The 48,419-nt window shown below is 66.1% G+C and carries 40 protein-coding genes and 4 tRNA genes (1 of these 44 running past the window's edge); 30 read left to right on the plus strand and 14 right to left on the minus strand.

The genetic code is table 11. The features are described from left to right. The 14 genes from F3J43_RS07585 to F3J43_RS07650 all read left to right on the plus strand — a co-directional run. On the plus strand, positions 1-720 hold the 3' portion of the coding sequence (locus F3J43_RS07585) for a motility hub landmark protein FimV (RefSeq protein WP_166884307.1). It extends 1,968 nt beyond the left edge of the window; the window shows 720 of its 2,688 coding nt (coding positions 1,969-2,688); its start codon lies off the left edge, out of view; its stop codon occupies positions 718-720. A gap of 155 nt (positions 721-875) precedes the next feature. Beyond that, positions 876-1,721 (plus strand): tRNA pseudouridine(38-40) synthase TruA, encoded by an 846-nt coding sequence (gene truA / locus F3J43_RS07590; RefSeq protein WP_353618210.1) that lies wholly within the window; start codon positions 876-878, stop codon positions 1,719-1,721. Between the two features lie 60 nt (positions 1,722-1,781). Beyond that, entirely contained in the window at positions 1,782-2,402 is a 621-nt protein-coding gene (locus F3J43_RS07595) for a phosphoribosylanthranilate isomerase (RefSeq protein ID WP_166884312.1), read from the plus strand. A gap of 227 nt (positions 2,403-2,629) precedes the next feature. Then, on the plus strand, positions 2,630-3,523 hold the full coding sequence (gene accD / locus F3J43_RS07600) for an acetyl-CoA carboxylase, carboxyltransferase subunit beta (RefSeq protein WP_166884314.1): 894 nt from the start codon (positions 2,630-2,632) through the stop codon (positions 3,521-3,523). Further along, on the plus strand, positions 3,523-4,833 hold the full coding sequence (gene folC / locus F3J43_RS07605) for a bifunctional tetrahydrofolate synthase/dihydrofolate synthase (protein ID WP_166884316.1): 1,311 nt from the start codon (positions 3,523-3,525) through the stop codon (positions 4,831-4,833). The genes accD and folC overlap by 1 nt, the downstream gene beginning before the upstream one ends. Before the next feature lie 4 nt (positions 4,834-4,837). Next, positions 4,838-5,494 (plus strand): SPOR domain-containing protein, encoded by a 657-nt coding sequence (locus tag F3J43_RS07610; RefSeq protein ID WP_205297698.1) that lies wholly within the window; start codon positions 4,838-4,840, stop codon positions 5,492-5,494. 188 nt (positions 5,495-5,682) lie between these two features. Continuing rightward, positions 5,683-6,237 carry a CvpA family protein gene (locus F3J43_RS07615; RefSeq protein WP_166884320.1) on the plus strand — a complete coding sequence of 185 codons (555 nt, stop codon included), beginning with the start codon at positions 5,683-5,685 and terminating at the stop codon, positions 6,235-6,237. A gap of 42 nt (positions 6,238-6,279) precedes the next feature. Beyond that, a complete protein-coding gene (gene purF / locus F3J43_RS07620) occupies positions 6,280-7,785 on the plus strand; it encodes an amidophosphoribosyltransferase (protein WP_166884323.1) in 1,506 nt (501 codons plus the stop codon). A gap of 15 nt (positions 7,786-7,800) precedes the next feature. Beyond that, a complete protein-coding gene (locus tag F3J43_RS07625; RefSeq protein ID WP_166884325.1) occupies positions 7,801-9,012 on the plus strand; it encodes an O-succinylhomoserine sulfhydrylase in 1,212 nt (403 codons plus the stop codon). Next, positions 9,009-9,782: an SDR family oxidoreductase gene (locus F3J43_RS07630; RefSeq protein ID WP_166884328.1), complete on the plus strand. Its 774-nt coding sequence runs from the start codon at positions 9,009-9,011 to the stop codon at positions 9,780-9,782. Before F3J43_RS07625 ends, F3J43_RS07630 begins: the two co-directional genes overlap by 4 nt. Positions 9,783-10,013: 231 nt before the next feature. Then, positions 10,014-10,089: transfer RNA gene (locus F3J43_RS07635), tRNA-Val, on the plus strand. Positions 10,090-10,168: 79 nt separating this feature from the next. Beyond that, a tRNA-Asp gene (locus tag F3J43_RS07640) sits at positions 10,169-10,245 on the plus strand. 83 nt (positions 10,246-10,328) lie between these two features. Then, a tRNA-Asp gene (locus tag F3J43_RS07645) sits at positions 10,329-10,405 on the plus strand. Positions 10,406-10,548: 143 nt separating this feature from the next. Next, positions 10,549-10,625: transfer RNA gene (locus F3J43_RS07650), tRNA-Asp, on the plus strand. 101 nt (positions 10,626-10,726) lie between these two features. On the opposite strand, the gene F3J43_RS07655 is transcribed toward F3J43_RS07650, so the two are convergent. After that, entirely contained in the window at positions 10,727-12,277 is a 1,551-nt protein-coding gene (locus F3J43_RS07655; protein ID WP_166884331.1) for a methyl-accepting chemotaxis protein, read from the minus strand. Between the two features lie 230 nt (positions 12,278-12,507). On the opposite strand from F3J43_RS07655, the gene F3J43_RS07660 reads away from it, so the two are divergent. Then, positions 12,508-13,329: a DUF2242 domain-containing protein gene (locus F3J43_RS07660; RefSeq protein WP_166884333.1), complete on the plus strand. Its 822-nt coding sequence runs from the start codon at positions 12,508-12,510 to the stop codon at positions 13,327-13,329. Positions 13,330-13,628: 299 nt separating this feature from the next. Here F3J43_RS07660 and F3J43_RS07665 read toward each other — a convergent pair whose 3' ends face one another. Together F3J43_RS07665 and F3J43_RS07670 are read right to left on the minus strand one after the other, a co-directional pair. Then, the gene (locus tag F3J43_RS07665) at positions 13,629-14,669 is read right to left on the minus strand and encodes an AraC family transcriptional regulator (protein ID WP_166884335.1); all 1,041 of its coding nucleotides are present in this window, start codon (positions 14,667-14,669) and stop codon (positions 13,629-13,631) included. Between the two features lie 4 nt (positions 14,670-14,673). Next, the gene (locus F3J43_RS07670) at positions 14,674-15,792 is read right to left on the minus strand and encodes a nitrilase-related carbon-nitrogen hydrolase (RefSeq protein ID WP_166884337.1); all 1,119 of its coding nucleotides are present in this window, start codon (positions 15,790-15,792) and stop codon (positions 14,674-14,676) included. Between the two features lie 194 nt (positions 15,793-15,986). On the opposite strand from F3J43_RS07670, the gene F3J43_RS07675 reads away from it, so the two are divergent. Together F3J43_RS07675 and F3J43_RS07680 are read left to right on the plus strand one after the other, a co-directional pair. Next, positions 15,987-18,023, plus strand: coding sequence for an NADPH-dependent 2,4-dienoyl-CoA reductase (locus F3J43_RS07675; protein ID WP_166884339.1), 2,037 nt, complete (start codon positions 15,987-15,989; stop codon positions 18,021-18,023). Between the two features lie 104 nt (positions 18,024-18,127). After that, on the plus strand, positions 18,128-19,021 hold the full coding sequence (locus F3J43_RS07680; RefSeq protein ID WP_166884341.1) for a 1-aminocyclopropane-1-carboxylate deaminase/D-cysteine desulfhydrase: 894 nt from the start codon (positions 18,128-18,130) through the stop codon (positions 19,019-19,021). Here F3J43_RS07680 and F3J43_RS07685 read toward each other — a convergent pair. Further along, positions 19,012-19,557 carry a cytochrome b gene (locus F3J43_RS07685; protein ID WP_166884343.1) on the minus strand — a complete coding sequence of 182 codons (546 nt, stop codon included), beginning with the start codon at positions 19,555-19,557 and terminating at the stop codon, positions 19,012-19,014. The genes F3J43_RS07680 and F3J43_RS07685 overlap by 10 nt on opposite strands. A 175-nt stretch (positions 19,558-19,732) precedes the next feature. Between F3J43_RS07685 and F3J43_RS07690 the strand changes: the two genes are divergently transcribed. Further along, positions 19,733-21,346, plus strand: coding sequence for a WG repeat-containing protein (locus tag F3J43_RS07690; protein ID WP_166884345.1), 1,614 nt, complete (start codon positions 19,733-19,735; stop codon positions 21,344-21,346). A 42-nt stretch (positions 21,347-21,388) separates the two neighbouring features. Here F3J43_RS07690 and F3J43_RS07695 read toward each other — a convergent pair whose 3' ends face one another. Beyond that, complete coding sequence (locus tag F3J43_RS07695) at positions 21,389-22,324, minus strand: DUF1853 family protein (RefSeq protein ID WP_205297699.1); 936 nt, start codon at positions 22,322-22,324, stop codon at positions 21,389-21,391. 89 nt (positions 22,325-22,413) lie between these two features. On the opposite strand from F3J43_RS07695, the gene F3J43_RS07700 reads away from it, so the two are divergent. The 11 genes from F3J43_RS07700 (at position 22,414) to F3J43_RS07750 (ending at position 34,482) form a co-directional block, all read left to right on the plus strand. After that, positions 22,414-23,304, plus strand: a complete 891-nt coding sequence (locus F3J43_RS07700) for an NAD(+) kinase (RefSeq protein ID WP_166884350.1) — start codon at positions 22,414-22,416, stop codon at positions 23,302-23,304. Further along, the gene (locus tag F3J43_RS07705; RefSeq protein WP_166884352.1) at positions 23,304-24,275 is read left to right on the plus strand and encodes a metallophosphoesterase; all 972 of its coding nucleotides are present in this window, start codon (positions 23,304-23,306) and stop codon (positions 24,273-24,275) included. The genes F3J43_RS07700 and F3J43_RS07705 overlap by 1 nt, the downstream gene beginning before the upstream one ends. Further along, positions 24,272-25,147 (plus strand): rhomboid family intramembrane serine protease, encoded by an 876-nt coding sequence (locus F3J43_RS07710; protein ID WP_166884355.1) that lies wholly within the window; start codon positions 24,272-24,274, stop codon positions 25,145-25,147. The genes F3J43_RS07705 and F3J43_RS07710 overlap by 4 nt, the downstream gene beginning before the upstream one ends. Before the next feature lie 13 nt (positions 25,148-25,160). Beyond that, entirely contained in the window at positions 25,161-25,421 is a 261-nt protein-coding gene (locus F3J43_RS07715; protein ID WP_011532970.1) for a YeaC family protein, read from the plus strand. After that, a complete protein-coding gene (locus F3J43_RS07720) occupies positions 25,418-26,248 on the plus strand; it encodes a DUF2797 domain-containing protein (protein WP_166884357.1) in 831 nt (276 codons plus the stop codon). Before F3J43_RS07715 ends, F3J43_RS07720 begins: the two co-directional genes overlap by 4 nt. 13 nt (positions 26,249-26,261) lie before the next feature. Further along, on the plus strand, positions 26,262-28,919 hold the full coding sequence (pepN, locus tag F3J43_RS07725; protein WP_166884360.1) for an aminopeptidase N: 2,658 nt from the start codon (positions 26,262-26,264) through the stop codon (positions 28,917-28,919). A 274-nt stretch (positions 28,920-29,193) separates the two neighbouring features. Next, on the plus strand, positions 29,194-30,210 hold the full coding sequence (locus tag F3J43_RS07730) for a WD40/YVTN/BNR-like repeat-containing protein (protein ID WP_166884362.1): 1,017 nt from the start codon (positions 29,194-29,196) through the stop codon (positions 30,208-30,210). Then, the gene (locus F3J43_RS07735) at positions 30,207-32,609 is read left to right on the plus strand and encodes an efflux RND transporter permease subunit (RefSeq protein ID WP_166884364.1); all 2,403 of its coding nucleotides are present in this window, start codon (positions 30,207-30,209) and stop codon (positions 32,607-32,609) included. The genes F3J43_RS07730 and F3J43_RS07735 overlap by 4 nt, the downstream gene beginning before the upstream one ends. A gap of 155 nt (positions 32,610-32,764) precedes the next feature. After that, positions 32,765-33,055 (plus strand): DUF5629 family protein, encoded by a 291-nt coding sequence (locus F3J43_RS07740; protein WP_166884366.1) that lies wholly within the window; start codon positions 32,765-32,767, stop codon positions 33,053-33,055. Continuing rightward, entirely contained in the window at positions 33,021-34,151 is a 1,131-nt protein-coding gene (locus F3J43_RS07745; protein WP_166884368.1) for a lactonase family protein, read from the plus strand. Before F3J43_RS07740 ends, F3J43_RS07745 begins: the two co-directional genes overlap by 35 nt. 154 nt (positions 34,152-34,305) lie before the next feature. After that, positions 34,306-34,482 (plus strand): hypothetical protein, encoded by a 177-nt coding sequence (locus F3J43_RS07750; RefSeq protein ID WP_166884370.1) that lies wholly within the window; start codon positions 34,306-34,308, stop codon positions 34,480-34,482. A gap of 151 nt (positions 34,483-34,633) precedes the next feature. Here F3J43_RS07750 and F3J43_RS07755 read toward each other — a convergent pair whose 3' ends face one another. Genes F3J43_RS07755 through F3J43_RS07765 form a run of 3 tightly spaced genes read right to left on the minus strand, consistent with a single transcriptional unit; the run spans position 34,634 to position 40,103 of the window. Next, positions 34,634-35,227 (minus strand): glutathione S-transferase, encoded by a 594-nt coding sequence (locus F3J43_RS07755; protein ID WP_166884373.1) that lies wholly within the window; start codon positions 35,225-35,227, stop codon positions 34,634-34,636. Then, positions 35,224-38,868 (minus strand): AAA family ATPase, encoded by a 3,645-nt coding sequence (locus F3J43_RS07760; RefSeq protein WP_166884375.1) that lies wholly within the window; start codon positions 38,866-38,868, stop codon positions 35,224-35,226. The genes F3J43_RS07755 and F3J43_RS07760 overlap by 4 nt, the downstream gene beginning before the upstream one ends. Beyond that, a complete protein-coding gene (locus tag F3J43_RS07765) occupies positions 38,865-40,103 on the minus strand; it encodes an exonuclease SbcCD subunit D C-terminal domain-containing protein (protein WP_166884377.1) in 1,239 nt (412 codons plus the stop codon). The genes F3J43_RS07760 and F3J43_RS07765 overlap by 4 nt, the downstream gene beginning before the upstream one ends. 348 nt (positions 40,104-40,451) lie before the next feature. Here F3J43_RS07765 and F3J43_RS07770 point away from each other — a divergent pair, with 348 nt between their 5' ends. Then, on the plus strand, positions 40,452-40,871 hold the full coding sequence (locus F3J43_RS07770) for a DUF2628 domain-containing protein (RefSeq protein WP_166884379.1): 420 nt from the start codon (positions 40,452-40,454) through the stop codon (positions 40,869-40,871). 131 nt (positions 40,872-41,002) lie between these two features. Here F3J43_RS07770 and F3J43_RS07775 read toward each other — a convergent pair whose 3' ends face one another. The 6 genes from F3J43_RS07775 to F3J43_RS07800 are packed head-to-tail and all read right to left on the minus strand — an operon-like array spanning position 41,003 to position 47,838. Continuing rightward, a complete protein-coding gene (locus tag F3J43_RS07775; protein WP_166884381.1) occupies positions 41,003-42,631 on the minus strand; it encodes a BatD family protein in 1,629 nt (542 codons plus the stop codon). Continuing rightward, positions 42,628-44,355, minus strand: a complete 1,728-nt coding sequence (locus F3J43_RS07780; RefSeq protein WP_166884383.1) for a tetratricopeptide repeat protein — start codon at positions 44,353-44,355, stop codon at positions 42,628-42,630. Before F3J43_RS07780 ends, F3J43_RS07775 begins: the two co-directional genes overlap by 4 nt. Further along, the gene (locus F3J43_RS07785) at positions 44,352-45,428 is read right to left on the minus strand and encodes a vWA domain-containing protein (protein WP_166884385.1); all 1,077 of its coding nucleotides are present in this window, start codon (positions 45,426-45,428) and stop codon (positions 44,352-44,354) included. The genes F3J43_RS07780 and F3J43_RS07785 overlap by 4 nt, the downstream gene beginning before the upstream one ends. Further along, positions 45,421-45,915 carry a DUF4381 domain-containing protein gene (locus F3J43_RS07790; RefSeq protein ID WP_166884387.1) on the minus strand — a complete coding sequence of 165 codons (495 nt, stop codon included), beginning with the start codon at positions 45,913-45,915 and terminating at the stop codon, positions 45,421-45,423. The genes F3J43_RS07785 and F3J43_RS07790 overlap by 8 nt, the downstream gene beginning before the upstream one ends. Before the next feature lie 13 nt (positions 45,916-45,928). Then, on the minus strand, positions 45,929-46,873 hold the full coding sequence (locus F3J43_RS07795) for a DUF58 domain-containing protein (protein WP_166884390.1): 945 nt from the start codon (positions 46,871-46,873) through the stop codon (positions 45,929-45,931). A 5-nt stretch (positions 46,874-46,878) separates the two neighbouring features. Next, positions 46,879-47,838, minus strand: a complete 960-nt coding sequence (locus F3J43_RS07800; protein ID WP_166884392.1) for an AAA family ATPase — start codon at positions 47,836-47,838, stop codon at positions 46,879-46,881. Between the last annotated feature and the right edge of the window lie 581 nt (positions 47,839-48,419).

Genomic DNA, 48,419 nt, shown 5'->3' on the forward strand with positions numbered 1-48,419 from the left:
GACGATCTGGACAGCGCCTTCGACCTGAGCCTGGACGACGATCTGCCGGTCGACGAACCGCTTGACCTGCCAGTGCTCGACGAGCCTGAGCCAGTCGTCGAGCAACCGCTCGAGCAGTCGGTCGAGGCCGAGGCGGCGCCAGTCGCCGACACCGATGCCGACGATGATTTCGAGGCGTTGCTGGCGCAGGCCCAGGCGCCGGCCGAGCCACAGGCGCTGGACGACCTCGCCGACTTCGATCTGGATGTCGCCGAGCCGCAAGCCCCGGCGGTTGCCGAGGAGGCACCGGTGGACGTGGCCGCCGAGCTGGCAGCATTCGACGCGATCCCCGAGTTCGATCCGATCTCCGAACTGGAGTTGCCGGACGACTTCGACCTGTCGCTGTCGCTGGACGATGAGTCGCCGGCGGCGAAGAACTTCGCCTCCGAGCTGGACGATGTCAACGCCGAGCTCGACAAGCTGTCGCAGAACCTCGAGTCGCCGTCGCTCGAACCGCAGTTCACCGCTGAGGACGCCGCCCAGGAGCCAGCACCGCTGGACGACCTGGACTTCGATTTCTTCTCCGGTAGCGACGAAGTGGCCACCAAGCTCGACCTGGCGCGTGCCTACATCGACATGGGGGATCACCAGGGCGCTCGCGACATCCTCGATGAAGTGGTCAAGGATGGCGACGACAACCAGCGCGAGGAAGCCAGCGAGATGCTCTCCCGCCTGGTCTGACGCCACGTTGCGCATCGCGGGGCAAGCCCGCCCCCACAAAGCATGCAGGTGCTTGTGGGGGCGGGCTTGCCCCGCGATCGTTTCGGCCCTTGCGCGGTTTGCCGTTATACTGCGCGCCTTTGGTTTCATCATCAGGTTTTCCGCGCTTGGACATTATCGACACCGCCACCGCCGAATCGGCGGCCGAAGGCTTCTCCCGCATCGCCCTGGGCGTTGAATACAAGGGCTCGCGCTACCGCGGCTGGCAGCGCCAGGCCAGTGGCGTGCCTAGTGTCCAGCAGGCGCTGGAGGAGGCGCTGTCGAAGGTCGCCAACGAGCCGATCTCGGTGATCTGCGCCGGGCGCACCGATGCCGGGGTGCATGGCTGTGGGCAGATCGTGCACTTCGACACCCGCGCCGTGCGCGACGAGCGTGCCTGGACCCTGGGCACCAATTTCAACCTGCCACACGACATCAGCGTGGTCTGGTCGGCGCCCATGCCAGCGCACTTCCATGCCCGCTTCAAGGCCACCGCGCGACGCTATCGCTACGTGATCTACAACGACCCGATCCGCCCGGCCCACCTTGCCGAAGAGGTGACCTGGAACCATCGGCCGCTGGATGTGGCGCGCATGGCCGAGGCGGCCCAGTACCTGCTTGGCACCCACGACTTCAGTGCGTTTCGCGCCAGCCAGTGCCAGGCCAAGTCGCCGATCAAGCATATCCATCACCTGCGCGTCACCCGCCACGGACGAATGATCGTGCTCGACGTGCGCGCCACGGCATTCCTGCACCACATGGTGCGTAACATCGCCGGGGTGCTGATGACCATCGGCGCTGGCGAGCGCCCGGTGGAGTGGGCGCGCGAGGTGCTGGAGGGGCGCAACCGCCGTGAGGGAGGGGTCACCGCCCACCCGTATGGGCTATACCTGGTGCAGGTGGAGTATCCACACGAGTACGCCTTGCCGCAGCGTTACATCGGCCCACACTTTCTGAGCGGTTTCGACAGTCTGGTGGACTGACGGGGCGTGGGGCATTTGCTAACATCCGGCCCTTCACCGATCACTCAAGGTTCGCTGTCCATGAGCAACGTTCGCAGCAAGATCTGCGGGATCACCCGCGTCGAAGACGCCCTGGCGGCCGTCGAGGCAGGCGCCGACGCCATCGGGTTGGTCTTCTACGCGAAAAGCCCGCGGGCAGTGGACGTGCGTCAGGCGCGGGCGATCGTCAATGCGTTGCCCCCCTTCGTGACCACCGTGGGGCTGTTCGTCAACGCTTCGCGTTGTGAGCTCAACGAGATCCTCGAAGCGGTTTCGCTGGACCTGCTACAGTTCCACGGCGATGAAGCGCCGGCCGATTGCGAAGGTTATCACCGGCCCTGGATCAAGGCCCTGCGGGTGCGCCCAGGGGACGATCTCGAGGCGGCCTGCCTGCAGTACGCCGGTGCTCGCGGTATTCTTCTGGATACTTTCGTGCCGGGTGTGCCGGGGGGAACCGGCGAGGCCTTCGACTGGTCTCTGGTGCCGGAGAAGCTGAGCAAACCCATCATCCTCGCTGGCGGCCTGTCCGCGGCCAACGTCGCCCAGGCGATCCGCCAGGTGCGTCCGTACGCGGTGGATGTCAGTGGCGGGGTGGAGCAGGCCAAAGGCATCAAGGATGTGGCGAAGATCGAAGCCTTCATGCAGGCGGTGAGGCAGGCGTGAGCCTGGATGTGACGGCTGGCCGCGCGCCATCGTCCATAGCTTTCGCAGCCCGATGCAGCTGGCGCGCCCGTGCGGTGAGCAGGCCAGCCATCGGCGTAGATATTGGAGGTGGGGCGCTACACGGCAAGGCCGTGACCGGTCCATCGTCGTTTCGAAGAAGTATTTGAGCTCAAGGGCAGGGCGGGGCAGGCAAGGCCTCCCGCCGGCCAAAACTGGAGAAAGTGAGCATGAGCAACTGGTTGGTAGACAAACTGATCCCTTCGATCATGCGTTCCGAGGTGAAGAAGAGCTCGGTACCGGAAGGACTGTGGCACAAGTGCCCGTCCTGCGAAGCCGTGCTCTATCGCCCGGAGCTGGAAAAGACCCTCGATGTCTGCCCCAAGTGCAACCATCACATGCGCATTGGCGCACGTGCACGTATCGACATCTTCCTCGACCAGGATGGCCGCGCCGAACTGGGTGCCGACCTGGAACCGGTCGACCGCCTGAAGTTCCGTGACGGCAAGAAGTACAAGGACCGCCTGAGCGGTGCGCAGAAGCAGACCGGCGAAAAAGACGCGCTGATTTCCATGAGCGGTACCCTGATGGGCATGCCGATCGTGGTCAGCGCCTTCGAATTCTCGTTCATGGGCGGCTCCATGGGCGCCATCGTCGGTGAGCGCTTCGTGCGCGCAGCCAACTATGCCCTCGAAAACCGCTGCCCGATGGTCTGCTTCTCCGCCTCCGGTGGTGCGCGCATGCAGGAAGCGCTGATCTCGCTGATGCAGATGGCCAAGACTTCGGCCGTGCTGGCGCGCCTGCGCGAAGAGGGCATCCCGTTCATCTCCGTGCTGACCGACCCGGTCTACGGCGGTGTTTCCGCCAGTCTGGCGATGCTCGGCGACGTGATCGTCGGCGAACCCAAGGCGCTGATCGGCTTCGCCGGCCCGCGGGTGATCGAGCAGACCGTTCGCGAGAAACTGCCGGAAGGCTTCCAGCGCAGCGAGTTCCTGCTGGAGCACGGTGCCATCGACCTGATCATCTCTCGTGAAGAGCTGCGTCCGCGCCTGGCTCGCCTGCTGGCGCAGATGACCGGCCAACCGACGCCGGAAGCGGCCAAAGAGGTCGCCGCGGTCGCGTGATGAACCAGCAGCGCACCCTGGGCGACTGGCTCGCCTATCTCGAACAGCTGCACCCGTCGGCCATCGACATGGGGCTGGAGCGCTCGCAGCAAGTGCTGGCGCGCCTGGCGCTGGGGCGCCTGGCGCCGCACGTGGTGACGGTCACCGGTACCAACGGCAAGGGCTCGACCTGCGCCTTCGTCGCCGCGATGCTGCGAGCCCAGGGCCTCAAGGTCGGGGTGTACAGCTCGCCGCACCTGCTGCGCTACAACGAGCGGGTGCTCATCGAGGGCGCCGAGGTCAGCGACGAGCGCCTGTGCGAGGCTTTCGCCGCTGTCGAGGCAGCCCGGGGCGAGATTTCCCTGACCTATTTCGAGATGGGCACCCTGGCGGCGTTCTGGCTGTTCAGGCAGTCGGCGCTGGATGCGGTGGTGCTCGAGGTCGGCCTGGGCGGTCGGCTGGATGCGGTCAATCTGGTGGATGCCGATATCGCGCTGGTTACCAGCATCGGCGTCGATCATGCCGATTACCTGGGAGATACCCGTGAATCGGTAGCCTTCGAGAAGGCCGGGATCTTCCGGGCGGGCAAGCCGGCCCTCTGCGGTGACCTGGACCCGCCGCAGCCCTTGCTGGACAAGGCGCGTGAGCTGGGTTGCCCGCTCTTCCTGCGGGGGCGCGACTTCGACCTGGACATTGCCGGCGATAGCTGGCATTGGCATGGCCGCCGGCTCGACGGTTCGTCGGTAGCGCTGCGCAACTTGCCGTTGCTCGACCTGCCAATGGAAAACGCGAGCCTGGCGTTGCAGGCGTTCCTGCTCATGGGGTTGTCCTGGGACGAGGCGCAGGTGCGCCAGGCGTTGCAGGCGGCGCGCATCACCGGTCGTCTCGACCGGCGTGCGTTGATGTTCCAGGGCAGGCCGGTCGAGCTGATGCTGGATGTCGGGCACAACCCGCATGCTGCCGAGTACCTGGCGCGCCGGCTGGCGGCACGTCCGCCGAAAGGCCGCCGCCTGGCGGTGTTCGGCCTGCTCGCCGACAAGGACCTGCAAGGCGTGCTCGCGCCGCTGCAGGGGCTGGTCGACGAATGGGCGGTGACGCCCCTCGCCACGCCGCGCAGTCGTCCGGCCTCGGCATTGGCGCAGGCCTTGACGAACCTCGGTGCCTCGGTGAAGTCTTACGCCAGTGTCGACGCGGCCCTCGAAGGGCAGTGCGCGCAGGCGACGGCGGATGACCAGATCCTGCTGTTCGGTTCGTTTTTCTGTGTCGGCGAGGCGCTGGCCTGGCTCGAGCGGCAGGCCCCTGAGGATGGAGTAGATGGCAGTGCTGGATAAAGGGATGAAGCAGCGCATGATCGGTGCGCTGGTGCTGGTGGCGCTGGCGGTGATCTTCCTGCCGATGCTGTTCACTCGCGAGGACGAAATGCGCCAGGTACGGGTCGAGGCGCCGGAAGCACCGGCCATGCCGAGCCTGCCCCAGGTGCAGGTGGAGCCGGTCCAGGTACCGGAACCGCAGCCGTTGCCGTCGCAGGACGAGCAGCCACCGGTGGTGGTCAACGAATCCAGCGCGCCGCTGAGCGCACCGAGCCAACCGATTGCACCGGCGCCGTCCGCGGTGCCGCCGGCCCAGCCGCAGCCCAGGGCGCAGACCCCGGTGCCGACGCCGAAGGTCGAGGCCCGTCCCGCACCCGCCGTTACGCCGGCTCAGACAGCCGCTGCCAAGCCGGCTGCGCCGTCGAAGATCGACGCCAACGGCCTGCCGGTGAGCTGGTCGATTCAGCTGGCCAGCCTGTCCAATCGTGCCGGGGCCGACAACCTGCAGAAGACCTTGCGCAGCCAGGGCTACAACGCCTATATCCGTTCGGCCGATGGCATGAACCGGGTGTTCGTCGGGCCGCTGATCGATCGCGCCGAGGCCGAGCGCCTGCGCGATGTGATCAACCGCCAGCAGAACCTCAAGGGCTTCGTGGTGCGTTTCCAGCCGGAGCGCGGCTGAGCATCATCGCCGGGCAAGCCCGTTTCCACGTGTTTGGGTGGTTGCAGGCTTGCCCTCGCGAGAGGCTTTGCAGGATGTAAAGCTGTCTCGGGAGTCAGCCTGTAGCCCTTCAAACACGTGACATTCCGCTTACCCCAAGCCCGCTGCTCTGTTAAAATGCGCCGCCTCAAACGTCGGTAGGCAGCACCGTGGCATTTACCTGGGTTGATTGGGCGATCATCGCGATCGTCGCCGTTTCCTCACTGATCAGTCTCAAGCGCGGCTTCGTCAAGGAAGCCTTGTCCCTGCTCATCTGGATAGTCGCCGGCGCGGTGGCCTGGATGTTCGGCGGTTCGCTCTCGCAGTACCTGGAAAGCTATATCCAGACACCGTCCGCGCGGGTCATCGCCGGCTGTGCCATTCTTTTCGTCGCCACGCTGCTGGTCGGGGCGATGGTCAATTTCCTCATCGGCGAGCTGATTCGCGTGACCGGACTGTCCGGCACCGATCGCTTCCTTGGCATGGCCTTCGGCGCCGCCCGTGGCGGCCTGCTGGTGGTGGTGGCCGTCGGGCTGCTGAGCCTGGGGCCGGTGCAACAGGATCCGTGGTGGCAGGAATCGCGCCTGATACCACAATTTCTATTGGTAGCCGACTGGTCGAAGAATCTGATCCTCGGGTTCACCGGCCAGTGGATGTCCAGTGGGGTCACCGCTCCGGTCGATCTTCCGTTCAAGGAGCAGTTGCTCGGGCCTGCAAAGCCCTGAGCGCTCTTCACTCAAGTTTCATCAAAGTAGGGGTTGCGTCGCATGTGTGGCATCGTCGGTATCGTCGGTAAGTCGAACGTCAATCAGGCGCTGTATGACGCGCTAACCGTGCTCCAGCACCGCGGCCAGGACGCTGCCGGTATCGTGACCAGCCACGACGGCCGGTTGTTCCTGCGCAAGGATAACGGTCTGGTGCGCGATGTCTTCCAGCAGCGTCACATGCAGCGCCTGGTCGGCCACATCGGCATCGGCCACGTACGCTACCCGACCGCTGGCAGCTCGACTTCGGCCGAGGCCCAGCCGTTCTATGTCAACTCGCCGTACGGCATCACCCTGGCGCACAACGGCAACCTGACCAACGTCGAGCAGTTGGCCAAGGAGATCTACGAGGCCGACTTGCGCCACGTCAACACCAACTCCGATTCGGAAGTGCTGCTGAACGTGTTCGCCCACGAGCTGGCCGTGCGTCACAAGCTGCAGCCTACCGAGGACGACGTGTTCGCTGCCGTCTCCCATGTGCACGACCGCTGCGTCGGCGGCTACGCGGTGGTGGCGATGATCACCGGCTACGGCATCGTCGGCTTCCGCGACCCCAACGGCATCCGCCCGGTGGTGTTCGGCCAGCGCCACACCGATGAAGGCGTCGAGTACATGATCGCCTCGGAAAGCGTCGCCCTGGACGTGCTCGGCTTCACCCTGATCCGCGACCTCGCCCCGGGCGAGGCGGTCTACATCACCGAGGAAGGCCAGTTGTTCACCCGTCAGTGCGCCAAGGCGCCGAAGCTGCAGCCATGCATCTTCGAGCACGTCTACCTGGCCCGCCCGGACTCGATCATCGATGGCATTTCGGTGTACAAGGCGCGCCTGCGCATGGGCGAGAAACTGGCCGAGAAGATCCAGCGCGAGCGCCCGGATCACGACATCGACGTGGTCATCCCGATCCCGGACACCAGCCGCACCGCCGCCCTGGAGCTGGCCAACCACCTGGGCGTCAAGTTCCGCGAAGGTTTCGTCAAGAACCGCTACATCGGCCGTACCTTCATCATGCCCGGCCAGGCCGCGCGCAAGAAATCGGTACGCCAGAAGCTCAATGCCATCGAGCTGGAGTTCCGCGGCAAGAACGTGATGCTGGTGGACGACTCGATCGTGCGCGGCACCACCTGCAAGCAGATCATCCAGATGGCTCGCGAAGCGGGCGCCAAGAACGTCTATTTCTGCTCCGCCGCCCCGGCGGTACGCTACCCCAACGTCTACGGCATCGACATGCCGAGTGCACACGAGCTGATCGCCCACAACCGTACCACCGAGCAGGTGGCCGAGTTGATTGGCGCCGACTGGCTGGTCTACCAGGACCTGCCTGACCTGATCGAATCGGTCGGTGGCGGCAAGATCAAGATCGACAACTTCGATTGCGCGGTGTTCAACGGTGAGTATGTCACCGGCGATATCGACGAAGCCTACCTCGACCGCATCGAGCAGGCCCGCAACGACCTGGCCAAGGTCAAGACCCAGGCTGTCAGCGCGATCATCGACCTGTACAACAACTGATTTGGGAGCGACGGCATGACCGATCAATGGGATGCCGGTCGACTGGACAGTGACCTCGAGGGTGTCGGTTTCGACACCCTGGCGGTACGCGCCGGTCAGAACCGCACACCGGAGGCCGAGCACAGCGAAGCGCTGTTCCTGACCTCCAGCTACGTCTTCCGCACGGCTGCCGACGCCGCCGCGCGTTTTGCCGGCGAAACGCCGGGCAATGTCTATTCGCGCTACACCAACCCGAGCGTGCGTGCCTTCGAGGAACGCCTGGCGGCAATGGAAGGCGCCGAGCAGGCCGTGGGCACGTCCACCGGCATGGCGGCGATCCTTGCCGTGGTGATGTCGCTGTGCAGCGCCGGTGATCATGTGCTGGTGTCGCAGAGCGTGTTCGGCTCGACCATCAGCCTGTTCGAGAAGTACTTCAAGCGCTTTGGCGTACAGGTGGACTACGTGCCACTGGTCGACCTGGACGGCTGGGCGCAGGCCATCAAGGCCAACACCAAGCTGCTGATCGTCGAGTCGCCTTCCAACCCGCTGGCCGAGCTGGTCGACATCCCGGCACTGGCCGAGATCGCCCACGCCCGCGGCGCCATGCTGGTGGTGGACAACTGCTTCAGCACCCCGGCCTTGCAGCAGCCGCTCAAGCTCGGCGCCGATATCGTGTTCCATTCGGCGACCAAGTTCATCGACGGCCAGGGTCGTTGCATGGGTGGCGTGGTGGCTGGTCGTGCCGAACAGATGAAGGAAGTGGTCGGTTTCCTGCGTACAGCCGGCCCGACCCTCAGCCCGTTCAACGCCTGGATCTTCACCAAGGGGCTGGAGACGCTCAAGCTGCGCATGCGCGCGCACTGCGAGAGCGCCCAGGCCCTGGCCGAGTGGCTGGAGCGCCAGGACGGCGTGGAGAAGGTGCATTACGCCGGCCTGCCGAGCCACCCGCAGCACGAACTGGCCAAGCGCCAGATGAGCGGTTTCGGTGCGGTGGTCAGTTTCGAGGTCAAGGGTGGCAAGGAAGGCGCCTGGCGTTTCATCGACGCCACCCGGGTCATTTCGATCACCACCAACCTGGGCGACAGCAAGACCACCATCGCCCACCCGGCGACCACCTCCCATGGCCGACTGACGCCGCAGGAGCGTGAGGCGGCGGGTATCCGTGACAGCCTGATCCGGGTGGCGGTCGGCCTCGAAGACGTGGCCGACCTGCAGGCCGACCTGGCTCGCGGCCTGGCGGCACTGTGATCGACTGGACAGGCGGCGAGCCCGGCCATAACGGCCGGGTAGCCCTGGTGACCGGTGCCGCCCGCGGCATTGGCCTGGGTATTGCCGCCTGGTTGATCTGCGAAGGATGGCAAGTGGTGCTCAGCGATCTTGACCGCCCACGTGGCGCCAAGGTGGCCAAGGCCTTGGGCGACCATGCCTGGTTCATCAGCATGGACGTGGCTGATGAGGCCCAGGTCAGTGCCGGGGTGTCCGAAGTGCTTGGGCAGTTCGGGCGCCTGGATGCGCTGGTATGCAACGCGGCCATCGCCAACCCGCACAACCAGACGCTGGAAAGCCTGTCGCTGGCCCAGTGGAACCGGGTACTGGCAGTCAACCTCAATGGCCCGATGCTGTTGGCCAAGCACTGTGCTCCTTATCTGCGCGCCCATGGTGGCGCCATCGTCAACCTGACCTCGACCCGTGCTCGGCAGTCCGAACCGGACACCGAGGCCTATGCGGCGAGCAAGGGTGGCCTGGTGGCACTGACCCATGCGCTGGCAATGAGCCTGGGGCCGGAGATTCGGGTCAACGCGGTCAGCCCTGGCTGGATCGATGCCCGCGATCCGTCGCAACGCCGTGCCGAGCCGCTGAGCGAGGCCGACCATGCCCAGCATCCGGCGGGCAGGGTAGGGACGGTGGAGGACGTGGCGGCGCTGGTGGCCTGGTTGCTGTCGCGCCAGGCAGGTTTCGTCACCGGCCAGGAATTCGTGGTCGATGGCGGCATGACTCGCAAGATGATCTACGTCTGAGCGCTACGCTAATGCGACAAACAGCAAGAGGGGACCGTGAGGTCCCCTTGTTGTTTGTCGGGGGCACAGAGCCTAGTACAAGCGGCAGGCTTTTTCTTGTCGCTTGCAGTTCACGGCTTGCAGCTTTTTTGCCCTTTTTGAAAAAAAATTCAATGGGGGTATTGACTTAGCATCGGTACCTGCGTAAATTTCGCGGCCTCAGCGAAGCAAACGCAACAAGCAACATCGCGGGGGTGATTAGCTCAGCCGGGAGAGCATCTGCCTTACAAGCAGAGGGTCGGCGGTTCGATCCCGTCATCACCCACCACTTCCTGAGACGTTCCTGGTTCAGCAGTTTCGAAAGAAACGATCTGGCAGAGAGGAACAGGACGCAAGTCCAGCTATGCGCAGCGGTAGTTCAGTCGGTTAGAATACCGGCCTGTCACGCCGGGGGTCGCGGGTTCGAGTCCCGTCCGCTGCGCCACTTTTATCCAGATGGGTGCTTGCACCGGTCTGAGGCCGCAAGGCCAGATCCTAGTTTCAATCAGGCGCAAGCCTGAACGATACGCAGCGGTAGTTCAGTCGGTTAGAATACCGGCCTGTCACGCCGGGGGTCGCGGGTTCGAGTCCCGTCCGCTGCGCCATCTTCGCTTCGAGCCCCTTGAACAGCTCGAAGCAACATGGAAAGAGCGATCTTGATGTCGCTTTTTTTATGCCCTCGATTTTCGCGCCAAGGCGCTTGAAAGTCAGGATCCCAGTTTCAATCGGGTGCAAGCCCGAGCGATACGCAGCGGTAGTTCAGTCGGTTAGAATACCGGCCTGTCACGCCGGGGGTCGCGGGTTCGAGTCCCGTCCGCTGCGCCATCTTCGCTTCAAGGTCCCATGAACACCTTGAAGCACGAAAAAGCGACCTGAGGGTCGCTTTTTTCGTTTCTGCCGCCCGCCCTGGGCGATCGCCTGCTCGTTCACAGGCGGAAGCTGCCAATCAGCCCTTCCAGTTCCTGGTCCAGGTGGCCAAGCTCGTCAGTGGCCGCCTCGATGTCCCGGGTGGCACGCAAGGCTTGTTCTGCTACGTCCCGTACATTGTCCATGTTGCCGCGGATGGTCGAGACCATGACACTCTGTTGCTCGGTGCTGGCAGCAATCTGCTGGTTCATGCCCTGGATGTCGTCCACGTTCGTGGTGATGACCTGCAGTGCCTCGCTCGCCTGGTTGGCCAGGGCCACGCTGTGGCCTGCCGCGTCACGACTGCCGTGCATGCGCTCGACGGCGTGCCGCGCGCCTTCCTGCAAGCTGCCGACCAAGGCCTCGATTTCGCTGGTCGAGCGCTGGGTGCGCTGGGCGAGGCTGCGCACTTCGTCGGCGACTACGGCGAAGCCACGGCCGGCATCGCCGGCGCGGGCGGCTTCGATGGCGGCGTTCAGGGCCAGCAGGTTGGTCTGTTCGGCCACTGCGTGAATCACGGTCATGATGCTGCCGATCTGTTCGGTGCCTTCGGACAGTTGCTGGACGGCCTGGGTGCTGCCTTCGATGTCCTCGGCCAGGCGGACAATCTGCTGCTGTGTGTCGCGCACCACCTGGCGACTGAAATCGGCCCTGTCGCTGGCCTGGTCGGTTGCCTGGCTGGCCAGGGCGCTGTTCTGGGCGATTTCCTGCACGGCGCCGGCCATCTGGCTCATGGCGGTGGCGACTTGCAGGGTTTCGCTTTGCTGGCGGGTGGCACCGTCGCTGGTGTGTTCGACGGTGACGGCCAGCGTGCCCGACGTCTGGCGCAGGCGCGTGCTGACCTGGCCAAGGCTTTGCACGATGCCGCGCAAGCTGGCGCAACTGCGTCCGAGTGCCTGGAGCAGTTGGCCGAACTCGTCGCTGCGTGGCGTCAATGCCGGTTGTCGGAGGTCGCCTTGGCCAATGCGCTGCGCCAGGTCCAGTGCTTCCTGCAGGGGCGAGCAGATCTGCCGGATCAGTAGCCAGGCCACCAGGCACGCCAGTATCAGCGTGGCGCCGAACAAGGCCAGCATCAGGCGGGTGCGTTGGCTGAATTCGTCGGCGCTGACCTGGTTCTGCAGGGTTATCAGGGCGTTGATCTGTTCGATGGCTGCGAGCACCTGCCCGACCAGTTGCTTGCCGTTGTGCCCGACCAGGGCGGTGGCTCCGTTTTCAAGGTGTTGCTCTAGGCGTTGCAGGTACTCGGCCATCAGGCTGCGGGTGCTGCCAAGTTTGTCCTGGGCCTCGGGAAATGGCATGTGCGCCAGGTTTTCGTCGATCAGCGTGTCCATGTGGGCAAGTGCCTGGCGCAGGTCGTTCAGGTCCTCTGGTTGCTGGTCCAGGGCATAGGCCATCTGTGCCGAGCGGATATCATTGAGGCTGTCGAGGATGTAGTTCACCGACACCAGGCGCTCGGCGCGGTGCGTCAGCGAACCCAGGCTGAGGATCGCCGTCAGGGCGAGGAGGGCTGCGAGCAGGACCAGGGGAAAAAGGCTGAGCAGCAGTTTCAGGCGTACCGAGAGGTTTTTCATCGCAGGCTCCTTGCGCAAGCGGAAAAACGCAAGAGTCTAATGGCGACGTGTCAGCGAGATGACTAGGTCCTTTTTCTGTATTGAGAAGGATGCATCCGCTTCAAACGTGCGAAATTTCTCTGTGATCGTGTGCAAGGCTTTACATGAACCTTGCACCTACATGGTTTCGGTCACTTGCGGATGTGTTGCACAATAGGCGCCGTTCGATTCATCCCCCCCCGGAATTCACGATGTCCAGATCATCCGTCTACGGTGCGCTCGGGCTGGCCCTGGTGCTGGCAAGCGTGTCCGGTTGCTCCTCGAAGAAACCCGCCGTGTACGAGCACGAGAACTTCGACGACTCAGGCACCTTCTCGCGCAGTTTCCCCGTCAGCGAGGCCAGCACCTGCGAAGCGGCCAGGCGTGCCTTGTTGAGCCAGGGCTACATCATCACCCGCAGCGACGCCAACCAGGTGGCTGGCAACAAGAGTTTCCAGCAAAACGCTGAAAACCACATGCAGATCAGTTTCAACATCACCTGCGTGCCCGACATAGGCGACCGACAGCGTTCGACCATGTTCGCCAACGCCCTGCAGGATCGCTACACCCTGAAGAAGTCCAATACTTCCGCGAGTCTTGGCGTGGGCGTGCTGGGCTCGGTGTCGATGCCGATCGGCTCGACTGACGACTCGATGGTCAAGGTCGCTAGCGAGACGGTTACCGCAGCGCAGTTCTACGACCGTTATTTCGCCCTGGTGGAAAGCTACCTGCCCAAGCCGAAGAAAGTGAAAAAGGCCGAAGCGACACCGCTGCCGGCGGTGGAGAAGCCAGCGGTCGACCTGGGCTTGCCTGAATCTGCCCCGGCCACGCCGACTCCGCCAGCGCCTGCCAGTGCTGGCGAGCCTGTCCCGGTAGCGCCGTCGGCGCCTGCCGTGCCGGCCAGCGAAGCTCCTGCGGCGCCCGTGCTCGATGACAGCAAGGGCTCGCAACCCATCGCGCCGCCGGTTGAGCCTGCACCGATCCATGTGGAACCGACGCCGGCGGCAACCACGGGCGCCCCTGCGCCACTCTGACGCTTCGATAATTACGCGGGTGCTTGCTACGTTTACCTTTCAGGGGAATGTCATCATTCCTTCATCCGGCCGGCCTAGGTTGACGGCTGAACCCATGAAAACGTGAATGAGAGGATGCAGGCGGATGGACGATTATCAGGAAGAACTGCTCGAGTTCCAGGCCTATGAACTGGATACCCCGGAGCCGGCAGACGACGCCACCGAGCTCTAGTCTTGCACGAAAGGTAGGGTCTCCATCGTTGTAGGAGCAGCGCACCGCCGCTCCCACAAGACTGTTCTACAGAGCCTGGAACCGCGCGTCAGAGCGCCTGCCGCTGGTTGCGGCGGTATTCCCCCGGGGTCAGGCCGGTCCAGCGCTTGAAGGCACGCTGGAAGGCCTCGGCCGAGGCAAATCCCAACAGGTAGGCGATTTCGCCGAAGGCCAGCTCCGTGTCGCGGATATAGGTTTCGGCCAGATCGCGGCGCGTGTCGTTGAGCAGGTTGCGAAAACGCGTGCCTTCCTCGGCCAGCTTGCGCCGCAGGGTCCAGGTCGGCAGTTGCAGGTGTTGCGCGACTTCCTCCAGATCCGGCTCGCGCCCGCCATTGAGCAGCGGTCCTAGCAGGTGGGTGATGCGTTCGCCCAGGCTGCGCACGCGGGTGCGCTGCGCCAGCTCTGTCTCGCACAACTGCACCAGGTGCTGCCAGGTGCCTGGGCAATGCTGCGGGTTGGCCAGGGCCAGGGTGGCCTGGCCCAGGCGCAACTGATTGAGCGGCGTGCCGAACTGCACCGTGCCACTGCACAGGCTCTGGTATTGCTGAGCGTAGGCGGGGGCTTCGAACTCGATCTCCAGGCGCTCGGCCTGGATCGGCTGGTCGCTCAGGCCCGACAATTGCGCCAGCCAGCCGCCGAGCACCGAGTCGACCACGAACCGGTTGTAGGCGTTGTACGGGCTGATCGAGTAGAAACGCAGCCAGGCACCCTGGCTGTCTTCGTGGAAGCTCGAGTGGCCGCGGTAGTTGGCGGCATACAGTGGCTCGAAGCGCAGCAGGGTCCGCGCGGCCTCGCCCAGCGTCGGCGCCTGGGCGGCGGTGATGCCGGCCAGCCCGGCCTGGGCCAGGCGGCTGACACGGGCCATGTGCAGGCCCAGGGCAGGCTCGCCGCTCAGGGCGATGGCGGCGTGGCCCAGATGCATGTAGCGCGGGATCGACAGGCGTGCACCGGGCTCGGCCAGGCGCTTGGCATCGAGGCCGTAGCGCAGCAGCAGTGGCTGCGGATCGTGGCCGAGTGCCTGCAGTGCCTCGGCCAGGGGGTGGACGAAGCCTATCGACAGCTCGCCCAGGCGCACGCGGGGACGGGGCATGGCGCTACAACCACAGGTTCAGCAGGCGCGCACCGTGGCTGGCGGTACCGATCAGCAAGGTGCCGCTCTGGCTGGCAAAGCCCTGGCCATCCCCGGCCAGTTCCCAGAACTGGCCACGCAGGAACACGCTCATGTTGCGAGTGCCCTGGTTGGTGCTCGGTACCAGTTGCTGCCAGGCCGCCTCTTCGCTGACCTGGCCACGCTGCAGCGGCAGGTCCCGGGCGGCTGGCTGGTGACGGTTGCCGCGCCAAGGGGTCTGCCAGCTTTGCCGGCCGCTGAGGAACGCCGGGTTGGCAATCAGCTGGACCGACTGGCTGGCCAACTGTTGGTAGTTGGCCGGATACCAGCTGTCGCTGCCCACCAGCACACCCAGGCGTCCGGCAGGGGTCTGCAGGACTTGCAGGGGGTACTGGCGGCCATCGTGCACGTAGCGACGGGTTTCGCTGTCCGGGTACTGCTGGTGCTGCGGCTGGCCGAGCACACTGCCGTCCCCGGCGAATACCAGACTGCTGTTGAACAGCGGGCCATTGCCGGTGCGCAGCACGCCGTTTTCCACGTAGGGCGCCGGCAGGATGATCGAGCCTGCCACCAGGGTCACGCCGAACTCCCGGGCCAGGCCGCCGAACAATTGCTGGTAGTCGCTGGCCATCTGCGCCGCCTTCATGCGCAGATGCGCGTCGCTGCGCCAGTCATCGCTGCGAGTGGCCAGCGCCGCGAGGCCATAGTGCAGCGGGTTGCTCAGTTCCAGCCATTGCCAGGCCTCGCGACGATGCGTCACCTGGTAGAGCTCGTTCTTCTCGCCGCGGGCCCATAGCCAGGTGCCGATGTGTTCGGGCAGCACCACCACGGTACGGGGGGTGATCAGACCTTGGGCCCGGGCTTGTTCGAGGTAGGCGGCCAGTTTGCGGTGCAGGCGGGTGAGATTCTGGTAGTCGCCGGGAAACAGCAGCGGCTCGACGCCCAGCAGGTTGCCGTGTTCGCCTGGTATGCCCTGGTTGAGCGCGAGTTCGATGCGCAGGTCGGACAGGTAATGGCCTTCCGGACGCTGCAGGGTCCAGAAGCCATAGCCGCAGAGGGCGGCGAGGACTACCAGCGCCAGGGCGCCGGCTAGCAGTTTGCGCATGGAGCGGTCCGGCACGGTGGCGAATGAGGTGCACTAGGGTAAGCCCGTTGTACAGCAGGATCAATAAGTTGTCAGTTTCGATCATTGAGCGCGTTCAAACGCCTGTTTAATGTCGGCTGCAGACAAACGACGGGCCCCGCCAACGTGGCAGAGGTGCCCGCATTCCGTGATCACGCCACCTGTGGAGTCCATCCATGGCTACCGACCGTTACCCGCACCTGCTGGCCCCTCTCGACCTGGGCTTCACCACCTTGCGCAACCGCACCCTGATGGGCTCGATGCACACCGGCCTGGAGGAACGCCCAGGCGGCTTCGAGCGCATGGCGGCATACTTTGCCGAGCGTGCCCGGGGCGGAGTCGGGTTGATGGTCACCGGCGGCATCGCGCCGAACGACGAGGGCGGTGTGTATTCCGGCGCGGCCAAGCTGAGCACCGAGGAAGAGGCCGACAAGCATCGGATCGTCACCGAGGCGGTACATGCCGCCGGCGGCAAGATCTGCCTGCAGATCCTCCACGCCGGGCGCTATGCCTACAGCCCGAAGCAGGTGGCGCCAAGCGCCATCCAGGCGCCGATCAACCCGTTCAAGCCCAAGGAGCTGGACGAGGAGGGCATCGAGAAGCAGATCCGCGACTTCGTCACCTGCGCCAGCCTGGCCCAGCGCGCCGGTTATGACGGCGTCGAGATCATGGGTTCGGAAGGCTACTTCATCAACCAGTTCCTCGCCGCCCACACCAACCACCGTACCGACCGATGGGGCGGCAGCTACGAAAACCGCATGCGCCTGGCGGTGGAGATCGTGCGTCGGGTACGCGAGGCGGTAGGCCGCGAGTTCATCATCATCTTCCGCCTGTCGATGCTCGACCTGGTCGAGGGCGGCAGCACCTGGGACGAGATCGTGCAACTGGCCAAGGCCATCGAGCAGGCCGGTGCGACCTTGATCAACACCGGCATCGGCTGGCACGAGGCGCGTATCCCGACCATCGCCACCAAGGTGCCGCGCGCGGCGTTCAGCAAGGTCACCGCCAAGCTGCGTGGCGCGGTGCAGGTCCCGCTGATCACCACCAACCGCATCAACACCCCGGAAGTGGCCGAGGCCGTGCTGGCCGAGGGGGATGCCGACATGGTCTCCATGGCCCGGCCGTTCCTCGCCGATCCGGACTTCGTCAACAAGGCGGCAGCAGACCGCGCCGACGAGATCAACACCTGCATCGGCTGCAACCAGGCCTGCCTGGACCACACCTTCGGCGGCAAGCTGACCAGTTGCCTGGTCAACCCGCGTGCCTGCCATGAGACCGAGCTCAATTACCTGCCTGTACTGAACGTCAAGCGCATCGCCGTGGTTGGTGCCGGCCCTGCCGGCCTGGCTGCGGCTACCGTGGCGGCCGAGCGTGGCCACCAGGTGACCTTGTTCGACAGCGCCAGCGAGATCGGTGGGCAGTTCAACGTCGCCAAGCGGGTGCCGGGCAAGGAAGAGTTCTTCGAGACCCTGCGCTACTTCCGCAACAAGGTGAAAAGCACCGGCGTCGACCTGCGCCTGGAGACCCGCGTCGATGTGGCGACGCTGGTGGCGGGCGGTTTCGACGAGATCATCCTGGCTACCGGTATCGCCCCGCGCACGCCGGCCATTCCCGGCATCGACAATGCCAAGGTGCTCAGCTACCTGGACGTGCTGCTCGAGCGCAAGCCGGTAGGCCCGCGGGTGGCGGTGATCGGCGCCGGTGGTATCGGTTTCGATGTGTCCGAATACCTGGTGCACCAGGGCGTGGCCACCAGCCAGGACCGCGAGGCGTTCTGGAAGGAATGGGGGATCGACACCCGGCTGGAGGCCCGCGGTGGCGTGGCGGGGATCAAGGCCGAGCCGCATGCCCCGGCGCGCCAGGTGTACCTGCTGCAGCGCAAGAAGACCAAGGTTGGCGATGGCCTGGGCAAGACCACCGGCTGGATCCATCGCACCGGGCTGAAGAACAAGCAGGTGCAGATGCTCAATGGCGTCGAGTACCTGAGCGTCGACGATGCCGGTCTGCACGTGCGGATCAACGAGGGCGAGCCGCAGTTGCTGGCGGTGGACAACATCGTCGTCTGTGCCGGCCAGGAGCCGCTGCGCGAACTGCACGAAGGCTTGCTGGCGGCGGGGCAGTCGGTGCACCTGATCGGTGGTGCCGACGTGGCGGCCGAGCTGGATGCCAAGCGCGCGATCAACCAGGGATCGCGCCTGGCCGCCGAGTTGTGAGGCGCGTCAGGCCCGATAGTCGAGCACCGATGTAATCGCTGCAGGAGCCGGCCTTGCCGGCTCCTGCAGCTTGCCGGATGCCTCGAGCTGATAGACTCGGCGCCATGTCTGAGTTCTCCCTGCCCCATGCCCCCTTGCAACGTCTCGACCTGCCCTGGCTGCGCCAGGCCGGTATCGAGGCCGCCATCCTGCGCCTGGACCTGGTCGACCCACTGATCAGCGGCAACAAATGGTTCAAGCTGCGCCACCATCTGCTCGCCGCGCGCCAGGCCGGCTCGCCGGGGCTGATCAGCCTGGGTGGCAACCATTCCAATCACCTTCACGCCCTGGCCGCTGCCGGCAAGCGTTTTGGCTTCGCTACCGTCGGCTTGCTGCGCGGCCATCCCCAGGACACCCCCACCGTGGATGACCTGCGGGCGTTCGGCATGCAGCTGCACTGGCTCGGCTATGGTGGTTACCGGGCCCGTCACGAAGCCGGCTTCTGGGCGCCCTGGCAAGCCCGCTACCCCGGTTGGCATTGCATCCCCGAAGGTGGTGGAGGCCTGGCCGGAGCGCAAGGCTGCGCCTTGATCGTCGAGCAGTGCAAGGCGCAACTGGCGACACTCGGCTGGACGGACTATGACGCCTGGTGGCTGGCGGCCGGTACCGGGACGACCCTTGCAGGCCTGGTGCTGGCGGAGGCGGGCGAACACCCGGTGCACGGCGCGCTGGCGGTCCCGCCGGATCATGGCGTGGCGGAGCAGGTGGCGGCACTGGTGGGGGCGACGGGCTATGTGCTGCACGATGCCAGCCGGGGCGGTTTCGCCCGTCTCGACGAGGTGTTGCTGGCCTTCGTCGATGAGGCCGAGCGGCATGCGGCGATACCGCTGGAGGCGCTCTATACCGGCAAGGCGCTACTGGCCCTGCGCGACCAGGTCGAGGCCGGGCGTTTCGTCCCCGGCACCCGCCTGGTGTTCCTGCACACCGGTGGCCTGCAGGGGCGCCGCGGTTACTTGTAGGGCAGCATGCGCTGCAGGGTGTTGTCGCGCAGCACGTAGTGGTGGTACAGCCCGGCCACGGCGTGCAGGCCGATCAGCCAGTAGCCCCAGCTGCCGATGCGCTCATGCCAGCCCTTGATGAACTTGGCCAGGTCCGGATCGGGCGAGGTGATCGCCGGCAGGTCCAGGCCATAGAACGGGATCGGCTTGTCGGCGGCGCTCAGGATGGCCCAGCCGGCCAGGGGCAGGCCGATCATCATCAGGTACAGCAGCAGGTGCACCAGGTGCGACAGGCCGGTCTGCCAGGCCGGTGGCTTCGGCACGATCGGCGGAGTAGGGCGCGACAGGCGCAGGATCAGGCGCAGCCAGACCAGTACGAACACGCTCAGGCCAAGCATGAAATGCAGGTCTTTCATCAGGTCGCGCTCGGCGCTGCCCTTGGGGAACATGCCGCGCAGTTCGATGGTGGCGTAGACGGCGGCCAGCAGCACCAGCATCAGCCAGTGCAGGGCGATCGACGGGCGCGCATAGTGGGCCGCGGGGGTGGATGAAGCCATGGTGGGTCCTCGTCATCAGGTAGGAATGGGCACTCTTGCTGGCGCCTCATCTTCACTCTAATCGCTGGCACGGAATTTTGTTTGCTACAGATCTATGCGCGGTGGCCGACACAGCGAGTCGAGTGATGGCCAAGGGCCTTCGCTGATTTTCCATCGCACAAGGATTCCGTGTTCAATGAAACGCCTCATCACCGCCCCTCGCGCGGCGCTGTTCTGCTCCCTGTCCCTCCTGCTCGCCGGATGCGAGCAACCTCCTGCGCCAAGCGTGCCGGCGATCGGTGCCCTGACCATCCCGCTGTGCGTGAACGACGAGTGCGCGGTCCTCGACCAGAACGGCGCATTTCGTATCGCCCCCGGCAGCGAGTTCACCCAGCTTTACACCCAGCCGTTCACCGATGCCTTCATCTTCGGGCGCGGCGACTATTGGCACCTGGCCAGTGGCGACGGCAAGCAGGTGATCCGCGCCGACCTCACCGACGAGCTGTACACCCTGACACCGGGCCTGTTCGGCTTTGGCCGCGACGGCAAGGTCGGGGTGATGGACGAGCAGGGCAAGGAAGTCCAGCCGGCCGTGTTCGACACCGTCTATGTCGGTGGCGACAACCAGTTCATCGTCTACGAGATCGACGACCTGCGCGGCATCCTCACGCCCAAGGGCGAGAAAGTCAGCGAGGCGGTGTTCGATTCGCTGTACGTGCGCGAGGACTTCGCCAAGCGCGGCAACTGGGTGCTGGCCGAGCGCCAGGGTGAGCACTGGGGCTACAACCTGCAGACCCAGGCGCTGCGCAAGCTCGACTTCGACACTATTCTCAGCGCCGCCGACGGCCACCTGGTGGTATCCCGCGAGGGCGTGGCCGGCAAAGGCCTGGCCGATGCCGCCGGCGATCTGGTGATTGCGCTCGAGAAGAACTGGCTGGGCACTCCGGGCGGTGGCCTGGTAGCGTTCCGCGACGGCTACGACAAGCCCTGCGGCTACCTGGACTACCAGGGCAAGGTGGTGATCGAGGCGCAGTACCAGAGCTGTGAACCCTTCGGCAAGGTCGGTGGCATGGTCCAGGTGCAGGGCAACGAGGGCGGCCGAGGCAAGTCGGGCATGATCGGTCACGACGGCAAGTGGCTGATCGAGCCCGAGTACGACTCGGTCGGCGACGCCGGCATGGGCCTGCTGGGCATGAGCGGCCACCGTCCGGGCTTCAGCCATATCGGCAAGCTGCAGAGCGCCTTCCTGGCGACCTACGGGACGATGGACCTGGACCAGGGCAAGGTGCTGTTCCAGCCGACCTACCAGCAGATCGGCCTGGTCGCGCCCAAGCGCTTGGCCTTCACCGAGCTCAAGTCGCCACGCAAGACCGTGATGCTGTTCGGCATGCCCAGCGAGGCGGCCACGGTCGGCCTGATGGACGACCAGGGCCAGGTGCTGATCAAGCCGGAGCAGTTCGTCTCGTACCAACTGCTGGCCGATGGTCATCACCTGCTGGCTGCCGAGGGTAACGGTGCCCAGGCCCTGCGTGCGCTGTACGACCTCGATGGCAAGCTGCTGGTACCCGCCAAGTGGCAGGATGTGACGGTCGATGAAGGCCGTGGCGCGATCTTCGGCTACCGGGTCGAGGGCAATGGCGATGATGCGGTACGCACCCTGCGGGCCTTGTATCGCCTCGACGGCAGCGTGGTATTCGAGACCAATCGCCTGCCATGCGGCGCGGAACAGGTGGTCGATGGCAAGGGCCAGGTGCTGTGGCCGCAAGATGCCCAGGCCTACTGCCCGGAGCCGGACGCCGAGGCGTCCTGACCCAGGCCGTGCCCCTGTCGTGAGCGTGGCGGCGACAGGGGTTCAGCGTGGGGGCAGGTCCGGCCAACTGTCGGCCACCAGAAACACCCGCTCGACCTCCTCCCACGCCCCGTCTTCCTGCTCGTGCAGCCTGGCCAGCAACTGCGCGGGCGCATGCGGCTCCAGGCCCGTGCGCCAGGCCTCGAACTGCGCCGTGCCCCAGCAGTCCTGCGCACTCAACCGTGCCGCTGCCAGCCACGCCTGACGTGGCAGCGGTTGCCAGCGCTGGCCTGGCTGCGCGATCCAGTCACCCTGGCGCAGCCAGCCACCGCGCAGGTGGTCGGGGTTGGCGCCTTCGGGTGGATAGGTGTCACCTGTCGAGGGGTAGAACAGGTAGCCACCCAGCCACAAGTGCCCCTGCAACTGCTCCAGGCCCAGCCCGGCCAGCACTGCGCGGCTCTGAGGTCCGCGCGACATGGGCAACTGGTGCCCGGCCAGGTGCGCGAGCTTGTGCCCCAGCCGATCATGACAACCCGGACCGAGCCACGCCTGCGGGTCACGGCCGTCGCTGGCCGGCGGGCCGAGGTAGAGCTTGATCGCCAGTTCCAGGTGATGATCGCCATCCCGATCGCGCAGCACGATGTCCAGTTCGCCGAGGGTCCGTCCGCCGTCGCGGATCGCCAGGTTGGCCGCCAGCAGCTCCACGCCCGGGGCCTGGCGCAGGGCGAACTGCCACAGGGCTTCGTAGTAAAGCCCCAGGCGCCGGCTGGTCAGGCGCGCCAGCCATGCCAGCAACGGCTCCGGCGCCTGGTCGAGGGCGTGCAGCCAGGCAGCCAGGCGTTGTGGATCCTCGGCCCAGTGGCTGGCGTGCAACGGGTGGCGTTGCGGGCCGGGCGCCTGGCACAGCAGCGGCGGCGACAGGATCACCCAGGCCAGGTCGCGCACGGCGGGGTGGCGCAGCTGGCGGGGCAGGGGCTGAAGGTCGGCGAAGGGTATCATCCTGCGAGCATAGCCGGTTTGCCGCTGGCCAGTCCTTTCGCCCATAATCCCGGGATTGTCACCCCGCCGCAGAGCCTCGCAGGAGCACCATGGAGCAATTTCGCAATATCGGTATCATCGGACGCCTTGGCAGCTCCCAGGTGCTCGACACCATCCGCCGACTGAAAAAATTCCTCCTCGAGCGCCACCTGCACGTAATCCTCGAGGACACCATCGCCGAAGTCCTGCCCGGCCACGGCCTGCAGACCTCCACCCGCAAGCTGCTGGGCGAGGTATGCGACCTGGTCATCGTGGTCGGCGGCGACGGCAGCCTGCTCGGCGCCGCCCGCGCCCTGGCCCGGCACAATGTCCCGGTGCTGGGCATCAACCGCGGCAACCTGGGCTTTCTCACCGACATCCGCCCGGACGAGCTGGAGCAGAAAGTCGCCGAGGTGCTCGACGGCCACTACCTGGTGGAGAACCGCTTCCTGCTGCAGGCCGAGGTGCGTCGCCACCACGAAGCCATCGGCCAGGGCGATGCGCTCAACGACGTGGTCCTGCACCCGGGCAAGTCGACACGGATGATCGAGTTCGAGATCTACATCGACGGTCAGTTCGTCTGCAGCCAGAAGGCCGACGGCCTGATCGTCGCCACCCCGACCGGCTCGACTGCCTACGCCCTGTCGGCCGGCGGCCCGATCATGCACCCCAAGCTCGACGCCATCGTCATCGTGCCGATGTACCCGCACACCTTGTCGGGCCGACCGATCGTGGTGGATGGCAACAGCGAGCTGAAGATCGTCGTGTCCAACGACCTGCAGATCTACCCGCAGGTGTCCTGTGACGGGCAGAATCACTTCACCTGCGCTCCCGGCGACACCATCACGGTGAGCAAGAAGCCGCAGAAGCTGCGCCTGATCCACCCGCTCGACCACAACTACTACGAGGTCTGCCGTACCAAGCTCGGCTGGGGCAGCCGCCTGGGAGGCAGGGACGACTGATGCTCGATCCGGCGCGCAGTTTCGACATCATCGGCGACGTGCACGGCTGTGCGCTGACCCTCGAACGGCTGCTCGACACCCTCGGCTACAAGCGCGTGGGTGGTGTCTGGCGGCATCCGCGGCGCCAGGCGCTGTTCCTCGGCGACATCGTCGACCGCGGCCCGCGCATCCGCGAGGCGCTGCACATCGTCCACGACATGGTCGAGGCCGGCCAGGCGTTCTGCATCATGGGCAACCACGAATACAACGCCCTGGGTTGGGTCACCCCGGCGCTGCCCGGCAGCGGCAAGGCCTATGTGCGCGAACACACTCCGCGCCACGCCCGCCTGATCGACGAGACCCTCACCCAGTTCGCCCAGCACCCGGGCGACTGGCACGATTTCATCCGCTGGTTCTACGAACTGCCGCTGTTCGTCGACGCCGGACGCTTCCGCCTGGTACACGCCTGCTGGGACCGGCAACTGATCGAGCCGCTGCGCCGCGAACATCCGGACGGGCGTATCGACGAGCATTTCGTCCAGGCTTCGGCGGTGCCCGACAGCTTCGCCGCCACCGTGTGCAACCGCCTGTTGCGCGGCACCGACATGCGCCTGCCGGATGGCCTGACCCTGACCGGCGGCGACGGCCTGACCCGGGCCTTCTTCCGCACCAAGTTCTGGGAGGAGGACCCGCAGACCTACGGCGACATCGTGTTCCAGCCCGATGCCTTGCCCGACGACGTGGCGCGCACGCCGCTCAGCCGTAGCCAGAAGAACGCCCTGCTGCGCTATGCCGAGGACGAACCGCTGCTGTTCGTCGGCCACTACTGGCGCAGCGGGCGCCCCGGCCCGATCCGCGACAACCTGGCCTGCCTGGACTACAGCGCCGTGCTCTACGGCAAGCTGGCGGCCTATCGGCTGGATGACGAAACCCGCATCGACCCGCACAAGTTCGTCTGGGTCGATGTCGAACGCCCGCAGGTGAGCCAATGAACGTGATTGAAGTCCTGCGCCTGCCCCTGAGCGTCGACCTGGCCGGTTTCGTCGCCCTGTTGCGGCGCCTGCAAGTGCCCCACCGGGTGGTGGAGGAGGGCCAGGAGCAGGTGCTCTGGGCGCCGCCGGCCATGGCCGAGGATGTCCGCGAACTGTACCGGCGCTACCCCGAGGGCAACGCCGATCTGGTGGTGCCCCCGGAGGCGCTGGGTGGCGGCTTGCCGGCACAGCCCTCGCTGAAGGAGCAGGCCATCGCCTGCAAGGTCACCACCTTCGTCCTCTTCCTGTGCGTGGTGGTGGCCGGGCTGACCAGCCTGGGCGACAACCTGGCGACCATCGGCTGGTTCACCTTCCTGCCGTTCCAGGTGCAGGGCGAGTACCTGCATTTCACTCCGTGGCTCCAGGCCCTTGGCGAAGGTCAGTGGTGGCGCCTGGTATCGCCGATGCTGCTGCATTTTGGCGTGTTGCACCTGGCCATGAACGGGCTGTGGTACTGGGAACTGGGCAAGCGCATCGAACTGCGCCAGGGGCCGTGGGTGCTGCTGGCGCTGACGCTGCTGTTCAGTCTGGTGTCCAACCTGGCCCAGCACTTCACCAGCGGGCCGAGCCTGTTCGGTGGCTTGTCCGGGGTGCTCTATGGCCTGCTCGGGCATGTCTGGCTGTACCAGTGGCTGGCGCCCAACCCCCTGTTCAGGCTGCCGCGTGGCGTGCTGGTGATGATGCTGGTCTGGCTGTTGATCTGCCTGAGCGGCGTGGTCGGCCAGCTCGGTTTTGGCCAGATCGCCAACGCCGCCCATGTCGGCGGGTTGCTCATCGGATGCCTGACCGGCCTCTTGGGCGGCGCGCTCGCCAGGCGTAGACTGTCGGCCTGACTGAGGAGTTACCATGTCCACTTTCGCGCAAATGATTGAAAACATTACCCCCGAGATCTACGAGAGCCTGAAGACGGCCGTGGAGATCGGCAAATGGTCCGACGGCCGCAAGCTCACCGCCGAGCAGAAGGAGCTGTCGCTGCAGGCGGTGATCGCCTGGGAGATGAAGAACCTCCCCGAAGAGCAACGCACCGGCTACATGGGCCCGCAGGAATGTGCCTCGAAGTCCGCGCCGATCGCCAACATCCTGTTCAAGTCGGACTCGGTACATTGATCGAACTCGCTCGTGGCTCTTTGAGCAAGATGGCGGTGCGCCTCGATGCACCGGTCGTTCAATACAGTTTCCGCCTGGATGACACCGAGGTGCCGGTCAACCCGCTGATCGGCCAGTCGCTGCGCCTGGAGTACCTCGGCGCGATCCATTGCACGCACTGCGGCAAGCGCACCAAGACCAGCTTCAGCCAGGGTTACTGCTACCCGTGCATGACCAAGCTGGCGCAGTGCGACGTATGCATCATGGCCCCGGAAAAATGCCACTACGACGCCGGCACCTGCCGCGAACCCTCGTGGGGCGAGCAGTTCTGCATGACCGACCATGTGGTCTACCTGGCCAACTCGTCGGGCATCAAGGTCGGCATCACCCGCGCCACCCAGTTGCCCACCCGCTGGCTCGACCAGGGCGCCAGCCAGGCGCTGCCGATCATGCGCGTGGCCACCCGGCAGCAGTCCGGGCTGGTCGAAGACGTGCTGCGCAGCCAGGTGCCGGACCGCACCAACTGGCGCGCGCTGCTCAAGGGCGACGCCGAGGTGCTCGACCTGCCGGCCATCCGCGAGCAGATCTTCGACGCCTGCGCCGACGGCATCCGTGGCCTGCAGGAGCGCTTCGGGCTGCAGGCCATTCAGCCGCTGCCCGGTGCCGAGGTGGTGCAGATGCGCTATCCGGTCGAGGCCTATCCGAAAAAGATCGTCAGCTTCAACCTCGACAAGGACCCGGTCGTGGAAGGCACGCTGCTGGGCATCAAGGGTCAGTACCTGATCTTCGATACCGGCGTGATCAACATTCGCAAGTACACGGCCTACCAGTTGGCCGTGCTCCAGTAAAAGGATCGTCACCATGCGTACCGAACAACCGCAAGTGATCTACCTCAAGGACTATCAGGCCCCCGAGTACCTGATCGACGAGACCCACCTGACCTTCGAACTGTTCGAGGACCACAGCCTGGTCCATGCGCAACTGGTCATGCGCCGCAACCCCGAGCGCGGCGCCGGCCTGCCGCCGCTGGTGCTCGACGGCCAGCAACTGGAGCTGCTGAGCGTGCAACTGGACGACCAGGCGCTGACCGCCGGCGACTATCAGCTGGATGCCGACAGCCTGACCGTGCAGCCCAAGACCGAGCGCTTCACCCTCGACACCAGCGTGAAGATCCACCCGGAGAGCAACACTGCGCTGGAAGGCCTGTACAAGTCCGGCAAGATGTTCTGCACCCAGTGCGAGGCCGAGGGTTTTCGCAAGATCACCTACTACCTCGACCGCCCGGATGTGATGAGCACCTTCACCACCACGGTGATCGCCGAGCAGCACCGCTACCCGGTGCTGCTGTCCAACGGCAACCCGGTCGGCGATGGCCCGGCCGAGGACGGTCGCCACTGGGCGACCTGGGAAGACCCGTTCAAGAAGCCGGCCTACCTGTTCGCCCTGGTGGCGGGTGACCTGTGGTGCGTCGAGAGCGAATTCACCCGCCAGTCCGGCCGCGACGTGACCCTGCGCATCTACGTCGAGGAAGAGAACCTCGACAAGTGCGACCACGCCATGGTCAGCCTGAAGAAGTCCATGCGCTGGGACGAAGAGGTGTACGGTCGCGAGTACGACCTGGATATCTTCATGATCGTCGCGGTCAACGACTTCAACATGGGCGCCATGGAAAACAAGGGCCTGAACATCTTCAACTCGAGCTGCGTGCTGGCCCGCGCCGAGACCGCCACCGATGCCGCCCACCAGCGTGTCGAAGGCGTGGTCGCCCACGAGTACTTCCACAACTGGTCGGGCAACCGCGTGACCTGCCGCGACTGGTTCCAGCTGTCGCTAAAGGAAGGTTTCACGGTGTTCCGCGACGCCGAGTTCAGCGCCGACATGAACTCGCGCACGGTCAAGCGCATCGAGGATGTCGCCTACCTGCGCACCCACCAGTTCGCCGAGGACGCAGGCCCCATGGCCCACCCGGTGCGCCCGGACAGCTTCATCGAGATCTCCAACTTCTACACCCTGACCGTGTACGAGAAGGGCGCCGAAGTGGTGCGCATGGTGCGTACCCTGCTGGGCGCCGAGGGTTTCCGCAAGGGCAGCGACCTGTACTTCGAACGCCACGATGGCCAGGCGGTGACCACCGACGACTTCATCAAGGCCATGGAAGACGCCAACGGCGCCGACCTGACCCAGTTCAAGCGTTGGTACAGCCAGGCCGGCACCCCGCGCCTGGCGGTGAGCGAGGCCTATGACGCAGCCGCGCAGACCTACAGCCTGAACTTCCGCCAGAGCTGCCCGCAGACCCCGGACAAGGCCGAGAAGCTGCCGTTCGTGATCCCGGTGGAACTGGGCCTGCTCGACGCCGACGGCAACGACCTGCCGCTGCAACTGGCCGGCGAAGCCGAAGCGGCGGGGACCACCCGGGTGCTGTCGGTGACCGAGGCCGAGCAGACCTTCACCTTCCAGGGCATCGCCGCCAAGCCATTGCCGTCGCTGCTGCGCGGCTTCAGCGCGCCGGTCAAGCTGAGCTTCCCGTACGACCGCGACCAGTTGATGTTCCTCATGCAGCACGACAGCGACGGTTTCAACCGCTGGGAAGCGGGGCAGCAGCTGTCGGTGCAGGTGTTGCAGGAGCTGATCGGCCAGCACCAGCGTGGTGAAGCGCTCGCCCTCGACCAGCGTCTGATCACCGCCCTGGGTACCGTACTGGGCAATGAAACGCTGGACGCCGCAATGGTCGCCGAGATGCTCTCGCTGCCGGGCGAGGCGTACCTCACCGAGATCAGCCAGGTGGCGGACGTGGATGCCATCCACGCTGCCCGCGAGTTCGCCCGCCAGCAGATCGCCGAGCAGTTGTTCGACGCCCTCTGGGCGCGCTACCAGGCCAACCGCGACGTCTCGCGCAAGACGGCCTATGTGGCCGCCGCCGAGCACTTCGCCCGCCGCAGCCTGCAGAACATCGCCCTGTCGTACCTGATGCTCAGCGCCAAGCCACAGGCGCTGGAGGCCGCACTGGAGCAGTTCGAGCACTGCGACAACATGACCGAACGCCTCACCGCCCTGGCGGTGCTGGTCAACTCGCCGTTCGAGGCCGAGCGGGCCAAGGCCCTGGATGCCTTCGCCGAGCACTTCAAGGACAACCCGCTGGTCATGGACCAATGGTTCAGCGTGCAGGCGGCCAGCACCCTGCCGGGTGGCCTGGCGCGGGTCAAGGCGCTGATGCTGCACCCGGCCTTCACCCTGAAGAACCCGAACAAGGTGCGCGCCCTGGTCGGCGCCTTCGCCGGGCAGAACCTGGTCAACTTCCACGCCGCCGATGGTTCGGGCTACCGCTTCCTGGCGGACCTGGTGATCGAGCTGAACGCGCTCAATCCGCAGATCGCTTCGCGTCAACTCGCCCCGCTGACTCGCTGGCGCAAGTACGACGATGCGCGCCAGGCGTTGATGAAGGGCGAGCTGGAGCGGATTCTCGCCTCCGGCGCGCTGTCCAGCGATGTGTATGAGGTGGTGAGCAAGAGCCTGGCGTAAGCCTTGGAAAGTTGGGGCCGCGGCGCGCCCCGTCGCAGGCTTCGCCAGCGCCCACAGCGTGCATGGTTCACTGTGGGAGCTGGCGAAGCCTGCGACGGGGTGCGCCGCGGCCCTTCTGTATTTGGCGGTTAACAAAACATAACGTCCCGCTCGTTGTGTTCTGTCGGACAATCCCGATAGCATGGCCCGAAGCTATTCCAGGCCTCTGGAACAGGGGTTTCGGCAGTACCTGGCAATAGATTGACCCACCACAAGAACACAACAGGGGGCAGTCATGAGGGAGCGGATTTCGCCACGTCGCCGGCTGGCGGCAGGTGCGATGCTGGCATTTGCGCTGGGCATCGGCGCCAGCGATGTCGAGGCGGCAGTGGCCGCCGACGCGTATTCGGTGGAGTCGGCCAAGGCCAGCCAGAGCCTGCTGATCGGCGCCAGCCATGCCGGTTCACGCCTGGTGGTGGTCGGCGACCGTGGCCACATTCTGTTCTCCGACGACCAGGGCAAGACCTGGACCCAGGCCCGGGTGCCGACCCGGCAACTGCTCACCGCGGTGTTCTTTCTCGACGACAAGCGCGGCTGGGCCGTCGGCCATGACGCGCAGATCCTCGCCAGTAACGATGGCGGTGCGACCTGGAGCAAGCAGTTCGAAGACCTCGCCCGCGAAGCCCCCTTGCTCGACGTCCGCTTCCTCGACCCGCAACACGGCTTTGCCGTCGGCGCCTATGGCGCGCTGCTGGAAACCACCGACGGCGGCCAGCATTGGCAGGATGTCGCCGAGCGCCTGGACAACCCCGACCAGTTGCACCTGAACGCCATCACCCAGGTCAAGGATGCCGGCCTGTTCATCGTCGGCGAGCAGGGCGGCATGTTCCGTTCCGCCGACAACGGCCAGACCTGGAGCAAACTCGCCGGCCCCTACGAGGGCTCGCTGTTCGGCGTGATCGGTACCGCCCAGCCGCGCACCGTGCTGGCCTACGGCCTGCGCGGCAACCTGTTCCGTTCCACCGATTTCGGCGACAGCTGGCAGCCCGTGGCGCTGCAGGCCGAGCGCGGCCCGTTGGAGTTCGGCCTGGCCGGGGCCACCCTGCTCGCGGACGGCAGCCTGGTGCTGGTCGGCAACGGCGGCAGCGTGCTGCGCAGCCATGATGACGGCCAGACCTTCAGCGTGCACAACCGTGCCGACCGCATCGCCCTGGCGGGTGTCAGCGCCCTGAGTGGCGGCGGTCTGCTGCTGGTCGGCCAGGGCGGCGTGCACCTGGCCGACGCCGATGGCCGCGAAGAGGTGCGCCCATGACCCGTCAGGAGAGCTTCGACATGCACCAGCAGCACCACAACGACAAGGCCACCCTGCTGGAGCGCCTGATCTTCAACAACCGCCCGGCGGTGATCGGCCTGTGCCTGCTGGTGAGTATCTTCCTGTTCTGGCAGGCCACGCAGATTCGGCCTTCCACCAGTTTCGAGAAGATGATTCCGTTGCAGCACCCGTTCATCGAACAGATGCTCGAACACCGCAACGACCTGGCCAACCTCGGCAATACCGTGCGCGTGTCGGTGGAGGCGACGCAAGGCGACATCTTCGACAAGGCCTACATGGAGACGCTGCGCCAGATCCATGACGAGGTGTTCTACCTCCCCGGTGTCGACCGCGCCGGCCTGAAGTCGCTGTGGAGCCCCAGCGTGCGCTGGAGCGAGGTCACCGAGGAGGGCTTCTCCGGCGGCGAGGTCATCCCCAATACCTACGATGGCTCCCAGGACAGCCTCGACACCCTGCGCGACAACGTGCTCAAGTCAGGCCAGGTCGGGCGCCTGGTGGCCAACAACTTCAAGTCCAGCATCGTCGACATCCCGTTGCTGGAGAGCTACCCCGACCCGCAGAACCCAGGGCGCCAGGTCAAGCTCGACTACCAGCAGTTCTCCCACCAGCTGGAAGAGAAGATCCGCGACAAGTTCCAGGCGCAGAACCCCCATGTGAAGATCCACATCATCGGCTTCGCCAAGAAGGTCGGCGACCTGATCGACGGGTTGGTGATGGTGGCGATGTTCTTCGGCGTGGCGCTGGTGATCACCTGGGCGCTGCTGTACTGGTTCACCTGGTGCATCCGCAGCACCATCGCCGTGCTGATCACCACCCTGGTGGCGGTGGTCTGGCAACTGGGGCTGATGCACGCGGTGGGCTTCGGCCTTGATCCGTATTCGATGCTGGTACCGTTCCTGATCTTCGCCATCGGCATTTCCCACGGGGTGCAGAAGATCAACGGCATCGCCCTGCAATCCAGCGACGCCGACAATGCCCTGACCGCCGCCCGGCGCACCTTCCGCCAGCTGTTCCTGCCGGGGATGATCGCCATCCTCGCCGATGCGGTGGGCTTCATCACCTTGCTGATCATCGACATCGGGGTGATTCGCGAACTGGCCATCGGCGCCTCGATCGGCGTGGCGGTGATCGTCTTCACCAACCTGATCCTGCTGCCGGTGGCGATCAGCTACGTCGGCATCAGCCAGAAGGCCGTCGCCCGCAGCAAGAAGGACGCCACCCGCGAACACCCGTTCTGGCGCCTGCTGGCCAACTTCGCCAGCCCCAAGGTGGCGCCGGTGTCGGTGTTGCTGGCGCTGCTGGCCTTCGCCGGCGGGCTCTGGTACAGCCAGAACCTGAAGATCGGCGACCTCGACCAGGGCGCCCCGGAACTGCGTCCGGACTCGCGCTACAACCAGGACAACCGCTTCATCATCAGCAACTACTCGACCAGCTCCGATGTGCTGGTGATCATGGTCAAGACCCCGGCCGAGCAGTGTTCGGTGTACTCGACCATGGCGCCGATCGACGAACTGATGTGGACCATGGACAACACCCCTGGGGTGCAGTCGACCATCTCCTTAGTGACCGTGTCCAAGCAGGTCATCAAGGGCATGAACGAGGGCAGCCTGAAGTGGGAGACCTTGTCGCGCAACCCGGACATCCTCAACAACTCCATCGCCCGCGCCGACGGCCTGTACAACGCCGACTGCTCGCTGGCGCCGGTGCTGGTGTTCCTCAACGACCACAAGGCCGAGACCCTGGAGCGAGTCACCGCCGCGGCCAAGGCTTTTGCCGACAGTCATGACAAGGATGGGCTGCAGTTCCTCCTGGCCGCCGGTAACGCGGGGATCGAGGCAGCCACCAACGAGGTGATCAAGTCGGCCGAGCTGACCATCCTGATCCTGGTCTACCTGTGCGTGGCGGCGATGTGCATGATCACCTTCCGCTCCTTCGCCGCGACGCTGTGCATCGTCCTGCCGCTGGTGCTGACCTCGGTGCTGGGCAACGCGCTGATGGCCTTCATGGGCATTGGCGTGAAGGTCGCCACCTTGCCGGTGGTGGCGCTGGGCGTGGGTATCGGCGTGGACTACGGCATCTACATCTACAGCCGCCTGGAGAGCTTCCTGCGCGCTGGCCTGCCGTTGCAGGAGGCCTACTACGAGACCCTGCGTTCCACCGGCAAGGCGGTGCTGTTCACCGGGCTGTGCCTGGCCATCGGCGTGTGTACCTGGATCTTCTCGGCGATCAAGTTCCAGGCCGACATGGGCCTGATGCTGACCTTCATGCTGCTGTGGAACATGTTCGGCGCGCTGTGGCTGCTGCCGGCGCTGGCGCGGTTCCTGATCAAGCCACAGAAGCTGGCGGGCAAGCAGGGCGGGTCGATCTTCGCCCATTGATGGGGCCTGGGAGCGGGTTTGCCCCGCGCTTGCCGGGCTGTCCCGGCGCGGGGCAAGCCCGCTCCCGCGTTCGCCATGGCTTGTACCCGTGTCCGACAGCCTGCGCGGTGGTCCCAACGGTTATAATGACGGCCTTTTTCTCCCAAGGTATCTTCATGACCACCCTCGCCACCGCCCTGGCAGCCTGCGACATGCTGCTGATCGACGGCCTGCACGCCTTCGACTTCACCTTCGACGACACCGGCCTGGTGATCGAATGCATGGACGGCCGCCAGTTGCGCCGCTGGAGCTTCACCCCCGAGCAGGTCGCCGCCGCCACAGGTGCCGGCGACGACTGGAGCCTCGTCGATGCCGATGGCGAGCATCGTCTAGTCTGTATGAGTGCTTTTCGCGCCCCAGACGAGGAAGACGATGAAGAGGACCTGGACCCACCTGCTGACCGCTAGCCTGATGACCTTGACACTCAACGCCCAGGCCGATGAGCTGCTGGTGGGCAGCTACACCGATGGCGCCAGCCAGGGCATCTACCGCTACGCCTTCGACCCGCACAGCGGCCAGATCGCCACGCCGGCCAGGCAGGTGGTCAAGAGCGTCAGCCCGTCGTGGCTGGTGCTGTCCGCCGACCAGCGCCTGCTGTTCGCCGTCAACGAAACCCCGAAGGGGCACGTCAGCAGCTTTTCGCTGGGTAGCCACGGCGAGATCACGCCGTTGAACCAGGTGGCCAGCCAGGGCGACGAGCCGACCCATGCCAGTCTCAGCCACGACCAGCGTTACCTGTTCGTCGCCAACTATTCGGTAGCCCCCGACCCGGGTGGCAGCCTGGTGGTGATCCCGATCGCCAGGGACGGCAAGCTCAAGCCGATGGTGCAGCAGGCCCGGCATGCGCCGAGCAAGGTCAATCCCGAACGTCAGGCCGGCGCCCACGTGCATGCGCTGGTGTCGGCGCCGGATGGCCGCCACCTGTACGCCTGCGACCTGGGGGCAGACAAGGTGTTCATCTACCGTTACGACGGCGCCAGCCCCGATCACCCACTGAGCCCGGCGATTCCGCCATCGGTGGCGCTGCCGCCCGGCAGTGGCCCGCGCCACCTGTTGTTCGACGCCAAGGGCCGGCATGCCTACCTGACCCTGGAAATGAGCGCCGAGGTGGTGATGTTCGACGTCCACGATGGCGCCCTCGACGAGCGTCAACGCCTGCCCTTGACCGATCGTCAGGACTCGGCGGCGAAGGCGGCGGGAGGGTTGCACCTGTCGGCCGACGGTCGTTTCCTGTATGTCAGCAATCGCGGTACCGCCAACGAGATCGTGGTGTATGCGGTCGACAAGGAGGATGGCCGGCTGACCTTGTTGCAGCGGCGTTCGGTAGAAGGGGATCACCCCCGAGAGTTCACCCTGGACCCTGAAGGCAACTTCCTGCTGGTGGCCAACCAGAAGAGCAACCAGATCGTGGTGATGCGCCGCGATCCGCGCAAGGGCACCCTTGGCGAGACGGTGCAGAAGTTCGAACAGCCGGCGCCGTCGGACCTCAAGTTCCTCGAATGATGCCAAGGGCGCCTGCAGGGCGATGCGCAACTATCGATGGCCGTGATATTGGCTACTGCCGCAATGAATTTTTGCTGGCGGATCGATCGGCGTAAGTTTTGACCCAAGCCCCCGACGGGCCAACGTCAAACCAACGAAGTCGAGGTCCGCCAACATGAACTTCAATCTCTTCCCAGTCATTGCCGCCTCTGCCATTTCCGCCTCTGTCGTGCTGCCCGCCCATGCCCAGATGGAGCAGAGTGGGAAATCGTCGGGCACCCACAGCTACACCCAGAAATACCTACAGCAGAGCGCGCATTTTCATGCGGCGCTGAGCAAGCATTCCCATTGAGTGTGTAAAGGCATTGGTAATAGCACAACGCCATATGATTTAATTTGACGCTATTTTTTTGACTCTCCGAAGGGGCAGAGCATGATGTGGCGTCTCACGGCGGTAGTGCTGTTACTGATGTCCGCGCCGATCCTGGCGCTGTGACAGTGTTTCACTTGGCCATGACGGCCTTGAACAAGGCCGAGTCCAGCCAGCCCTGCAACCAGCTCCGCAGTCGCGGATAAGCCGCCTCGGCGAACCACTGCGGTTCGACCCCGGCGAACTGGCGCATCAAGGGCAGCAAGGCGGCATCGGCCAGGCTTGGGTGGTCGGCGAACAGGTATGGCCGGCCAGCGAGCAAGCCTTCCAGTTCGGCGAGCCAGGTTTCGGCCTGGTGTCGATAGTGTTCCCGAGTATGTTCAGGGTAGCGCTCGGCGTACTTGTACAGGTTGACCTGCGCCTTGAACGTGCTGTCGTTGCGGGCAATCAGCGCCTCGGCCTGGCGCGCCGCGGCTGGATCGGCCAGCAGGCGCCAGTCTTCGGGGTCGTTGCGCTCGAGTGCCCAGCGCATGATGTCCAGGCTCTCCTCCAGCACCCCCTCACCGGTATCGAGTACCGGCACCGTGCCCTTGGGCGACAGCGCCAGCAGCTCGGCCGGCTTGTCCTTCATCTTCACTTCGACCACCTGCACCTCGCACCCGGCGTAGCGCAGCGCCAGGCGCGCGCGCATGGCCCAGGGGCAGCGGCGGAACGAATAGAGGATCACCCGGTCACCTCCACGTCGCTCAGGCCGTTGCCCTGGCGACGTACCTGGATCTGTACCGGGATCCGTTCGTGCATCTCCTGCACATGGGAAATCACCGCCACCTTGCGGCCTTGGGCCTGCAAGCCGTCGAGGGCGTCCATGGCCAGTTGCAGCGACTCAGGGTCGAGGCTGCCGAAGCCTTCATCGATGAACAGCGACTCGATGCGCAAGGTGCTCGAGGCCATCGACGCCAGGCCCAGGGCCAGGGCCAGCGACACCAGGAAGGTCTCGCCACCAGACAACGAGTGCACCGAGCGCAGCTCGTCGCCCATCTCGGTGTCCAGCACCAGCAGGCCCAGGGCACTGCCGCCGCGCTTGAGGCGATAACGCCTGGCCAGCTGACGCAACTGGCTGTTGGCGTGATGCAGCAGCAGGTCAAGGTTGTAGCCCTGGGCGATCTTGCGGAATACGTCGCCGGAGGCCGAACCGATCAGCGCGTTCAGGCGTGCCCAGCGTTGCCAGTGGCGGTAGGCCTGGTCGATCTGCTCGGCCAGGGCCTGGTGCGCCTGCTGGCGGTGTTGGTCGTCGGCCTGGCGGGCACGCAGTTCGGCGCAGTGTTGTTCCTGCTCGGCCAACTGTTGCTGGAGTGCGGCGAGGGCCTGCTCCAGATCGTCCTCCGGCAGCTCGCCGGGGGGCTGGGCGGCATGCTGCTGCAGGCGCTGCTCGCGCTCCTGCAACAGTACGCGGCCTTGTTCGATGGCTTTTTCCGCCGCCAGCAAGCGCTGGCGCAATGCTGCGAGCTGGGTGTCGTCGATGGCCAGCAGGCGGTCGAGGCCGGCGTCGTCCAGCTCAGGATGTTCGCTGCGCCATTGGGCGATCTCGCCCTGCAACTGCTGGTGCTCGTGCTCCAGTGCTTGCTGGCGCTGCTGGCTGGCCTTGAGCTCGCCGGCCAGCTGCACGGCTTGGGTGTGCAGCGCCTGTACTTGCTGGGCGGTGCTGGTTTCGGTGGCACGGGCCTGGTCCAGTTGCGCGTCCAGGTGCTGCTGCCAGGCTTCGGCGCTGGCCTGTTCGCCGAGCAGTTCGGTCAACGTGGCCTGGGTCTGCTGGCGTTGCTGGCTCAGTGCGGCGAACTTGTCCTGCAACTGCTGCTGGCCGTGCAGGCGCGTTTGCTGCTGGTCGTGCAGCTTGTCCAGCTGGGCCTGGCGCGCCTGTTGCTCTTCCAGCTCGTCCTTGCGCAGGTCGAGTTGCTGGCGGCGCTGGGCAATCTGCTGGTCGAGGCCGAGGAAGGCGTTGGCGGGGTCGTCGCGCAGGGCCTGGAGGATGGCCTCGGGCAGCACGCTGGCCAGGCCATCGAAGCTTTGCGCCAATTGCTGCTCATCGGCGGCCAGCGCCTGGTGCTGTTGGTCGAGGTGGCGCTGGGCCTGTTGCTGGGCCTCGCTGGCGGCCTGCAACTGCTGGCCGAGGCGGGCAGCGTCCTTTTGCAGGGCGAGCAGGGCGCCCTGGCGTTTCTCGTCGCGGTCGATTTCCTCGCCGAGGCGGCGCAGTTGCCCCTCGAGCCACTTGCCGCGGGCGTTGTCATCCTGCGGCGCGAGCGCCGGCCACAGGCTGTGGGCCTGGACCTGCTCGAGCAGCGCTTGCAACTGTTCGTTCAAGTGCTGCTGCTGTTGCTGGTAGTCCTTGAGCTGGGCATTGATCACGCCCAGCTGGGTGCGCAGTTCGACCAGCTTGCCGTTGAGCTGTTCGACCTGCTGTTGCGCCGCCTGCTCTTCGGCCTGGTCGTGGCGACCGAGGCTGTGCAGCAGCGCCTCGGGCTGGTGGAACGGATGCTCGGCGCTGCCACAGACCGGGCAAGGCTCGCCATCGCGCAGTTGGGCGCGCAGCTCCTCGACGCTGGTGTTGCGTGCCAGGCGCTGGCGCTCGAGCAACTGGCGGGTGAGGGTCAGTGCCTGTTCGGCGCTTTCCAGCTCGGTCTTGGCTGCGGTGCCTTCGCCGATCAGTCGCTGGCGTTGCTGCATGGCCTGCTGCTGGCGTTCGCGCAGGGCCTCGATGGCCTGGCGCAGTTCCAGCGCGCGGCCGTGCAGGCGCGATAACTCCTCGACGGCGCGTTGCTGCTTGCGGTTGTCCTGGAGCATGGCACCGAGCAGGTCGATCTGTTCGGCCAGTGCCTGGGGCTCGGCCCCGGCTTCGCGGAACAGCAGCTCGAAATGTTCGCGCTGGCTGTGCAACTGGGCGTTGGCCTGGCTGACCTGGGCCTGCAGGCCGGGCAATTCCTCGCGGCCTTGGCTCAGGCGGCCACCGATCAGCATCACCTGCTTGAGTTGCGGCAGGTAGGCCTGCCAGGCATCTGCCAGGCCGGCGAGGTGCTGGCTTTCGGCCAGGGCGCTGTCGATCTGGGCCAGTTGCTGCAGGCTGCGTTGCTGGTTGTCCGCCAACTGCTGCAATTGTTGCTGGCCGTCGTCGATTTCGTGCTTGGTCCGGGCACAGGCTTCGCCCTGTTCGGCCAGTTCCTTGTCGAGGCGGGCGAGGTCGCCCTGGGCAGCGAAAGCCTGGCGCAGGTGTGGCGCACTCTCGGAGTGCATGGCCTGGGACTGGGCCAGGTGCTGGCGGGCCGCTTCCAGGGCCTGCTGCAGCTGGTCGCTCTGTAGCTGCAGCTCGGTCTGCTGGCGCCGTTGCTGGTCGATGTCTGTCAGCACGGGCGTCAGTTGCGCGGCCAGGTGCTGTTGGCGGTGGAACTGGTGGCGCTGGGGCGCCAGGCGCTCCAGGCGCTGCAGGTCGACGCGCTGTTCGGCCAGTTGCTGCCAGTCGTGCTCGGCGGCTTGCAGGGCGGTGCTGGCCTCGTTGTGCTGGGCTTGCAGGTGGCGCTGCTGCTCGAGCCAGGTACGTTGCTGCTCCAGCTGGCGTTGGCGTGCCTGGCCGGTCTTGAATTGCTGCTGGGCCTGTTCCAGCGCCTGGTCGAGCGCGGCGCGGGCCTCATCGGCCATCGGCAGCAGGTGCTCGGCTTGTTTCTTAAGGTCGTTGTGCGCCTCGCCGGTCTCCCGGGCCTTGCTGAACGCGCGCTGGCCGAGGCGGGTGTAGATGGCGGTGTTGGTGAGCTTTTCCAGCAGCTCGCTGCGCTCTTTGTCGTCGGCCTTGAGGAAGGCGCCGAACTCGCTCTGGGCCAGCATCACCGCACGGGTGAACTGCTCGAAGTTCAGCCCCAGGCGTGCTTCGATCAGTTGCCGGTACTCGTTCTTGCCACTGCCCAGCAGTTGCTCGCCGTCGAGGTCGTAGAGACTCTGGCGGCTGTGCTGCAGCTTGCCGTTGGCCTTCTCGCGGGCACGGTTGGCCTCCCAGCGGGCGCGATAGCGATGCCCGTCGATGCCGACGAAATCCACCTCGGCGAAGCCGCTGCCGGTGCCCCGGCGCAACAGGTTGCGCGGGTCGGAGGTGGGAATCTCGCCGTCGGCGTCGGGCACCTTGGCTTCCCGGGCGATGTCGTTGAGCCGCGGCACATTGCCGAACAGCGCCAGGCACAAGGCGTCGAGCAGGGTGCTCTTGCCGGCACCGGTCGGCCCGGTGATGGCGAACAGGCCAGCGCTGGCCAGCGGTTCGGCGGTGAAGTCGATATCGATGGGGCCGGCGAGGGAGGCCAGGTTCTTCAGGCGGATGGCGAGAATCTTCATGGCTGTTCCTCTTCTTGCAGCACGTCTTGCAACAGCTCGGCAAAGTCGGCCAGCGCCTGCTCGTCGGCGGGGTTGCCATAGGCCTGCTCCCAGGCGCGGCCGAACAGGTCCTGGGGGGTGATCTGCGACAGTTCGACGAATGCCTGCTCGTCATCGTCCTCGCGGCCGCTGCCGGCGTATTCGGCGCTGATGCGCACCAGGCGCACGGCCTTGCCCTGCAGGGCGGTTTCGAGCTGCTGGCGCAGGTCGGGCTGCGGTTCGTCCAGGCGCACACGCACCTCCAGCCACGGCTGGCGGTTGGGGTCCTCGAGCAGGTCGACCATGGGCAGCTCGGCCAGTTGCACGAGCAACTCGGCCAGCGGTGCCGGGCCGAGTCGTTGCAAGGCCACGGCGCGGGGCACCAGGCGTGGCTCGACACTGACCAGTTCGCTGCCGTCGAATTCGACCTCGAGGACCTGGTGCGGGTAGTTGATCTCGGCGAACGACAGCGGGATCGGCGCGCCGCTGTAGCGGATGCGCTGTTCGCGGTTGACCTTCTGCGGCTTGTGCAGGTGGCCGAGGGCGACGTAGCCGATGGCCTTGTCGAACAGGCGCGCCGGCAGGGCTTCGGCATTGCCGATGATCAGGCTGCGCTCGGAGTCTTGCGAAATGCTGCCGCCGGCCATGTGCGCATGGCTCACGGCGATCAGCGCCTGGTCTTTCTTGCGCTTGGCCTGGGCGGCGCCGATCAGTTGTTCGTGCACCTGGGTGATGCCTTGCAGGTAGTCGTCGCCCAGCGTCGGGCCGGTGACCTCGGCCGGGCGCAGGAAGGGCAGGGCCAGGCACCAGGCGCTGACCTTGCCGCGGGCATTGGTCAGCGGAATCAGCAGGCGCTCGGTATCCAGCTGGCCCTCATCGAGCCAGTGCACGCGCCCCAGGGCGTGGGTGCGCAGGCGGCGCATCAGCGGCGCCGGCAGCTCGATGCGCGAGCCGGAATCGTGGTTGCCGGCGATCATCACGATATCCAGCTTGGGCTGCTGTTCGTGAGCCTGGACGATGAAGTCGTAGAGGCGCTCCTGGGCTTTGACCGGCGGGTTGACGGTGTCGAAGATGTCGCCGGCGATCAGCAGCGCGTCGGGCTGGCGCAGACGCAGCTGGCCGAGCAGCCAGTCGAGGAAGCAGGCATGTTCGAAGTCGCGTTCCTGGCCGTGCAGGCTCTGGCCCAGGTGCCAGTCGGAGGTGTGAAACAGACGCATGGTTGACCTGTTGGTTGTCGGGTCGAGCAAGCCGCCGGCGGTGCCGTGAACGGGCTCTGGGGAGGGTGCGTATGGTAACTCAAGTCGCGGCGCGGGATCGGCGCCGACACATCTGGCTTGTTCGATATCCGTCCCGATGGTTAAATATTTTGAAACAAGGATGTTTCATGAAGCCCCCCGCAGATCTTCTCTCTTCGCCACCTCGGCCAATGTCCCAGCGGACCCTGTCGTCCGGGGCGCGCTTGCGCGCGGGGAAACTTCATTTGCCGAACGGATGACGCCAGGAGGCCTTTATCCGCGGCGCACCGGTACACAGTCGTACTGAAAAAGCCCATTTAAGGAACGAAAATGGACAGCATTTCTGTCAGCAAGACCGACCTGACCCGCTACAAACCCAAATGGCAGGAGCGCTTTGCGTTCTTCGAGCAGAACGGCGGCCCTCGCGATCCGCGTTTCCGCCAGGCCTTCAAGGCGTTGTCGCTGGGCAAGCGCATGCTGATCAACATGAACTGGATCGCATTCTTCTTCGGCCCGATCTACCTGTTCGTGCTCGGTCTGTGGAAGAAAAACCTGGCGCTGCTGGGTATTTCCCTGGCGGTGGGTATCGTGCTCGGCTTCTATGAGGGTTTCACCGGCCATGACCTGCCCCGTGCCGTGGACACTGGCGTGAACTGCGGCCTGGCGGCGCTCTGGGCCAGCGTGACCAACTACGCCTACTACCTCAAGGAACTGAAGGGCCAGCAAGGCTGGAACCCGTTCGAGAAGTGATCCAGGCGTAGGATTTCGCAACCCGCAAGTGCTGGCGTGATCCTTGTAGGCGCCGGCCTTTTCGGCTGACACCGGCGTCGCCGGTGTCATGTTGCGTGTCGCTTGCCCGGGTGAAATCTCGGGCAAGCGCTTCACTTCGGATACAGTGGCGGCAGGTTGCCGGTCTCCCCGGCCGGTGCCAGCACCTGTTCGGCAGGCGGAATCGCCCCGATTGCCCGCCACAGTTCATCACCGTGCCAATACTGGCCGCTCTCGCTGTACAACGCCCCGTTCAAACCATCCAGTGCATCCGACAAGGGTACGAAGCGCGCGGCCATCTCGGCCAGCGTCTCCGGCTGCTGGCGCGCCCAGGCGTCGAGGGCCTGGCGGGTCGCCTGCGGGTCGTTGGCCTGGCAGGCGCGCTTGAGATCGTCGAGCAGGGTGCGCGGGCTCGGGCCGCTCTGCGCCGCGCGCAACACCGCCGGTTGCGAGCGTGCCCGCCACCACAGGGCGAAGCCGGCCAGGGTGGTCAGGGCGAGCAACAGCGTCGCCAGTTGCCATGGCCAGAGCAGGGCGGCGCTGGCACTGCTGTCGCTGGCCGGCGTGTCGGCGCTCAGGGCCGGATTGTCGGCAACGTTCAGGGTGCGCGCCGGCAGGCTGCTCTGCTCCAGGTGATCCTCGCGGGTGTTCCACCAGGTGACTTCCAGCGCCGGCAAGGCCAACTCGCCGCTGTGGGTGGGTACCAGTGCCTCGCGTTCCTCGCGATTGGCGATCATGCCGCGCTCGCCGATTTCGTTGCGCAGCAGCGGCTGGTCGGGATAGCGGCGCAGGCCCAGCGCTTCGGTGGCCGGCAGTGGTGGCAACTGGGTGCTCGACAGCCCCTCGGCACGCAGGGTGATGTTGCGGGTCAGCGAGTCGCCGATCTGTGTCGGCTGGCTGGCCGGGTCGGGATTCCAGTGCTCTTCCAGGGTCAGGCTGCGCGCTGGCAGCCAGGGGCGGTCGCTTGGGTAGCTGGCCGGGATCGGCTTGACCGTCAGGCGCAACGGCTGCGAGCGCACCTGCACCTGGCGCCCGACCCGCGGGGTACCGGCCGGCTGTTCGCCATTGTCGGCGGCGGTGGCGGTGAAGTTCAGCGGCGGGATTTCCAGGCTGCCGCTTTGCTGTGGGTAGATCGCGTAGCGGGTCTCGATCACCCCGTGGCGCACGCCGTTGATTTCCTTCTCGTAGGTACGCGACTCGCCCAGCGGATCGACCTTGGCGTTCTCCAGCTGCAACGGGCTGAGGCTGCTGTCGTCGTACAGCGCCACCGAGTGGTAGATGCGCAGGGTCAGCACGGCCTGGGCCTGGACATAGACCTCGTTGCTGTCGAGGCTGGCTTCGATGAACACCTGCGAGGCGATGTCCGGGCGTTGGCTGTCGGCCTGCTGCACCTGCAGCTCGATGGGCTGGCTGCGCGCCTGGCCCAGTTGCAGCTCGGGAATCTGCAGGCTGCCGCTGCGCCGTGGCAGCAGGGTGACGATCCAGCGCGTGCTGGCGCGGGTCTCGCCATCGAGGCTGTGCAGGCTGTTGAGCTGGCGTGTGCCGCGCACCTCGAAGTCGGTCTCGAGGGCGCGCAGGTCGGGCTTGCCGAACTGGGTCACGTCCTGGCTCTCGAGGGTCAGCTCGAGGGTTTCACCGGCTTGCAGGCGCGTGCGGTCGACGCTGGCTTGCAGGGTGGTGGGGTCGGCCAGGGCCGCGAGGCTCCACAGCAGGCCAAGGAGAAAGACGCCGAGGCGACTCATCGTGGGGTTTCCTGATGCAATTGCTGTTCATACCAGAATTTGCGCCGCAGCAGCTCCGCCGGGTTGTCGGGGATCTCTCGCAGCCACTGTTCCAGGGCCTGGCGCTGTTCGGCGTCGAGGCTGGTGGAGAGCGGCCGCTGGGGCGGCTGGGTCACGCTGTCGTCATCGCCGCCGGCATTGCCGGGCGGTGCCTGGGTACTGCCGGTGCTGTTGTCGTCGGGCTGTTCGGCCTGGGCCTGTTCGTCGTTGCCTGGAGTGCCCTGGGCCGGGTTGCTGGGCGAGCTGCTGTTACCGTCGCTGTCGTTGCCGGGCGTGCCCTGGGCGTCGGCCTCGGCCGGTTTTTCCTCGGCCTCGGCCTTGGCCTGGCGTTGTTGCAGCAGTTGCTGGACCAGGGCCTGGTTGTCCAGTGCCGGCTTGAGGTCGGGCTGGCGCTCCAGCGCCTGCTCGTAGGCATCCAGGGCCGCTTCCAGCTCGCCGGCGCGGGCCAGGGCATTGCCTCGATTGTAGTGGGCGGCGGCGCTGTTGCCCTGGGCGAAGGCGGCGGCGGCGCCTTCGAAGTCGCCGGCCTGGTACAGCGCCAGGCCGCGCCACTGGGGGTCGTCGAAGTGGCGCGCGGCGGCGGCCGGCTGCTGGCGCTGCAACAGGCGCTGGCCCTGCTGGTCGGGGCGCAGCCACAGGTCGTTGAACTCGAAGGCCTGGCTGGGTTGCGGCAGGCAGAACAACAGCGCCAGGCAGAATAGCCAGCCGCGGCGGCCGGCGCAGGCCGCCAGCAGCAACAGCGGCAGCAGCAGCCAGTAGCCCTGGTCGGCCCAGCTGTCCAGTTGCACGCTCTGGCCGTTGTCGCGCAGCAGGCGCGGGTTGTCGAACAGGCCCAGGCCGCGCAGGTCGAGGTCGTCGATGCGGGCATGGCGATAGCGCCCGCCGGTGCCGCCGATGAAGGCCTTGAGCGAGGCGCTGTCCAGGCGTGGCAGGAGGATGCCGCCCTGGGCGTCCTTGAGGTATTCACCGTTGGCTTGGCGCACCGGCGCGCCTTCGGCGCTGCCGATACCCAGCATCAGCAGGCTCGGGCCATGGCGGCCGAGGGCCTGGAGAATGCCTTGGCGCTCCTGTTCGCTCAGCGACGAGCCGATCAGCAGCAGCCGACCCTGGCCTAGGCCGCTCTGGGCCAGCAACGCCAGGCCCTTCTGCACGGCCAGGTCGGCGCGCTGGCCGGGTTGCGGCATGATCGACGGGTCGACGGCCTCGAGCAGGTTGCGCGTGGTGCCCAGGTCGTCCGACAGCGGCACCAGGGTATGTGCGCTGCCGGCATAGACCACCAGCGCGGTCTGGCTGTCGCTGCGGTGCTCGAGCAGGTCGAGGATCTTGCGCCGGGCCTGCTCCAGGCGATTGGGCGTGCTGTCCTCGGCGAGCATTTGCGGGGTCAGTTCGAGCAGGATCACCAACGGATCGGCCGGACGCTGGCGGGTTTCCTCCAGGCGCTGCCAACTGGGCCCGAGCAGGGCCAGCAGCACCAGCAACCAGGCCAGGCCCAGGGCGATCCACGGCAGCTTGCTGGTGCTGCCGTTGCCGCCGCCGAGCAGCACGGCGTGGAACTGCGGCGGCAGGATCAGTTGCCAGCGTCCGGCGCGCTTGCGCCGGTGCCAGAGCTTGAACAGCAGCCAGCCGAGCAGCGGCAGCACCAGCAGCCACAGGGGACGCAGCCATTGCGGCCAGAAATCGATCATCGCCGCTTCCTCAGGCGCAGGCGTTTGAGGCGCTCGCGCCATTCCGGGTGGGGCTGCAGGAAGCGCGGCTTGCGCAGCAGGCGCTGCAGCAGGTTGTCCGGCCATTGCACGGCCACCACCAGCAGCACGCTGAGCAGCAGCGCCAGGGCCAGTGGCCAGGCGTACAGCTCGGTGGCGGTACGCGCCTGGGTCGGTTGCTGGGCCACCGGCTCGAGATGGTCGAGGGTGTCGCCGATGCGATCGAGCTCGGCGCCGTCATGGGCGCGGAAGTAGCTGCCGTGGGTGATGTCGGCGATTTCCTTGAGCGCGGCTTCGTCCAGGTCCAGGCTCGGGTTCAGCCCGAGCAGGCCCGGGGTGCCGCTGTCCTCGGGGTTGGCGCCGATGCCGATGGTGTAGATGCGCACGCCTTCCTGGGCGGCCAGGCGCGCGGCGGTCAGCGGGTGGATCTGCCCGCCGTTGTTGGCGCCGTCGGTGATCAGGATCAGCACCCGGCTCTGCGCCGGACGCTGGCGCAGGCGCTTGACCGCCAGGCCGATGGCGTCGCCGATGGCAGTGTTCTTGCCGGCGATGCCGATCTGCGCTTGGTCGAGGAAGGTGCGCACGGTGCGCCGGTCGAAGGTCAGCGGCGCCTGCAGGTAGGCCTGGCTGCCGAACAGGATCAGGCCGACGCGGTCGCCCTGGCGATCCTGGAGAAAGTCGCCCATCAGCGCCTTGACCAGTTCCAGGCGGCTGATCTCGTCGCCTTGCCATTGCATGTCGGGGAAGTCCATGGACCCGGACACATCCACCGCCACCAGCAGGTCACGGCCGCTGGCCGCCACCGGTACAGGATCGCCCAGCCATTGCGGGCGGGCGGCAGCGAGCAGCAGGAGCAGCCAGATGACGATGAACGGCGCCTGCTGGCGCCAGGTCGGCAGGTTCAGCCGTGCGCGGCGCCCGGCCAGGCCTTCGAGCTCGTCGAGAAAACCGACCTTGAGCACCGGCTCGCCGCTGTCGGCGGCGGGCAGCAGCAGGCGCGCCAGCCAGGGCAGCGGCAGCAGGGCGAAGAGCCACGGCCAGGCCAGTTCAAACATGTTTGCGGATCCAGGTTTCGACCGCCTGGGCGAGCCCGGCGATGGCCTTGTCGTCGAGTTTGCACTCGGGCTTGTAGGCGCCCTCGACCAGCACCATCCAGCGGGTCAGGCCGGCGGCCGGACAGCGGTTGTCGAGAAACGCCAGCCATTGGCGGCCGTTGAGGGTATGGCTGTTGGCGCCGGGGTAGTGGATGCGGCACAGACGCTTGAGCAGGGCGTTGATCTGCTGCAGCCAGGCGCCGGCCGGTGCGTTGTCGTAGGGGCGCGGCAGGCGCGCCAGTTCGGCCAGCGCCTCGAGTCGCACCGGGTCCAGCGGCTGTTCGGCACGTATCACCCGGGCTTTGCGCGGGCGCCAGCGGCTCAGGCGCCACAGGCCCCAGCCAAGCAGCGGCAGCAGGGCCAGCAGCAGCCACCAGCCCGGTGCCGGTGGCCACAGGCCGATCGCTGGCGGGGCGATCAGCGGTTGCAACTGATCGAGGGTGTTCATCGGTCGCGACCTATCATGACGCGCTCCGTGGACGCTGGGCGTTCAGGTACTCGCGCAGTTGCTCGATCATGTCGCTCTGGGTGCTCAGCGGCATCAGCACCACCCGCAGTTTCTGCGCCAGCAGTTCCCAGCGCTCGATGCGCGCCTCGGCCTGTTCGCGGTAGGCCTGGCGCAGGCCGGCGTCGAGGGTATCGAGCTCCAGTTGCGCGCCACGCTGGGCGAAACGCAGCAGGCCGGCAGCGGGCAGGGCATGGTCGAGGGGGTCGCTGACGGGCATCAGCAGCACGTCGCAATGGCGTGACAGCATCGCCAGGTGCTGCTCGACACTGGCGCCGAGGGCGCGCTCGTCGCAGATGACGATGGCCAGGCTGCCCGGGCGCAGCACCTCGCGTGCCCGGCGCAGGGCCAGGCCGAGGCTGTCGGCCTGCGGCGGGGCCTCGGTGTGCAGCGCCTGGTTGATCCGCGCCAGGCGGTTGAGCAACTGCAACAGGCTCTGCTTGCTGCGCCGCGGCTTGATCTCGTGGTGTTCGTTGTCGCCGAACACCAGCCCGCCGATGCGGTCGTTGTGGCCCAGCGCGGCCCAGCCGAACAGCGCCGCAGCCTGGGCCGCGAGCACCGACTTGAACATCAGGCCCGAACCGAAGAACAGTCGCTGGCTCTGCTCGACCATGATGAAGATCGGCCGTTCGCGCTCCTCGTGGAACAGCTTGGTGTGCGGCTCCTGGGTGCGCGCGGTGACGCGCCAGTCGATGTTGCGCACATCGTCGCCGGCCTGGTACACGCGCACCTGGTCGAAATCCACACCGCGCCCACGCAGGCGCGAGTGGTGCAGGCCGACCAGCGGGCTGCGCTGGCCAGGGCTGGAGAACAGCTGGATCTCGCGCACGCGGTGACGCATGTCGATCAGCTCGGCCAGGCCGATGCGGATGCCGGGTTCGGCCAGGTGCGCGGTGGGCATGGGCGTCAGGCGACGGCGACGACGTCGAGGATGCGCTGGACCACGCGGTCCTGGTCGACCCCCGCGGCCTCGGCCTCGAACGAGAGGATGATGCGGTGGCGCAGCACGTCGAACAGCACCGCCTGGATGTCCTCGGGGCTGACGAAGTCGCGCCCGGCCAGCCAGGCATGGGCGCGCGAGCAGCGGTCCAGGGCGATCGAGCCGCGCGGGCTGGCGCCGTAGGCGATCCAGTCGGCCAGCTCGCTGTCGAACTTGGCCGGGGTGCGGGTGGCCATCACCAACTGCACCAGGTACTCCTCCACAGCATCGGCCATGTACAGGCCAAGGATCTCCTTGCGCGCGGCGAAGATCGCCTGCTGGCTGACCCGGCGCTCGGGCTTCACCTCGCCACCGAGGGCCTCGCCGCGGGCCTGCAGGAGGATGCGCCGCTCCACCGCGGCGTCGGGGAAGCCGATTTTCACGTGCATGAGGAAGCGGTCGAGCTGGGCCTCGGGCAGCGGGTAGGTGCCTTCCTGTTCGATCGGGTTCTGCGTGGCCATCACCAGGAACAGCGGCGACAGCTCGTAGGTGCTGCGCCCGACGCTGACCTGGCGCTCGGCCATGGCCTCGAGCAGGGCGGACTGGACCTTGGCTGGCGCACGGTTGATTTCGTCGGCCAGCACCAGGTTGTGGAAGATCGGCCCCTGCTGGAACACGAAGCTGCCGGTTTCCGGGCGGTAGATCTCGGTGCCGGTGATGTCGGCGGGCAGCAGGTCGGGGGTGAACTGGATGCGATGGAACTGCGCCTCGATGCCTTCGGCGAGCTCCTTGATGGCCTTGGTCTTGGCCAGGCCCGGGGCGCCTTCGACCAGCATGTGGCCGTCGGCCAGGAGCACGATCAACAGGCGCTCGACCAGTTTCTCCTGGCCGAGGATCTGGGAAGAGAGAAAGGTGCGCAGCGCGATTAGCGCCTCACGGTGTTCCATCGTCGACGGTTCCTGGGAATGAGCCGGCGCAAACGGGTGGAAGCGACTGCCGGGCAAGGGCTGATACTTTAATCCATCCGGGGGGGCGGGGACCAATGGAGGTTTGCAAAATTCGTGTAAAGCAGGGGTGGGTGTTCGGCGAAAGTCTTGCAGCGCCCTTCAGATCGAGCGCCGCCCGCGCGGCGCATCGCAGGCTTCGCCTGCTCCCACATTTGTTTCTGGCCAGTTATGTCTGGGAGGGTAGCGCTGTTCGCCTTGTGGGCACGATGCGAATTTGGTGTGAACGAAACAGCCACACCGCCTGACGAAAGACAAGCGCCAAGGCGGGCACCACCTCTGTTGCAGGCATACCCCGCCCGACACAGATGTGGGAGCAGGCGAAGCCTGCGATGCGCCGCGCGGGCGGCGCTCGATCTAAGGATTTTCCGGACAAGTTACCCACCAGCCGGAAATGGACTGCTTGGAGATGCCGAAACCCCCGATTTTCAGCCGCTGATTATTGGAAAACCAAGGCATAGCCTTGGTTTTCTGCCCTCACGCGCGCACCTCTCCCGCAGTAGACAATAATTGCCGGCGCACCA

The sequence above is a fragment of the Pantoea sp. Cy-639 genome (assembly GCF_011752525.1).
Classification (GTDB): domain Bacteria; phylum Pseudomonadota; class Gammaproteobacteria; order Pseudomonadales; family Pseudomonadaceae; genus Aquipseudomonas.

What these genes read in the sequence shown, in the direction of transcription:
- purF (WP_166884323.1), top strand. Translation starts at nt 6,280, where the DNA reads ATGTGTGGCATCGTCGGTATCGTCGGTAAGTCGAACGTCAATCAGGCG.
- F3J43_RS07780 (WP_166884383.1), bottom strand. Translation starts at nt 44,355, where the DNA reads ATGATCGATTTCTGGCCGCAATGGCTGCGTCCCCTGTGGCTGCTGGTG.
- F3J43_RS07790 (WP_166884387.1), bottom strand. Translation starts at nt 45,915, where the DNA reads ATGAACACCCTCGATCAGTTGCAACCGCTGATCGCCCCGCCAGCGATC.
- F3J43_RS07735 (WP_166884364.1), top strand. Translation starts at nt 30,207, where the DNA reads ATGACCCGTCAGGAGAGCTTCGACATGCACCAGCAGCACCACAACGAC.
- F3J43_RS07800 (WP_166884392.1), bottom strand. Translation starts at nt 47,838, where the DNA reads ATGGAACACCGTGAGGCGCTAATCGCGCTGCGCACCTTTCTCTCTTCC.
- F3J43_RS07655 (WP_166884331.1), bottom strand. Translation starts at nt 12,277, where the DNA reads ATGAAAAACCTCTCGGTACGCCTGAAACTGCTGCTCAGCCTTTTTCCC.
- F3J43_RS07610 (WP_205297698.1), top strand. Translation starts at nt 4,838, where the DNA reads ATGAAGCAGCGCATGATCGGTGCGCTGGTGCTGGTGGCGCTGGCGGTG.
- F3J43_RS07770 (WP_166884379.1), top strand. Translation starts at nt 40,452, where the DNA reads ATGGACAGCATTTCTGTCAGCAAGACCGACCTGACCCGCTACAAACCC.
- F3J43_RS07715 (WP_011532970.1), top strand. Translation starts at nt 25,161, where the DNA reads ATGTCCACTTTCGCGCAAATGATTGAAAACATTACCCCCGAGATCTAC.
- F3J43_RS07740 (WP_166884366.1), top strand. Translation starts at nt 32,765, where the DNA reads ATGACCACCCTCGCCACCGCCCTGGCAGCCTGCGACATGCTGCTGATC.
- F3J43_RS07670 (WP_166884337.1), bottom strand. Translation starts at nt 15,792, where the DNA reads ATGCGCAAACTGCTAGCCGGCGCCCTGGCGCTGGTAGTCCTCGCCGCC.
- F3J43_RS07760 (WP_166884375.1), bottom strand. Translation starts at nt 38,868, where the DNA reads ATGAAGATTCTCGCCATCCGCCTGAAGAACCTGGCCTCCCTCGCCGGC.
- F3J43_RS07750 (WP_166884370.1), top strand. Translation starts at nt 34,306, where the DNA reads ATGAACTTCAATCTCTTCCCAGTCATTGCCGCCTCTGCCATTTCCGCC.
- F3J43_RS07680 (WP_166884341.1), top strand. Translation starts at nt 18,128, where the DNA reads ATGTCTGAGTTCTCCCTGCCCCATGCCCCCTTGCAACGTCTCGACCTG.
- F3J43_RS07665 (WP_166884335.1), bottom strand. Translation starts at nt 14,669, where the DNA reads ATGCCCCGTCCCCGCGTGCGCCTGGGCGAGCTGTCGATAGGCTTCGTC.
- accD (WP_166884314.1), top strand. Translation starts at nt 2,630, where the DNA reads ATGAGCAACTGGTTGGTAGACAAACTGATCCCTTCGATCATGCGTTCC.
- F3J43_RS07795 (WP_166884390.1), bottom strand. Translation starts at nt 46,873, where the DNA reads ATGCCCACCGCGCACCTGGCCGAACCCGGCATCCGCATCGGCCTGGCC.
- F3J43_RS07660 (WP_166884333.1), top strand. Translation starts at nt 12,508, where the DNA reads ATGTCCAGATCATCCGTCTACGGTGCGCTCGGGCTGGCCCTGGTGCTG.
- F3J43_RS07765 (WP_166884377.1), bottom strand. Translation starts at nt 40,103, where the DNA reads ATGCGTCTGTTTCACACCTCCGACTGGCACCTGGGCCAGAGCCTGCAC.
- F3J43_RS07730 (WP_166884362.1), top strand. Translation starts at nt 29,194, where the DNA reads ATGAGGGAGCGGATTTCGCCACGTCGCCGGCTGGCGGCAGGTGCGATG.
- F3J43_RS07675 (WP_166884339.1), top strand. Translation starts at nt 15,987, where the DNA reads ATGGCTACCGACCGTTACCCGCACCTGCTGGCCCCTCTCGACCTGGGC.
- F3J43_RS07595 (WP_166884312.1), top strand. Translation starts at nt 1,782, where the DNA reads ATGAGCAACGTTCGCAGCAAGATCTGCGGGATCACCCGCGTCGAAGAC.
- folC (WP_166884316.1), top strand. Translation starts at nt 3,523, where the DNA reads ATGAACCAGCAGCGCACCCTGGGCGACTGGCTCGCCTATCTCGAACAG.
- F3J43_RS07705 (WP_166884352.1), top strand. Translation starts at nt 23,304, where the DNA reads ATGCTCGATCCGGCGCGCAGTTTCGACATCATCGGCGACGTGCACGGC.
- F3J43_RS07625 (WP_166884325.1), top strand. Translation starts at nt 7,801, where the DNA reads ATGACCGATCAATGGGATGCCGGTCGACTGGACAGTGACCTCGAGGGT.
- F3J43_RS07775 (WP_166884381.1), bottom strand. Translation starts at nt 42,631, where the DNA reads ATGAGTCGCCTCGGCGTCTTTCTCCTTGGCCTGCTGTGGAGCCTCGCG.
- F3J43_RS07690 (WP_166884345.1), top strand. Translation starts at nt 19,733, where the DNA reads ATGAAACGCCTCATCACCGCCCCTCGCGCGGCGCTGTTCTGCTCCCTG.
- F3J43_RS07700 (WP_166884350.1), top strand. Translation starts at nt 22,414, where the DNA reads ATGGAGCAATTTCGCAATATCGGTATCATCGGACGCCTTGGCAGCTCC.
- F3J43_RS07710 (WP_166884355.1), top strand. Translation starts at nt 24,272, where the DNA reads ATGAACGTGATTGAAGTCCTGCGCCTGCCCCTGAGCGTCGACCTGGCC.
- F3J43_RS07685 (WP_166884343.1), bottom strand. Translation starts at nt 19,557, where the DNA reads ATGGCTTCATCCACCCCCGCGGCCCACTATGCGCGCCCGTCGATCGCC.
- F3J43_RS07785 (WP_166884385.1), bottom strand. Translation starts at nt 45,428, where the DNA reads ATGTTTGAACTGGCCTGGCCGTGGCTCTTCGCCCTGCTGCCGCTGCCC.
- F3J43_RS07745 (WP_166884368.1), top strand. Translation starts at nt 33,021, where the DNA reads ATGAAGAGGACCTGGACCCACCTGCTGACCGCTAGCCTGATGACCTTG.
- F3J43_RS07695 (WP_205297699.1), bottom strand. Translation starts at nt 22,324, where the DNA reads ATGATACCCTTCGCCGACCTTCAGCCCCTGCCCCGCCAGCTGCGCCAC.
- pepN (WP_166884360.1), top strand. Translation starts at nt 26,262, where the DNA reads ATGCGTACCGAACAACCGCAAGTGATCTACCTCAAGGACTATCAGGCC.